The organism is Kitasatospora sp. NPDC001683 (genome assembly GCF_053596495.1).
Genome location: NZ_JBSFGK010000043.1, coordinates 1 through 53,673, shown reverse-complemented (window position 1 = coordinate 53,673; position 53,673 = coordinate 1). Strand labels below are relative to the sequence as shown.

The window sequence follows — 53,673 nt, the reverse complement described above, 5'->3', positions numbered from 1 at the left end:
CAGTGGTACCGGCTGGCCTGGTGGCGCCTCGCCCGCACCGAACTCAACTACCGGCGCTTCTTCACCATCAACGAGCTGATCGCCGTCCGGGTCGAGGAGCCGGAGGTCTTCGCCGCCACCCACGCCGTGCTGCTCGGGCTGCACGCCGACGGCGTCCTGGACGGCTTCCGGATCGACCACCCGGACGGGCTCGCCGACCCGCGCGGCTACCTGGAGCGCCTCGCCGAAGCCACCGGCGGCGCGTACGTCGTGGTCGAGAAGATCCTCACCGGCGAGGAGCGGCTGCCCGAGGACTGGCCGGTCGCGGGCACCACCGGCTACGACGCGCTGCGCCGGATCGACGGCGTGCTCACCGACCACGCGGGCGCCTGCCGGCTGGCCGGGGCGTACGAGTCCTTCCTGCGCGGCGGGCCGGTCCGCGACCTGTGCCAGGACCCGCACCCGGCGATCGCCGCCGCCCGGCGCGGGCGGGCCGACATGACCGGGCCCGGCGGCGAGCTGACCGCCGAGGTCGAACGGCTGGTCCGGATCGCGCTGCGGATCGGCGCCGCCGAACCCGCCCACGCCGACCACGCGCCCTGGCAGCTGCGCGCGGCGCTGCGGCGGCTGCTCACCGACTACCCGGCGTACCGGCCGTACGTGCGGCCCGGGGAGCCCGCCTTCGACGACCCGCTGCAGGCCACCGGCTCGCTCGGCCCGGACGGCACCGCGGACCCGACCGAGCGCCTGGTCGCCGCGCTCGCCCTCGGCGAGCTGGGGCGCAGCGCCGACAAGGACGAGTTCTGCGTGCGCTTCGCCCAGACCGCCGCCGCCGTGGCCGCCAAGGGCGTCGAGGACACCGCCTTCTACCGCTGGAACGCCCTGCCCGGCCTCAACGAGGTCGGCGGCGAACCGGCCCGGCCCGGGCTGCACCCGGCGGAGTTCCACGACTGGTGCCGCTACCTGGAACGCACCTGGCCGCACAGCATGACGGTGCTCTCCACCCACGACACCAAGCGCAGCGCCGACGCCCGGGCCCGGCTCGCCGTCCTCGCCGAGCAGCCCGAGGCCTGGGCCGCCGAGGCCGCCGCCTGGTCCACCGCCGCCGGGCCCCCGGCCCCCGGCCTCGACCGCGACGCGGACTGGCTGCTCTGGCACACCCTGGTCGCCGCCTGGCCGATCTCCCCGGACCGGCTGGTCGCCGCCCTGCTCAAGGCCGCCCGCGAGGCCAAGCTGCACACCTCCTGGACCGCCCCCGACGCCCGTTACGAGCAGGCCCTGGAAGCGCGGGCCCGCGCCGTCCACGGCAACGCCGGGCTGCTCCCCCGGATCGAGGGCCTGGTGCACGCGCTCGCCCCGTACGCCCGCTCCAACACCCTGGCCGCCGCCCTGCTGCACCTGACCGTCCCCGGCGTGCCGGACCTGTACCAGGGCAGCGAGGAGCCGCTCTACACCCTGGTGGACCCGGACAACCGCGGCGTGGTGGACCTCGGCGCGCTGGCCGTGCGGCTCACCGACGCGGCCACCCCGCGCCCCGGCGACCTCGCCCGGGAGAAGCTGCACCTGACCGCGACCGCCCTGCACCTGCGCCGCTCCGGCCCGCTCGGCGCCTACCGGCCGCTGCGGGCCGTGGACCTCGCCAGTGACCACCTGCTGGCCTTCGCCCGGGGCGAGGACGTCGTCACCGCCGTCACCCGGCTGCCGTACGGGCTGGCCCGGGCGGGCGGCTGGCGGGACACCGTGCTGGAGCTGCCGGCCGGCGGCCCGTGGACCGACCGGCTGTCGCTGCGCAGCTTCCCGGCCGGAGCGGTGCCGGTGGCGGAGCTGCTGGCCACGTACCCGGTGGCACTGCTGACCAGGAGGGGCTGAGGATGTCGCGCTACGAGGTGTGGGCGCCGTACGCGGCCCACCGGGTCGAGGTCGAAGTGGGCGGCGGGGCCCACGCGTTGGCCCGCTGCGCCGAGCGGGACGGCTGGTGGGCCGGCGAGGCCCCCGAGGGCGACTACGCCTTCCGGCTCGACGGCGGTCCGCCGCTGCCCGACCCGCGCTCGCCCCGGCAGCCGCACGGCCCGGACGGCCCCAGCCGGGCGGTGGACCACACCGCCTTCCGCTGGTCGCAGACCGGCTGGCGCGGGCGCGCGCTGCCCGGCGCGGTGCTGTACGAGCTGCACGTCGGCACCTTCACCGCGCGCGGCACCTTCGACGCGGCAGCCGAACGGCTGGACCACCTGGTCGAGTTGGGCGTGGACTTCGTCGAGCTGATGCCGGTCTGCCCGTTCCCCGGCCGGCACGGCTGGGGCTACGACGGGGTCTCGCCGTGGGCCGTGCACGAGCCCTACGGCGGGCCGGAGGGGCTCAAGCGCTTCGTGGACGCCGCGCACCGCAAGGGCCTCGGGGTGGTGCTCGACGTGGTGCACAACCACCTCGGCCCGTCCGGCAACTACCTTCCGCTGTACGGACCGTACTTCACCGACCGGCACCACACCCCGTGGGGCTCGGCGGTCAACCTGGACGCGCCGGGCTCGGACGAGGTGCGCGCCTACCTGATCGGCAGCGCGCTGGCCTGGCTGCGCGACTACCGGATCGACGGCCTGCGGCTGGACGCGGTGCACGCCCTGGTGGACCACCGGGCCGTCCACTTCCTGGAGGAACTCGTCGGCGAGGTCGAGAGGTTGGCGGTCTCCGTCAACCGGCCGCTGTTCCTGGTCGCCGAGTCCGACCTCAACACCCCGCGCACCACCGCCGCCCGCGAGGCCGGCGGCCAGGGCCTCACCGCGCAGTGGAGCGACGACTTCCACCACGCCCTGCACTGCGCGCTGACCGGCGAATCCCAGGGCTACTACGGCGACTTCGCGCGCGAGCCGCTCGCCGCCCTGGCCAAGACGCTGCGGCGCGGGTTCTTCCACGACGGCACCTGGTCCTCCTTCCGGGAGCGCCGCCACGGGCGGCCGTTCACCTCGGACGCGGGCCACCGGCTGCTCGGCTACCTGCAGACCCACGACCAGGTCGGCAACCGGGCGCTCGGCGACCGGATCTCCACCTCGCTGTCCGCCGGCCGGCTGGCCTGCGGGGCCGCGCTGGTGCTCACCTCGCCGTTCACCCCGATGCTGTTCATGGGCGAGGAGTGGGGCGCCGCCACCCCCTGGCAGTACTTCACCGACCACACCGACCCGGCCCTCGCGGAGGCCGTCCGGCAGGGCCGGCGGCGGGAGTTCGCCGAGCACGGCTGGGCCGCCGAGACCGTCCCGGACCCGCAGGAGCCGGCCACCGTACTGCGGTCGGTGCTCGACTGGACCGAGCCCCGGCGCGCCCCGCACGCCGAACTCCTGGATTGGTACCGGAGGTTGATCGCGCTGCGGCGCGAACGGCCGGAGCTCGCCGACCCGGACCTCGGCGCGGTGCGGGTCGCCTTCGACGAGGCGGCGGGCTGGCTGGTGGTGCACCGGGGGCCGTACCGGGTGGCGGTCAACCTCGGCCCGGCCGAGGCGGCGCTGCCGCTGGCGGCCGCCGGGCGGGAGGCGGCCGGGCGGGAGGTGGTGGCGGCCTTCGGGGCGGCCGCGCTGGAGGGTGCGGCGGTGCGGCTGGCGACGGACTCGGTGGCGATCGTCCGCGTTTGAAGGCTCACCGGAGGCACGCGAGGGCTCACCGCAGGAAGGCGGCGATCCGCTCCTTGAGCGAGGAGGCGTCCAGGCCGTAGGCAGCCAGGTGCTCGGCGATCGAGCCGTAGTGCCGGTGCTCCTCGCGCGGCACGCCCAGGGCCAGCACCCGGTGCGGGCGGTCGGCCAGCGCCGCGTGCGCCTCGTTCACCGAGGTGCCCGCCAGGTACGGCTCCACCAGCACCACGTCCGCCCGCCCGCCCAGCGCGGTGCGCAGCCCGGCGGCGTCGAAGGGGCGCACCGTCGCCGCGTACAGCACGGTGACGTCCAGGCCCTCGGTGGCCGCCAGCACCGCGTCCAGCATCGGGCCGACGGCCAGCACCACGCCGCGCGTGCCGGTGCGCACGGTGGCGAAGCGGCCGGGCTCGACCGCGACCGGTGCGGCGTTCTGGTGCGCGGAGAGCCGGACGTAGACGTTGCGGTCGCCGTCCGCGTAGGCGTGGCGCAGCAGTTGCTCGGCCTCGTCCGGGTGGCCGGGGACGTGCACCGTCCAGTCCGGGAGGGTGTCCAGCAGGGCGACGTCGCCCGGGGACATGTGGGTGCGGCCGCCGGCCGGCCAGTCGTAGGAGCCGGCCGCGCTCACCAGCACGGCGCCGACGCCCTGGTGGACCAGGTCCAGCTTGACCTGCTCGAAGGGCCGCTCGATCAGGAAGCTGGCGAAGGTGTGGGCGATCGGGCGCATGCCGCTGAGCGCCAGTCCGCCGGCCGCGCCGATCAGCAGCTGTTCGCGGATGCCGACGTTGACCACCCGGTCGGGGTGGCGCTGCTGGGCCGGTTCGAAGGCGGCGGCGGTGATGTCGGCGAGCACCACGGCCAGCCGGGGGTCCTCGTCCAGCAGGCGGGAGGTGACGTCGACGAAGCGGTCGCGCATGGTGTCCATCTGTGAAGTGCCTTTCGTGTAGGTACTTGCTGATGTGCTCAGGAGTTCTTCGGCTCGACCCTGGCGACCACGACGTGCGGGCGGCCCGGGTGTTCGGCGGTGAAGGCGCGGTGCAGCGCCTCGTGGTCGCGGCCGTCCACCGTGGCGGTGGACCAGCCCTCGGCGGCGAACCGCTGGGCGATGCCGCCCTGCCAGCCGTGGGTGGCCGAGGAGTTGTCGATCACCACCGCGTGCAGCCGGTCCAGCCCGTACGCGCCGGCGAAGGCCACCGCCTCGTGGTTGGAGCCCTCGTCGAACTCGGCGTCGCCGAGCAGCACCCACACCGCCGGATCGGTCAGCCCCTGCGCCCGCAGGCCGAGCGCCGTGCCGACGGCCAGCGGCAGGCCGTGGCCGAGCGAGCCGGAGGCGATCTCCACGCCGGGGATCAGCGTCCGGTCCGGGTGGTGGCCGAGCGGCGAGTCGTAGCCGCCGAAGCTCGGCAGCACGGCGGGGTCGATGAAGCCCTTGGCGGCCAGTACGGCGTAGTAGGCCATCGGGCCGTGGCCCTTGGAGAGCAGGAAGCGGTCGCGGTCCTGGGCGTCGGCGGTGGCCGGGGTGACCCGCAGCACCCGGTCGTACAGCACCCAAAGGGCGTCCAGGGTGGAGGTGGCGGCGGGGCCGTGCTTCTCGTCGCCGGTCATCAGGGCCATCAACGGCTGGAGGTCCGCGAAGCCTGCCGGGGCCGCCGTCTCTGTGTTCGTCGTCATGCGCCGATCGTGCAACTTAAAGCGAGCTTGAGGTCAAGCGGCTACAGTGAGTGCCCATGACCGCGACACCCGACGGCGGCCGCACCACCGGCCCGCGCACCACCACCCCGCGCACCGGCGACCTGCTCACGATCGGCCAGCTTGCCGCCCGCAGTGGACTGGCCGCCTCCGCGCTGCGCTACTACGAGAGCCTCGGCCTGATCCACGCCACCCGCACCACCGGCGGGCAGCGCCGCTACCTGCGCGGCACGCTGCGCCGGATCGCCTTCGTCCGGGCCGCCCAGCGGGTCGGCCTCTCCCTCGACGAGGCCCGCGTCGCCCTCGACCGGCTGCCCGAGCGCCCCGCCCCCAGCGGCACCGAGTGGGACGCCGTCGCCACCTCCTGGCAGAGCCGGATCGACGAGCAGATCGCCGAACTGGAACGGCTCAAGGCCAAGCTCACCGGCTGCATCGGCTGCGGCTGCCTCTCGCTCACCCGCTGCGCCCTCTACAACGCCGACGACCGGGCCGCCCAGGCCGGGCCCGGCGCCCGCTACCTGCTCACCCGCGACCCGGCCACCGGCCCGGAGCCGGTCCCGCCGACAGCCGCTGAGCGCTGACGGGATCGATCGACTCCGGGCCCGCCGTGACCGGCGACCGTCTCCGTCAGGACCTGGGGTCGGTGCGCAGCACGCTGTAGAGCACCCCGTCGCGCCACTGCCCGGCACGGAAGGTCACCGCACGCCGAACACCCTCACGGGTGAAGCCGGCCTTCTCCAGGGCCCGCTGCTCCGCGATGTTGTCGACCTCGGTGTCCGCCTCCACCCGCACCACCGGCGTGTGCGCGAACAGGTAGTCCACCAGCAGGCGTTGGGCCTCGGTGCCGATCCCCCGTCCGCGCACCCGCGGCATCAGCTGGATGCCGATGTTCCAGTACTGCGCCGTCGGCAGCGCCCCCTTCCGCCGGGCGGCGACGAAGCCGCAGAACTCGCCGTCGGCGACGACCGCGAAGATCCACTGATCGTCCCCGAGCAGCCCGTGCTCCGCCCACCGGCGCCGGAACCGCTCCGGGTCCCGCCAGCCGAACCACTGGAACTCGCCGGTCTCTTCGGGATCGTTGACCAGCCGGCTGAAGGCGGGGAGGTCGGCCTCGGCTATCGGACGCAGGGAGATCTTCGCTTGGTTCATGAAGGCGCCAACGCGCGGCCCGTCACGAGAGTTCCGACACCGGGGCGGGCCGCGGATCGGTGCGCAGCAGGCCGTAGAGCAGCACGTCGCGCCATTCGCCGTCCCGGAAGGTCTGCGCCCGCTGCACGCCTTCGCGGGTGAATCCGGTCTTCTCCAGCACGCGTTGTTCGGCGAGGTTTCCGGTCTCGGTCTCCGCCTCCAGCCGCATCACCGGCGAATGCGCGAACAGGTAGTCGACGAAAAGCCGGTGCGCCTTGGTTCCGATGCCCCGGCCCCTTGCCCCGGGCAGGAGTTGGGCGCCCAGGCTCCAGTGCCAGGACGCCGGGGTCGCGTTCTCCCGCATGGCGGCGGCGTAGCCGCAGAACTCGCCGTCGGCGGTGATCGCGAGGGTCCACTGCTCGTCGGTGAGCAGCCCGTTCTCGGCCCAGACGCGGCGGATCCGGTCGGGCTGGCGCCAGCCGAACCACAGGTGTTCGCCCATGGCGTCGGGGTCGTTGAGGAGCGTGAGGAACTGCGGGAGGTCGGCTTCGGCGATCGGGCGCAGGGAGATCTTCTCTTGGTTCATGCCTGTCCGAACGCCGGTCGACACGGCGACGGTTCCTCAATTCGCCGAAAACTTCCGGAATTTGCCCGGGGCCACACCCGGCAGCCATTTACTGCGCCAATTCCGGGCGGAATTCGGGGAAGTTCACTGCGCCAACCACCCGGGATTCGGCTTCCCGGGCCGGTGATCGGGGATCCTACGACCCGCCTCCGCGCAGCAGGTCGATCGCGCCGCGCTCGGCCAGCTCCTCCGCGTGCCCGGGCAGCGGGGTGCCCGCGTGCAGGTGGCGTCGGACCACGGCGAGCGGGAGGCCGACGACGGCGAGGTTGACCCGGTCCAGGTCCAGCGGCGTCTCGGCGCCGAGCCGTACGGCGAGCCCGGTCACCGCCTGCCGCACCCGGCGCGCGGCCTGCCGTTCGCGCCGCAGCTGCGCCGCGGGCCACTCGGCCCGGCCGAAGGCCTCCACGCCGTGCAGCAGGACGACGGCCCGCTCGCGGTGGGCCCGGCTCCACGCGACGACCTGCCGGGCCGCCGCCCCGGCGGCCAGGTGCGGTTCGGCGTGCTCGGCGAAGACCGGCAGGTAGGCGTCGTGGAACTCCCCCAGCGTGCGCAGCCACAACTCGGCCAGCAGCGCCGATCGTTGGGGGAATCGGTGGTAGACGGACCCGTTGGGCGCGCCGCTCTCGCGGGCCACGGCGGACATGGTGACGGCGGCCGGTCCCCCGGCGGCGGCGAGCCGGACGGCGGCGTCGAGGAGGGTGGCTTCGTCATGGCGGGGTGGTCTGGACATGTAGTGGAGGGTACTCTCCAATTCAATTGGAGAGACCCATCCAAAACCAGGGGGACCCGTCATGCCCGTGCTCAACATCCACGAACGCACCATCCCGGCACCGGAGTCGACGGTCGCCGCCCTCCTCGACGGCCTCTCCGGCCCCGACGACCGACTCTGGCCAGGGATCGCCTGGCCCCCGCTGCGCCTGGACGGCCCACTCGCGGTCGGCGCCACCGGCGGCCACGGACCGGTCCGCTACCGCGTCGTCGGCTACCAGCCGGGCCGGTGGGTGCGCTTCCGCTTCAGCGCGCCGCGCGGCTTCGACGGCTTCCACGAGTTCACCGTCCAGCCCTCGGCGGGTGGTTCGGTGCTGCGCCACACCATCGCCATGCGGCTGCGCGGCCCGGGCCGGCTCAGCTGGCCGCTGGCCTTCCGCTGGTTGCACGACGCCCTGCTCGAGGAAGCCCTCGACCGGGCCGTCCGCGCCTGCGGCGCCACGGTCACCGCCCCCGCCCGGCGAAGCCCCTACGTCCGCCTCCTGCGCCGGCTGGTCCATCGCTGACGGGAAGGTGGCCCCCGATCTCGACCACAGCCGGCCCACCACCGCTGCTCGACTCCCAGCAGCGCGTCCGGAACGCCTTCTGGTGTCCGCGCCCGCGCCGGTCGAGGATGGGTGCCAGTCCTTACTGGTGCATCAGGAACGGCGGTGACGAGCATGGCAAGCATCACGGTCAGCACGGTGGTGGAGGCCCCGGCCGAGCGGGTGTGGGAGCTGGTCGGGAACTTCCACGCCCTCGGCGACTGGCACCCCCACCTGCCGACGAGCCGGCTCGGCAACGGGCCGGCGGGCAACGCGATCGGATCGGTCCGGGTCTTCGAACTGCCCGACGGCGTCGTGCTGCACGAGACGCTGCTCGCCTACGACGACGAGGCCCGCAGCTACACGTACAGCTTCCCCGACGGCACGTTCCACTTCGACGGCTACCGGGCCACCCTGCGGGTCATCCCGGTGACCGAACTGGGCGCCAGCTTCGTGGAGTGGAGCGTCCGGTACGACATCGAGGCCGAGCACCGCAAGGACTCCACCGAGCGCGTGCACGGCGTCTTCACCTCCGGCCTGGCCGGCCTGCGCGAGCGCTTCGCGGGCTGAGCGGGTTGGTGAGCCGAGCGGGTCCGGCGGGTGCTCCCCCCGCCGGGCCCGCTCGGCGTTCCCGTCGGCGGGCACCTGTTGATCTTGACGGTCCGATGCCCTGCTAGGGTCCGGACCCGTGACGGACAGGGCGCGGAACCAGTACGAAGCGATGCGTGGACACTTCCACCGGACCGCTCGGGAGGGCGGATTCACGCTCGACCCCGCCCAGAAGCTCCCGGTCGAACGACTCAGCCGGCTGGCCGGCGAACTGGCCCACCCGGCCTGGCGGCTGCGCCGTACCCCGCGGCACCTCTACCTGTGGGGCCCGGTCGGCCGCGGCAAGAGCTGGCTGGTCAACACCTTCCTCGACGGGCTGGCGACCCCGCGCAAGCGGCGGCTGCACTTCCACGACTTCTTCTGCCGGCTGCACGAGGGCGTCGCCCACCACGCCGAGAACCGGACCGCCGACGGCGCGGACGGTGCGGCGGTGGACCGGGCCGTGGACGAGCTGCTCGGCGACTGCCGGATCCTGGTCTTCGACGAGTTCCACGCCCACGACGCGGGCGACGCGATGCTGGTCGCCCGTCTCCTCCGCACCCTGCTGGACCGGCGGATCACCCTCATCACCACCTCCAACTACCCGCCCGCCGGACTGATGCCCGACCCGCTGTACCACCACCTCTTCGAGCCGACGATCAGGCTGATCGAGGAGCGGATGGACGTGCTCGACGTCTGCGGAGAGGTCGACTTCCGGCAGCAGCCCCGGCCGGGCGGCGCCCACGGGTTCGCCCCCGGCGCCCGCCTCCACCCCGGCGACGAGGCCTCGGCCGGCCTCACCCCGCCCCGGCCGTCGGAAGCGGCCCTGGTGGCCGCCCACCACCGCGAGCTGCCGGCCCGGGCCGTCCGCGACGACCACGTGTGGTTCGGCTTCCGGGAGTTGTGCGAGGGCCGCACCTCCGTCACGGACTACCTGGCGGTCGCCGACCGCTTCCCCACCATCGTCCTGGACGACGTCCCGCCGCTCACCGACGCCTCCACCGACGGCCGCCGGCGCTTCGCCAACCTGGTCGACGTCTGCTGCGACCGCGACATCCGCCTGGTCCTCATCGGCGCCGACCCCCTCGCCGGCCTCCCCACCGGCTCGACCCTGATGCGCGACCTCGACCGCACCGCCAGCCGCCTCGCCCTCCTCCGCCGGCCGGCCCAGGAGGCCGCCCGCTGAGCGACGGGCAGAAGCGGGGAGATCCGGCGAGCGGGGTCAGCTCCTCCCGGCCAGCAGGATCCATCCGGCCATCGAGGCCGCTGCGGCCGACCATGCGAGGACGACCGCCACCCGGCCACGGTCCGTTCCACGGGCCCGCTGGAAGGCCGCGATCAGCGCGGTGATCGCGGCGACCGGCGTGAGGAGGTAGGTGAGGTACGAGGCCCAGCCACCCAGGGACAGGACCGTCAGGAGAGCGAGGACCAACAACGGCAGCCACACCCCGGCGACCGTGAAGCCCGCCGCCGCGCAGGCGACCCGGAAGCGGTCCTGGCGACGGTAGAAGACCGGCACGGCGCAGACGGCGGCGGTCAGCAGGCCGACCACGCAGAGGAAGAGCAGCAGACTGACCCCGTAGGTCGCCGCGACGAGCACCAGCGGCACCACGAACACCGCGCACGCCACCCCGGCCAACCACCGCGCACTCGCGGGAACCACGGCCATCCCCATCCCTCCTTTGAACGCGTTCAAACCTAGCATGCGGCGGCGGGCGCGATCAGGTGGATTCGGCGTCGCGGATCGCGGCGAGCACGCGCCGGCGGACGGCGGCGGAGGCGTCGGGCAGCCGACGGGCCAACTCGGCTTCGAGGCGCCGCCGTTCGGCACGGAGGAGACGGGCGACGGGCGCGCGGGAGCAGTGCTGGAACCACCAGTCCCGGACATGGTCGATCACGCGGGGTCCCCCTCAGGGGTGTTCGCCCAGCTGATGCGCAACTCGCAGTCCCCGAAGGGGAGGACGAGGAACGGGTTCGCGGCGAGGTGACGGATGACGTCGCGCTCGGCGCAGGGGCCGGTGAGGGCGTGCTCCAGGAAGTGGTGCTGCCACCTGGACATCGGGCGGAAGCAGATCGAGTTCCAGATGGACTCGAGGGCGTCGGGCGTGAGGGTGCGGACCGACGTGGGCCTCAACCCGGGTATTTCGACGCGGATTTCGTGATCGGCCCTCACGCGGCCACCTCGCCCCAGACGATCTTGCCCACCGGCCGGCGCGGGCAGCAGCCCCAGCGCCTGGTGAGCGAGTCGACGAGGTGGAGGCCCCGCCCGGTCTCGCCGTCGGGGCTGGGCGAGGAGAGGGCGGGGAGGCGGTCGCCCCGGGCGTCGTGGACTTCGATGCGGAGGCGGGCGGGGTCGACGTCGAGGGCGAAGTAGATGAGGTGGCCCATTGGGGTGCCGTGCAGGACGGCGTTGGTGACGAACTCGGTGGTGACCACGAGCCCGGAGTCGAGGAAACGCTCGCCGCCCGGAACGGAGGAGAGAAGGACGGAGAGGCGCTGGCGCGCGATGGCCGGCGAGCGGCGGCTGCGCGGGAGCCAGATGGTGGAGGAAGAGGTTCGAGACATGGCGAAGTCACCTTCCAGGGAGAGGGGTTGAAGCCATGCGACGGCCGAGCAGAGGCAAAGGAATGCCCGGCGGTAGACCCATCGTGATCACTCAGGCGACCCGAAGGACTACTCCCTGTAGAGTGCTCCGCGATGGCCTCATTGCGCAAGCGCACATCCACGCAATTGCGCGGCATCGCAAGAGTCTTGTGATCACCGAGGGAGGTGGCAGACTGTGACCCGACGTCAACCAAGAGGGAGCGACGAGCGTGGACAGTCCAACCGTGCTGCGCCGTAGGCTCGGCTCCGAGCTGCGACGATTGCGCGATCGGGCCGGGCTTCAGGCCAAGGCCGTTGCGGACGAGCTCGGGTTCAGTGCGACCAAGGTGTCGCGGATCGAGTCAGGTCAGACAACCCTGAAGGAATCCGACGTTCGCGCGATGCTCGAACTGTACGGCGTCAGCGACGCAGCCGAACTGCGCCAGTTCATCTCCCTGACGCGTCGCAGCACGCAACGCGGCTGGTGGCACGACTACGGCGACACCCTGCCGGACTGGTTCCAGACCTACGTGGGCCTTGAGGCCGACGCCGCGCGGATTCGGGGCTACGAAGTCGAGTTGGTGCCCGGACTGTTTCAGACGGCCGACTATGCCCGAGCCATGTTCGGTGTCTCACCTGCGAATCTGCGCCCGGAGGAGATCGAGCGCCGCGTCAGGCTGCGCATTCAGCGGCAGGAGGTGTTTCACCGGCAGGATCCGCCTGACGTGAGGGTCATCCTGAGCGAATCAGCTTTTCGCAGGCCAGTCGGTGGACCCGCAGTCATGCACAGCCAGGTGGAGCACCTCATAGCACTCTCGGAGAAGCCCTGCGTCACGATCCAGGTCCTTCCGTTCAACTATGGTCCTCATCCCTCCATGAGCACGGCGTTTAACATCCTCTCCTTCGCTGATGTGCCGGGCGACATCGTCTACGTCGAGGCATTGACGAGCAGCCTCTACTTGGAGAGGGACGACGACATCGCCCATCACGAGCGGGTCTTCGAGCAGCTGACGACCGCCGCGATCAGCCCGGACGACTCCAGGACATGGATGCAGGAGCTAGCAATCAAGGGATACGGACATGACTACTGAACTGGCCTGGCTGAAGAGCAGCTACAGTGGCAGCGAAGGCGGAAACTGCATCGAAGTCGCCAGCGGCCTTCCGGGCTCCGTTCCCGTCCGCGACAGCAAAGACCCCCACGGCCCGGCCCTCCGCTTCACCCCCGAGGCCTGGCAGTCGTTCGTCGCCGGCATCCGCTCAGGCGACCTCCCCACCCACCGCTGACGCACTCCCCACCGGGCGGCCCCGCGCACCACGCGGGGCCGCCCGCGTGCTCCGAGCCTGGCCAGTGGAAGGCATAGCCGAGGCGTAGCCCTGTGCGAGCAAGTTTGGGCAAGTTCATAGTGCGAGGCGCCGTCCATGCGGAACGATCACTCAAGGCGTTCGACTCCGGCCGCTAGGAGGCCCACCATGGCACTGCACAAGCTCGGTCAAGACCCCGACAGTCCCGAAGGCAAGTCCCCGACCGTCTACTTCGACGACGTGACGGGCAACTACATCCTCCAGGGCTGGAAGGTGCTCGACCCGGCACGTCTCGCACACATGGACATCCCCGAGCACGAGACCGTGATCGAATTCCCCAGGCGCATGATGCAGTTCTTCCCGGAGGTGAACGGTGGTGGCGGAGCCCACGCTTGAGGACCTGCTGCGGAGCTCCACCCGCTCGGCACTCCATCTGGAGATGCGCGACGGATACATGCGCGACGACCCGTTGTTCCTCCGCTGGCTCAGCGGGCGACGCGACGATCCGGAGGACCGTTCGTCATGGTGGAGCCCTTGGTTGCAGCTGGTCGAGGAAACCACCACTCGCGGAGTCGAGGTACGACGAGCTCGCGTCATCTCCGAACCGGCAAGCGAGTACATCCGGTTCGAGCACGAGATCACGTTCCGGAACATCGCGTCCGGCGAGCAGGTCAGATGGCTCCCCCGCCGGCAGGCGTCGGATCTGGCGCTCCCCGGCAACGACTTCTGGCTCATCGACGGGCAGCACCTCCTGGTCCACCACTTCAGCGGCGAGGGCGACTTCGTGGAACACGAAGTCAGCGCTGCCCCTGAGACCGTGAGTCTCTGCGCCTCGGCGTTCGAGGCCGTCTGGGCCCGCGCAGTACCCCACGAGGACTTCCGGCTGACCTGAACCGTGTCCGCGTCATCCAGCGTCCAGCAGGCCAAGCAGGCTCTAGGCCAGCGTCTGCGCGATATCCGGCGAGATTCCGGACTCAACGCGCGGGCGCTGGCCGCAGCTGCTGGGTGGCACGAATCCAAGTGCTCCAAGATCCAGAGCGGTCGCGTGATGCCATCGGAAGCCGACATAAGGATCTGGACTGCCATCTGCGGCGTTCCCGAACAGGCAGCGGACCTCATCGCGACTGCCCGCAACATCGAGGGCATGTACATCGAATGGCGCCGCCTCGAACGGTCAGGCCTCAAACTGGCACAGGAATCCGTGCGCCCCCTCTTCGAACGAACACGCCGATTCCGCATGTACCAGTCGTGGGTCATCCCCGGCCTACTCCAAACACCGGCATATACGCGCGCCGTGCTCAACACGATCGTGTCGCTGCGCAGCACTCCCGACGACGTCGATGACGCCGTCGCAGTTCGGATGGAGCGGCAGAAGGTGCTGCACACCGGAAATCATCGCTTCGCCATCCTGGTTGAGGAGTGGGTACTTCGAACGGTCATCGGCACCCCAGACATCCTCGTCGGGCAACTCGGCCATCTGATGACTGTCAGTACACTGCCGTCCGTCAGCCTCGGGGTCATCCCGCTGGGCTCAATCAGAGGCTCGGGATGGCCGGTTGAGTCCTTCACGATGTACGACGACGCGCAGGTGAACGTCGAACTCGTCTCCGCCCACCTCACCATCACCCAGCCCGCCGAGATCGCCGAGTACAGCCAGGCGTTCTCCGAACTTGCGAGCATCGCGGTCTACGGGCCCGAAGCGAGATCACTCATCACCAGCGCCGTCAACGCGCTTGGGTGAATTCGAGCAAGCTCGAGCAAGTTGGTCGACCACGTTCGTCTCTGCTCCCTACCGTCACTGAGCGAGAGGCCGCAAAAAACGTCGTCCGCGACTACTCCAGCGCGGGCAACACCATCGAATTTCGAGCACGGGAGGAGACCACCATGACCGCCACGTCCATCGAGCGGCAGCCGTTCGCCATGCGCTACGCCGCGCGGCAGACCAGCGAGCCATCCGACGCCACCGGCGTCACGTACGACCAGGAGTTGCAGATCGCCGTCACCTCCGACGGCAACCCCTGGGCGCACACCGCCCGCGGCGAGACCAGCAGCAACACCAACTCCGACAGCAGGAACGACGAAGGCACCGACTTCTACTAGGAGAGCCAAGGTGATGGAGCCTGACGGCGAGTCGGTACTGGTTCTCACGAGCCGGCTCGACTCGACTGCGGATCTGATTGTGGAACACCTGAACAGTCGGGGCGTCCCCGTGTTCCGGTGCGACACCGCCGAGTTCCCTACCGAACTCAGCCTGATCGCGACACTGGAGGACCGGTGGGCCGGTGTGCTCGACAACGGGCACCGCACTCTGGACCTGTCCCGTGTCCGGTCGGTGTACTTCCGCAGGCCCGAAGAGTTCCGGCTGCCTGACGGCATGTCCGAGGCCGGGCGGCGGTTCGCCGCCGCCCAGTCCCGGGCCGGCTTCGTCGGCGTCGCCGTGTCTCTTCCCTGCCTGTGGATCAACCATCCTGCGCGGGACCTGGATGCCAACCACAAGCCCTGGCAACTCGCCGTCGCCCGACGTCTGGGACTGAATCCACCACGCAGCATCATCACCAACGACCCCGAGGCTGCCCGGAAGTTCGCCTCCGACCTCGACGCTCCGGTCATCACCAAGAGCCTCGGCGCGCCCGTGGACACGGTCGTCATCGACCCCGCAGACCTGGACGACTCCGTACGCCTATGCGCCCACCTCTTCCAGGAGTGGATCGACAAGGCCCACGAGGTCCGCCTGACCGTGGTCGGCGACCGCTTCTTCCCCGTCGAGATCCACGCCGGATCAGAGGCTGCCCGGATCGACTGGCGCACCGACTACAACAGCCTCACGTACCGGCCGACGACCGTCCCCGGCCCAGTGCGCGAGCGCGTGTCCACGTTCATGCGCGAGTTCGGACTCGTCTTCGGGGCCTTCGACTTCGTCGTCACGCCGGCCGGGGATTGGCGTTTCCTCGAGGTGAACCCCAACGGCCAGTGGTCATGGATCGAGCACAGAACCGGCGTACCCATCTCGCGCGCCATTGCGGATCTTCTGGAAAAGGGCAACACAGATGAGTGACACCCTGAACAGGACCGAGGAGACGGCGCGCGCACTGCGCGTCGCATTGGCGGACAAGCTGCAGCGCGACGGCTCACTGCGCACCCCGCAGTGGCGCGACGCGGTGCTGGCCGTGCCCCGCCACGCCCTCCTGCCGAGCTTCTACACCACCGTGGACGGAGCGGACGGCATCACCCGATATACCGCCGTCAGCCGGGACACCGACGCACAGAGGTGGCTGCGGCTCGCCTACGAGAACACCACGTGGGTCACCCAGCTCGACCACGGCACCACCAAGCCGACCGGCGAGCCCTGCACCGGGACCCCCACCAGCTCCTCGACGCTACCCGGCGTCGTCGTACGAATGCTCGAAGAGCTCGACGTCCAGGACCAGATGAAGGTCCTCGAAGTCGGAACCGGTACCGGCTACTCCACCGCGCTGCTGTGCGCCCGCCTCGGCGACCGGTACGTGACCAGCGTCGAGCACGACGCCGCACTTTCCGCCGCAGACGGCGAACGGCTCGCTTCCGTCGGCTACCGGCCCCGCCTGGTCGTCGGCGACGGCGCCGAGGGCAGCCCGGACGGCGGCCCGTACGGCCGGATCATCGCCACGTACTCGCCCAGCCGTGTCCCGTCCGCATGGCTGGCCCAGGCGCTCCCCGGCGCGGTCATCCTGGTGTCGCTGGTCGGCAGCCTCGACGCCTACGGCTACGTGAAACTGCACGTCAGCGACGGCGAAGCGCAGGGCCGCTTCCTCAACTCCGACGTCTCGTTCATGCCCTCCCGCGAGACTCTGCGGCCCGCGATCGGGCCCCTCATGCGCGCCGCCGTCCAGGCCCGCGACAAGGCCACCGGCCTCGACCCGGCCATCCACCCCGACCTCCTGGACGACCCGGCGTTCCTGTGGAGCGCCCAACTCGCCATGCCGGGCACAACCCGGCTGCGCCTGGCAGCCGACCGCGTCGCAGGCCAGTGGTTCCTCCATCCCGACGGTTCATGGGCCGTACTGGAGAGCTGGAACGACGGCACCACACGCGCCTTCCAAGGCGGCCCACGCGCCCTCTGGACGGAGCTCGAGGCTTCCGCCTCGACGTGGTTGTCCAACGGACGCCCCGGGCTGGAGCGTTACGGACTCACGGTGACCCCGGAGGCGAACACGGTCTGGCTGGACGACCCCGGCAACCCGATCGGCGTTCTCCGAGAGTGATCACCGTCGGTCCGGCCCCGAAACACGAGAAGTCGGACGAGCAACGGGAGCAGGCCGCATCACACGGCCTGCTCCCGTGCGACTGGAAGGCGGTACAAGCATGGGCGACATCACTCCCTGCCCCGACGAAGCGGTGAAGGCCGCCGAGGCCATCTGCGGTCCGGTCGCCCTCGCGGAGATCACCGACCGGCGCGGCTCTGCCGTCTGGAAGGCGACCGGGGCTGCGGCCACGGTCGCGATCAAGGCCGGATACGGCGAGGGCGCGGAGCTCACGGCGCGGGAAAGCGCCGTTCTGGACCAACTTCCCGGCTACACCGTCACCAGCGGCCGGCACTGGTACGTCACCCCCTGGCTCACCGGCCCCTCGACCTGGGACCTCTTCGAACCGATCCGGAACGGCGGCGGTGCGTACGAGAGAGCCCTCTGCGGAGCCGTCGATCTCTGCCAGGCCGTCGCCAGATTGCATGCGTCCGGGTGGGTACACGGCGATCTCCAGCCCGCTCACTGCATCCACACCGACCACGGCGCGCGGCTGCTCGACCTGTCCTGGGCCTGGTCGCCGGACTTCCCCCCGTCTCCGGTCTTCCAGGGCGGCATCACCCACCTGGTAGCCCTGGAACTGGCTGCCCTGGTCGAGTCCGGTGTGCGCCCGGTGCGGACGACCGTCGAATCCGACGCCTACGCCCTCGCGGGCACACTCTGGACGTGTGTCACAGGCCGGTGGCCGCTCGACTACGACGCCGGCGGAATCGGCCCGGATGCCGGCCCCTCCGCCCGCCGTGCCGCCATCGCCACCGGCATGCTTCCGCTCCGCTCCGACGAGCCCTGGCCGACCTTTCAAGCCGTGCTTCAGCCGGTCCTTCGCGCACCCGCCCACAGTAGGCCCACAGCCGCCGAACTCGCCTCGGCACTGGGCCGGTTGTGAACCTCCGGGAGCTCACGGCGAACGACGCCCACGCCGTTCGCCGAATCTACAGCGGCAGCTCCGTGCGCCACCTCGGGCGCGCCGCGATGGAACACACCGAGGCACATCAGTACGTCGAACAAGCCGTCTGCTGGGCCCAAGAGCATCCACGCGTCCACTACATCCTCGGCATCGACGTGGAGGGCGACCTCGTCGGCGTCGTCAAGCTCAACGCCACGGCGGGCCCCGCCAAACTGAGCTACATCCTGCGCGAAGACACCTGGGGCCGTGGGTACGCCACCGCAGCCGTCATCGGCGTACTTGCCGTCGCGTTCGACAGGCTGCACCTGGATTCCGTCGTCACCAAGCACCGCACGGCCAACCCCGCCTCCGGCCGGGTGCTGGCCAAGGCCGGGTTCGCTCGCATCGACGAAACCGAAGGATCCGCGTACTACGCCGTGAGCTGCCCGTTCCGATGCCTCCGCCCGATCGCCCCAACTACCGTTCTCCCCATGGCCCACACACCGACCGAGATCACTGCCGACCTGGTCCGCCACCTCCTCCTCGAGCAGCATCCCGACCTCGCCGACCGCCCCCTCCGCCTCGGGGCGCGCGGCTGGGACAACCAGATGTGGCGGCTCGGCGACGACCTCGCCGTCCGGCTGCCCTGGGCGACCGACTCTGCAAGTGCCCTGCTGCGCAAGGAACACGCCTGGCTGCTGGCCCTCCCGGCCGGTCTCACCCTCCCGATCCCCGTGCCGCAGCGCCTCGGCGAGCCCTCCGAGCGCTTCCCCCACCCCTGGCTGGTCACCACCTGGGTCCCGGGCACCCCCGCCGACCACGCCCCCGTCACCCGCGCCGCAGAAGCAGCCCGCGCCCTGGCCGCCTTCCTCACCGCCCTCCATCAGCCCGCCCCCGCCGAAGCCCCCGCCGGGCGCGACGCACGCGGCGGCCCGCTGGCCCCGCACGCCGACCAGTTCATCCGGGGCCTTTCCGAGGCCACCGACATGGGGCTGATCCCCGACCCGGACGCCGTCCGCGCCGTCTGGGACGACGCCGTCACCGCACCGCCGTGGACCGGCCCGGCCCTCTGGATCCACGGCGACCTCCACCCCGCCAACGTCCTCACCACCGACGGCACCCTCTGCGGCGTGATCGACTTCGGCGAACTCTGCGCGGGTGACCCGGCCTGCGACCTCGCCGCCCCCTGGAACCTGCTCCCGGACGGCGGCGCCGACCTCTTCCACCAGGCCTACGAGCCGGCCGCCGACCCCGCCACCCTGCGCCGCGCCCGCGGCTGGGCCGTCATCCGCGCCCTCGGCGGCATCCTCATCGGCGAGGCGGGCCGCCACAACCGCCCTGGCGGCAAGGCAACTTGGGGACCACCCGCCCACGCCGCCCTGCGTCGCCTCGTCGCCACCGCACCTTGAACAACGCACGGGTGGCCCCGCGCGTCGCGCCGGGCCACCCGTACCGAACCGCTCAACTGGCCTGGCCGGTCGGCATGATGGTGACCTGCTGGAGGTTCACCCGCGGCGGCAGGGTGGCGATGACGCCGACCATCTGCGCGACGTCCTCCGCCGTGAGCCACTCCATGGTCTCCCGCGCGCCCTCCAGCCAGTCCCGGGCCTCCTGGTCGGTCACGTGGCTCTGCAGCTCGGTGGCGACGATCCCCGGCTCGACCGCCGAGACGCGCACCTTCTTCGGGCCCAGCTCGGTCCGCAGGTGACGCGACAGGTGGGAGACGTACGCCTTGGTCCCGGAGTAGACCGCGAAGGTCGGGAAGATGTTCTGCGCCGCGATCGACGAGGTGTTGATCAGATCCGCCACCCCACGCTCCTCGGCGGCCTTCACCAGCTGCGGAGTGAAGGCACCGATCGCGTGCATCAGGCCGGTGACGTTCAGGTCGATCTGCTGCTTCCACTGCTCCGTCGCGCGCTCCTCGATCGGAGAGGGAAGCATGACGCCGGCGTTGTTCAGCAGCAGGTCGGCACCGCCGAGCTCGGCCTCCACCCGGTCGGCGGCGGCCTGCACGGCGGCCGGGTCGGTCACGTCGACGGCGATCGCCAGCGCGCTGCCGCCGTTCTTCTCGATCCGTTCGACCAGCTCCGCCAGCCGGTCGGCCCGCCGCGCCAGGACGACGACGCGGGCACCCAGAGCCGCCAGCCTCTCGGCGGACGCCTCCCCGATGCCACTGGACGCACCGGTGACGACGGCGACGCGACCGGTGAGGGGCAGGGACGTGGTGTTCGTGGACATGCTTGCCCTCCAAGGGAGTTACAGAACCTTCCGACCGATCTCCGCCGGCCGCAGATCCAGTACAACCCCCGAACCAGCCCCCCGGACCGCCATAACTGGCCCTGCCCAGACAGGTACCACCAGGGCCACCCAAGGACCCACCACACCACCACCGCCGCACCGACAATGGGAGGCATGGACCGCACCAAGGAGATCGCCGGCTTCCTGCGCTCACGCCGCGCTCGCGTCACCCCCGAAGAGGCGGGGCTGCCCGCCGACGGGCGCATCCGCCGCGTACCCGGCCTGCGCAGGGACGAGGTGGCCCGCCTGGCCGGCGTCAGTACGGAGTACTACACGCGGCTGGAGCAGGGCCGCGCCCTCAACCCCTCCCCCGAGGTCGTCGACGCGATCACCCGCGCCCTGCGCCTGGACGACACCGAACGCGAACACCTCACCGACCTCCTGCACGCCAGCGCCCGACCCCCACGCCGCACACCCGCCCGGGCCCAGCGAGTCCGCCCCGGCCTGCACCTGATGCTCGAAACCCTCAGCCACGTACCGGCTGTCATCCTCGGCCGGCGCACCGACGTGCTGGCCTCCAACCGGCTCGCCCGCGTGGTCCTCACCGACTTCGACGCCCTGCCCGCGCCCCGCCGCAACCTGGCCCGCTACTACCTCCTCGACCCCCGGGCCCGCGAGCGCGTGGGCGACTGGGCGCGGATCGCCGCGGAAACCGTGGCCGTCCTCCGACTGGAGGCGGGCCGCTACCCCCACGACCGGCAGCTCGCCGACCTGGTCGGCGAACTCACCCTCCAGTCCCCCGAGTTCACCGGCTGGTGGAACGACCACCGGGTGCTGCGCCGCACCCACGGCGCCAAGCACTACCACCACCCGCTCGTCGGAGACCTGCACTTCTCCTACGAGTCCTTCCAGGCGCCCGGCGACGCCGAGCAGACCCTGTGCGTCTACAACGTCGAACCGGGTTCCCCGACCGCCCAGGCCCTCCAGGTCCTCGCCAGCTGGACGGCACCCGAGACCACGGCACCCACCGGCTGATTCAGCCGCGTGTCCGCTGGCCGCCCCGGCGGTTGACCTCCGACCTCGCCCTTCCCGGCAACGACCTCTGGCTGATCGACGACCGCCTGGTCCTCTTCCACTGGTTCACCGGCGACGGCGACTGGGCCGGGCACGAGTACTGCGAGGACCCCGCGGTGGCGAAAACCGTCTCCGCCGCCTTCGAAGCCGTCTGGGAACGGGCCGTGCCTCATGCGCTCTACACCGTGTGATCCTCCAGAGCAGTCATCCGCCGGACCGGCGACAGCGCGATCGGTATCCACACGCACGCCAGGCAGGCGGCCGAGGCACCCAGCGCCCACCGGGTGCCGACGGCCGCGGCCAGCAGGCCGGCCGACGCCGCGCCGAGCGCGACGGCGCCCGTGAAGAGCACCCGCATGGTGCCGTTGACCCGGGCCAACAGGCCGACCGGGGTGACCTGCTGGCGGAACGTCATCGTCAGCACCGAGTCGAAGCCGACCTTGAGCATCACCAGCGCCCAGCCGGCGGCCGCCACCGGCCCGGGCACGGGCCGGCCGAGCAGCGGGATGGCGACGGCCGCCGGGGCGACCAGGCCCCCGACGAGCAACGTCGCCCGTCCCGCACCGAGCCGGTCGGCCAGCCGGACGGCCGCCAGCGCACCGACCAGGCCGCCGACCCCACCGGCACCGAGGAACGCCCCCAACTCTCCCTCTCTCCACCCGAGTTCGTTCAGCGCGAGCACCGGAAGCAAGGTCGTCACCCCGGCGGTCCCGATGTTGACCATGGAACCCGCGATGGTGACCGTGCGCAGCACCGGGTGCCGGGCGACGAACGCGACCCCCTCGCCGATCTCGCGCAGCAGATGCCGTCGCACCGCCCCACCGGCCGGCCGCTCGCGGATGCCGAGCGTGGACAACCACCCCGCCGACCAGAGGTACCCCGCCGCCATCACCAGCAGCACCGTCGGCGCGCCGATCAGTCCGGCCGCCCACCCCGCCAGCGGCGGGCCGGCGATGAGTGCGGTCTGGGTGACGGTGGCCAGCCGGGCGTTGGTCCGGGCGAGCAGGGCGCCCGGCGCCAGGTCCTTGACGAGGCTCTGGGTCGCCAGATCGAAGAACACCGTCGCCGCGCCCTGCACCACCACGACGGCCAGCAGCTGGACCATGGTCAGCCGCCCGAACCAGGCGGCGACGGGCACGGTGAGCAGCGCGGCCGCCCGCACCAGGTCGGCGCCGATCATGACGGGACGGCGGCGCACCCGGTCCAGCCACGCGCCCACCGGCAGTCCGAAGAGCACGAAGGGCAGGGACAGCCCGGTCTTCAGCAGCGACGTCCCGGACGCCCCCGCGTGCAGCACGGTGACGGCCGTCAGCGGCACGGCCACCTGGCCGATCTGCGCGCCCCACAACGCGACTCCGGACGCCGCGAGGTAGCGGGTGCGGTCCCGTGGAGGAGCTGCTTCTGCCGGCAGTGCCGGCGTGATCGTCTGCGTCGTCATGCCGGGCAGCCTCGGGGAGTTCGAAGGGCCGCTCAACGGATTCGCGCTAGGGTGAATCCTCGTGCCGTTCACGCTCACCCTGTCCCTGGGCACCGCCGACCTGAGCCAGTTGCGCTGGGCGATCTCTCCGGCCTGGGAACTGCTGGCCTCCATCAGGACGCTGACCCGCCCGGCGAGCCACCCGATCCACCTGCCGTGGCTGTCCGAGCACCGCCACGACCCGCTGCTCACCGCGCCCGGCCCGGCCGCCGCGCGCGCCCTCACCGCCGGCCCGAAGGGTCATCTCCCCGGGTTCCTCGCGCCGACCCCGCTCTCGCCCCTGACCGCCCTCGACGACGAACTCGACGAGGTGCGCCGCACCCCGGCCGAGGTCGTCCGCCGCGATCTGGCCGAGGTGTTCGGCGAGGAACGGCCGCCCGCCCTGGCACCGGTGCTGCGCGCACCCCTGCGGGAGCTGGACCGGATCGTCACCGACCTGCACCACTACTGGCAGCGCACCCTGGCCCCCGCCTGGCCGAGGCTCCGGGCCCTGCTCGAATCCGACATCCACTACCGGGCCCGTTCCCTGACCGAGCGCGGCCCGGCGGCGATGTTCGCCGGAATCCACCCCGACCTGGTCTTCGACCAGTCCACCGGCACCCTGCGGATCGCCAACCGGCGAACACTCCTTGCCGATCCGCGCCGCTCACTGGACGGGCGGGGCCTGGTCCTGGTCCCGTCGGCCTTCGCCTGGCCGAAGCTCTACGTCAAGACGGCGGCGCCGTGGGTCCCGGTGCTCCGCTACCCCGTCCGCGGGATCGGCACGCTCTGGGAATCCCGTACCGAGGGGGGATCCCGCGCCGAGGCCGCCGACCTGGCCCCGGCCCTGGGCGCCACCCGGGCGCTGCTCCTCGGCCTGCTGGAGATCCCGGCCGGCACCCTGGAGCTCGCCCACCGGACGGGCCTGGCCCCCGGCGGGGTGTCCGCGCAGCTGCACAAGCTCGCCCGGGCCGGTCTGGTCGCACCGCACCGCACCGGACGGGTGGTGCTCTACGCCCGCACCGCCAGGGGCCAGGCCCTGTACGACTGAGCCGGGGGCGGTCCGCGGACCACCCCCGGCTTATCAACGCCCTTACGGCATCGCGGTCTTCCAGATTCCGCGCCCGTGCGTCGCGACGTACACCGACGTGCCGTCCGGGCTCGGCGACAGGTAGACCGCCGCCGCCGTCGGCAGGCTGCCGGAGGCCGTCACATCGGACGTGCCCAGGCGATTCCAGTGCCCCAGGCCGTCCGCCTTCACGTCGTCCGTGAACACGCCGAGGTCCGTGGCGACGACCAGCGTGCCGTCCGGGGCGAACAGCACCCGGTTCGCCGACGCGTCGACCAGCTGGTCGGCGGCACCGTCGGCCCCGCTCACGTCCTGCCAGGTCGCACCACCGTCGCCGGTCCGCCACAGGTGCCCGTACCCGGCGCCCGGCCCGACGTTCCAGTGCCGGGAGAAGCCTGACAGCGCCGCGTACACCGTCTTGCCGCTGGCGTCCGACGGGTCGATCGCGATGTCCTGGATGTACCGCACCGGGAAGTCCGCCGGGAGCGTCAACTGGTGCCAGGAGCCTCCGTAGTTGGTCATGATGCCGCGCGCGAAGCCCGCCCCCGGGTTGCAGGAACCGCACCAGGCCGCCCAGATCACGTGGTTCCCGGCGGCGTCCTTCTGCGACTTCACCGCCGTGACGGAGTGGCCGGCTCCCGAGTCCGCCAGCTTCTGCCAATCGGAGCCCGAAGTGCTTTGCCAGGTCTTGGTGTTGGCGTACACGTACTCACCGCCCGCGACCCAGTACCCCGGGTCCTTGGCGTCCGCCCCGAACGGCGCGATGAACCGCGCGTTGGGGTCGTTGGGGCTGATCGACGTGATGGCGGAGGGCGTTCCGTCGTCGTTCGCCGTGTAGCCGCAGTTGTTGGTGACGGACATCGCCAGGTTGGTGTACTCCCCCACCGTCTGGCACCCGTTGGCCGGGTTCACCAGCTGGTCGCCGCCGTCGCCGCCGAACGGCTGGCCCATCTCCCCGGCGGCGTTGAGCTGTTCGGTGACCGGCGTCGACGTACCGGGGTAGGTGTACGAGTAAGTCGCGCCCTGCGGAACGGAGATGGACACCCCGTTGTCCTGCAGCCCGCCCCACACGGCCTCAGCCGGACCGGAGCCGGAACCGCCCGGCAGCGTTCCCGCGCCCACCGAGTAGTACTGCAGCGTGCGCAGCGTGCCGCTGGCGTTGAGGTTGCGCCAGCCGGACGCGGTCTGCGTCGTCGGCCGGGCGTACACGCCGCCGTCGTTGCCCGCGTACACCTCCGGCGCCTTGCCCGCCCAGTTGGAGAAGGCCAGCGCGTGCTGGTCGGAGTGCATCACGTTGCCGTCGCAGGTGTTCTGCGCGGCGACGTAGCTGAAGCAGTTCAGCCCGAGGTTCCAGTACCGGCCGACGGTGTTCCAGGTCGCCCCGCCGTTGCGGGTCTCGTACAGCTCCTCCAGGCCCAGGTACACGTGGCCCGGGTCCGTCGGGTCGACGGCCAGCGACTGGTCGTACCAGGACTGCACCCCGGGCTGGTAGCCGGGGCCCATCACCGTGAACTTCATCGCCGAGCCGCTGTTGCCGAGCACGCTGGAGTTGGCGATCTGGGTGAACGGGCCGTTGATGTCACCGCTGTTGCTGACGTACACGCCGCCGAGCACGGTCTGCGGCGCCTTGGCGCCCGGGTTCTTGTTGTACAGCGTCGGCGACTCGACGACCGCGTACAGCTTGCTGCCGTCCGCCGAGTACGCGAAGGTCGTGTTGCCGATGTCGCCCGGGTTGATCCCGCCCTGCGGGTTGGCGGTGTGCCAGGTGGCGCCGGCGTCGTCGGAGTAGTAGAAGCCGTTGTAGGTGGCGCCGCCGCGCCAGGCGACGTTGGCGACCACCCGCTTGCCGCCCGAACCCGGCTGCACCACCAGGTCGTTGGTGATGTCGGCGTAGTAGCCGCTGGTGCCGCAGGCGACGCCGCTCACGCCGACGCCGGCGCACGGCGCGAGCACCTTCTGCCACGGGTCGCCCTGGCCGGCGCCCAGCGCCCGCCGGTAGACGCCGTGCGAGGTGGCGGCGAAGGCGTAGCCGGCCTCGGTGTCGAAGCGCAGCGCGTGGATGGAGCTGTTGTCGAGTTCGCCGCCGCCGAGCGCGTCGGACTGGCTGAACACCGCCTGGCTGGGGTTGGCGAGGCGGTAGACGCCGGTGCCGAGGTAGTTGTCGAAGGCGGTGGTGGCCTCGCCGGTGCCGAGCCAGAGAGCGCCGTCGGGGGCGACGGCGAGGGAGCCGACGGACAGCGAGGGCAGGTGGTCGGCGATCGGGGTCCAGGTGGCGCCGTCGTCGGTGGAGCGGAAGACGCCGCCGCCGGCGCCGCCCGCGTAGACCACGCCGGGGTGGGTCGGGTCGGTGGCGAGGGCGGCGATCCGGCCGGTGTTGTAGCCGCCGCCGGCGCCGCCGTTGGAGACGTTGTGGTCCCGGTAGTGCAGGGCGTCGCCGTTGTACGGCTGGGTGGTGACCTCGGTGAAGGCCGCCTGGCGTACGGGCATGCCGAGCACGTGCTGCCAGGCGGCGCGGTAGGCGCCGGCGGTGACGGTGCCGCCCGGGGAGACCCGCGGGTCGTTGAAGGACTGCATGGAGTCCATCAGTTCGCCGGAGTCCTCTCCGGCCTGGCGGTGGTCGGGACTGGTGGTGGCGCTGGACGTGGTGGCGACGGTGTCACCCCACGCCGCCGAGGTGCCTGCCGCCACGATCAGCGCGGCGGCGGACATCAGGGCGACGCGGGTTCTGCCACGGCGCGTTCTGTCGGGGGAGCCCAAGGGGATTCTCCGGTCCGTCGGGAGGACCGCCCCCGAGGGTTCGCGGGGGCGGGAACTGGAGTTGGAGCGGGCGGCACCCTACACCTGGGTGATCGCGGCCAACAGGGCCCGGGCGCAGGGGTTTTGAACCGTCACTTCAGTGCGGAAAGTCTCCATAAAGTGAAAGCGGAAGCGAGCGGCCCACCAGCGGCCGACCTGCCCCGCGGGCCCCGCCTCCCAGCCGGTTCCCAGCGTCCGGTCAGCGAACGATCAGCCTCTCACCTCCTTCTCATCCGCCGCGCCTAGCCTCCGCGCATGAACGTCTCGCTGCTCGACGGCTGGTTCCCCTGGACGGTCCAGGCCGCCGCCCTCGCCCTGTTCGTCACCGCGGTGGGCTGGCGGGACCGGACCTGGCAGCGCAAGTGGGGGCCGATCGCGCTCGGTACGGCGCTGGCGATCACCGCGGTCGCCGCCCTCGCCGTGCTCACCCTGAGCGGGATCACCGACCCGATCCCGTTCGGGGTCTGGCTGTGGAGCGGGGTGGCGATCGCGGCGTTCTCCGTGCTGGGCTTCGGCTGGCGGAGCGCGAAGTGGTGGCGGCGGGCGCTGGTGGCGCCGACCGCGCTGCTGGCGCTGTTCTGCGCAGCGAACAGCGTGAACATCGCCACCGGCTACTACCCGACGATCGACGACGCGATCGGCGAGCTCAGCGGCCAGCCGCTGCCGGACCAGATCACCCTGGCCGAGCTCGGCTCGATCCGCGGCAAGACCAGGACCGGCCGCATCGTCCAGGTCGACATCCCGGACACCGCGAGCGGCTTCGCCCACCGCCAGGAGCTGGTCTACCTGCCGCCCGCCTGGTTCCGCAGCCAGACCCGGCCCAAGCTGCCGGTGCTGGAGATGATCGGCGGCGAGTTCGCGGCGCCCGACAACTGGATCCGCTCCGGCAACGCGGTGAAGACCGCCGACGAGTTCGCCGCCAAGCACAACGGCTTCGCCCCGATCCTGGTCTTCGTGGACGCCACCGGCGGCTTCCGGGTGGACACCGAGTGCGTGGACGGACCGCACGGCAACTCCGAGAGCCACCTGGTCAAGGACGTCCCGCCGTACATCGAGAAGACCTTCAACGCCGCCACCGACCCGCACAAGTGGGGCGTGGCCGGCTGGTCGATGGGCGGCACCTGCGCCGTCGACCTGGTCGTCGAGCACCCCAACCTCTTCACCCACTTCGGCGACTTCTCCGGCGACAAGGGCCCGTACATCGGCGACAAGGACCACACCATCCAGGAGCTGTACGGCGGCGACGCGGCGGCCTGGGCCGCCCACGACCCGCTGACCGTGCTCGCCCACCACCCCAAGTACCAGGGCGTCTCCGGCTACTTCGGCCAGGGCGACGAGGAGCACGGCCAGATCGAGTCCGCCAAGACCCTGGAGGCGGCCGCCAGGAAGGACGGCATCCGCACCACCTCCGCCGTCGGCTCCGGCAAGCACAGCTGGCAGACCGGCGCCGCCACCTTCACCCAGGCCCTGCCGTGGCTCGCCGGCCAACTCGGCGTCCCGGGCACTCATCCGCAGCCGTAACGGTCCGGTCCGCGACCCGCAGGCGTAACGGTCCGGTCCGGGCGACCCGCCGGCGTAACGATCCGGGCGACCCGCAGCCGTAACGGTCCGGTCCGGGTTCCGTCCGGATTCCGTACCGGCCGTACCCGAACCGCCACCCTGAGCGGACGGCCCGGACACGGACCGTGGGTGGGATCACACCCGCTCCCGGCAGGGGGAAAGCCTTGGTGTCGGCCGCCCCGCCGGGCCGGGCCGACAGGGCTCCGGACGGGCACGATCCACCGCCGAACCGCGCGCCCGGCAGGGAAATCCAACACACCTGGCCGGGTCGGGCCGCAGGCGGCGGAACCTCACACTCCTCCGCACCGCCCATCGCTTCCGCCTCGCCCGCACACATGTTCCCCACCAGTCCGCTGCAACTGCGGCACGCACCCGGCCCCCGGCGGGAATCCCGCTTTGCTCCCGGCGCCCCCGTGGCATAAGTTTCGGTCGCCGTCGACGCAGCACCAGCTCTGACCATGCCTCAGACCTGTGGTGAGCTGCGGAGCCAGGGGGCCTGACGGCAGCATCAACGGGGGAGGAACACAGCCATGCCGAGTGCCCGCAGCCACGGGTCGACCGGTCAGCGGGGAGGTCGGTCGCGCAGCAGCGTTCGACTGCTCACCGCTGCCACCGCCGCCCTGCTCTGCGTGGGCGCCCTGAGCGCCTGCGGCCCGGACAACAGCGGCCAGGACGGCGGCAAGACCGCCGCCCCCGCGCCGACCGGCGCCGCGCCCACCAGTGCCGCGCCCGCCACCGGCGCTCCCACCTCGGGCACGGCCAAGCCCACCGGCGGCGGCGCCGACAAGGGCATCCCGGCCAAGGCCTGGATGGACGTCAAGACCATCCCGGTGGACGAGGCCATCCAGTGGCCCACGTTCGCCGCGAACGCCAAGCTCACCACCAACAAGGTCCTCTTCAAGGGCCAGGAGCTGTGCCACGACACGGACGGGCTCACCAAGGACGGGGAGTCGCTCTACACGGGCACTGCGCGGGCCACGGCAGTGGTCGGCGGCTCCGGCAACAGCCGCTGGACGGGCCAGGAGACCCTGTTGTACCAGGGCGACCCGACCCACAGCAGCGGCACCAAGCAGCTCACCAACCTCACGCGCACGCACCTCGTCGACGCCGTCAAGAACTGCGCCAAGACGTTTCCGCACGCCAGCGTGAAGGTCACCAGCATGGAGGGCGCACCCTACTTCGCCGCAGCCGTGACGCTCCCGCAGATCGACGGCGCGACCGTCACCCTGCACGAGTTCGTGGTGGACGCCGGCGGCACGGTCGGCGAGCTGTCCGTCTTCACCACCACGAAGGGCGGTGCCGAGCCCGACGGGTGGATGGCCGTCTTCGACCACGACCCGATCGGCCAGGAGACGGACGCAGCCACCAACATGAAGACCGCGATCTGCGGGGCCCTCCCTGGCTGCGACGGTCACCAGTGACACCGGCTCTGCTCCACGACACCACGGATCCGAGGAATCGTCAGATGCGCAACAGCACCAGGCTGGTCACCACAACCGCCGCCGCCCTGCTCCTCGTGGGCGCCCTGAGCGCCTGCGGCCCGGACAACAGCGGCCAGGACGCCGGCAAGACCGCCGCCCCCGCGCCGACCGGCGCCGCGCCCACCGCGGCGCCCACCGGCGCGCCCGCCACCGGTGGGAACACCGGCGGAAGCACCGCCAAGCCCACCGGCAGCGGTGCCGACAAGGGCATCCCGGCCAAGGCCTGGATGGACACCAAGAGCATCCCGATGGACGAGACCTACCACTACGCCCCGCTGGCGGCGAACGCCAAGCCGGTCACCGGAGCGATCAACTTCAAGGGCATGGAGCTGTGCCACTCCCCGCTCCCCAAGGGCGAGGAGTACTTCTTCACCGGCGGCGACGCCAGGGCCAAGGCCTCGGTCGGCTTCGGCGGCGACCGTTGGACGGCCCAGCAGACCCTCCTCTTCTGGGGCGACCCGACCCACAGCAGCGGCAACGGCCAGAGCGTCGGCGTCATCAGGGACCTCCTCACCGAGGCCGTCAAGGACTGCGCCAAGACCGCGCCGGGCGCCACCGTGACGGTCGCCAAGTCGGACGACTTCGCCGCCACCGTGACGGTCCCGCAGCCCGACGGTTCCACCGTCACCCTGCACGAGTACGTGATCAACGCGGGCGGGACGGTCAGCGAGCTGTCCGTCTGGGCCACCACGAAGGCGGGCGCCCAGCCCAAGGACGCCTGGAAGGCGCCCGAGGACAAGTACGTCGCCACCGGCATGACGGCCGCGATCTGCGAGGCCCTCCCCGGCTGCAACTAGTACGCAACACCCACAGACGGCCGCCAGGCCCGTCCGGCACAGGGGACCGGACGGACCTGGCGGCACACTCATGCCCGGGGTCTCACAGGCCCAGCCGGCTGAGCGCGGTGGTCCAGTCGCCGGCGATCGCGCTGCGGGCGGCCGCCAGGGTCACCTTGTGGCCGCACACCGCGTTCTTGAGTCTGGTCTCGACCGAGTCCTTGCTCTGCGCCGGCTGGTTGCCGTAGCGCGGCTCGGGCCACAGGTTGCGGGGGTCGCGCGGCGCGCCGCCGAGCTCCAGCGGGACGAGGTGGTCCTCCTCGTAGTCCGCCGGGTTGGTGTCCGCGTAGCCGTACTGGGCTATCTGCTGGGTCTTCAGCGCGTTGGTGTAGCTGACCGGCGGGCGCACGGTGGCGGTCCAGCCGGAGACGCAGATGGTCGAGCCGATGGTGGCCTGGGTGACCGCCGGGTTGTACGCGCCGGGGGTGCAGGACGGGTCGGGCAGCGGCAGGTACGCCTGCGAGCAACTCGCCGCGAGAGTGCCGGACTTGACCGGCTTGTGCGCGGCCGGGGCGGCGGCCTGCGCGGTGCCGGTGGCGAACCCGGCGGCGGCGAGGACGGCCGTGGCGGCGACGACGGTGACACGCTGACGGGGCATCATGGGGCGTTCTCCTGGGGCCGGCCCGGCCGATCGCCGGGCGACTGTGCCCATGACAGCACCGCCCGCACGGCCACCGTCAGCCCCGGGACGTGAACGAGTGGTGACCACCCCTCCACATCCCGGCGCGCGTCAGCCGACCAGCAACCGTGCCAGCAGCGCCGCGGGCCCCTCCGGCAGGCTGCCGTGGACGAGTTCGGTGCGGTGCACCAGCCGGGGCGCGGTGACCGGCGCGTGGTCGACGCCGGGCGCCCCGGCCACCACCGGCTCGGGCAGCAGGGTCAGCCCGTGCCCGGCGGCGACCAGGGCGAGCAGCCCGTGCAGGTCGGTGCCCCGGTAGTGGGTGGCGGGCCGGAAGCCGTCGGTGCCGGTGACGGCACGCAGCCGGGCCGCGGTCGGGGTGAGGTCGGGGGCGTCCAGCCAGCGGGCGGCCGACAGGTCGGCGAGGGCGAGGCCGGTGCGGCCGGCCAGCGGGTGCCCGGCCGGCAGGGCGACGGCGACGGGCTGCTCGTCCACCGCGACGGTGGTCAGCGGGCCGACCTCGGGCAGCGGCAGCGGGTCGCTGGGCGCGGCCAGGCCGTCGATCAGCGCGAGGTCGACCTCGCCGGTGGCGACCCGGGCCGGCAGCACGTCCTGGCCGAGCACCTCGACCACCGGCTCCACCTGCGGATACGCCCGGCGCACCTCGCCGAGCGCGCGCCCCAGCGCCGCCCCGACCGCCAGCGGGGTCGCACCGAGCACCAGCCGGGCACTCGGGGCACCGGCCAGGCGCGCGACGTCGGCGCGCGCCGCCTCCAGCCGGACCAGCAGCGGCACGGCGTGCTCCAGCAGCCGCCGCCCGGCCACGGTCGGGCCGACCGGCCGCCGGACCAGCAGGGCGGTGCCGAGGTCCGCCTCCAGCGCGGCGATCTGCTGGGAGACCGCGGACTGGGTGTAGCCGAGCTCCCGGGCCGCCTCGGAGAAGGAGGCCAGCCGGGTGACGGTGGCGAAGGTGCGCAGCTGCTGCGGATCCACGACGGGTCATCAACCGATCTGATCGATACTTAAGAAATCATCGTTGGCGCTGATCTCGGATGCGGGGTCAGGATAGCCCCATGACCTACCTGACCCCGCGGATCGCCCTGGTCGGCGACCGCTCCCCCGCCGTCCGCTCGCACGCCCGCATCCCCGGCCTGCTCGACGCCCTCGCCGACCGCGACCAGCTCGTCCTGGACGCCTACTGGATCCCCACCGAGGACGCCGGGGCGCCCGGCGCGCTCGACGGCTTCGACGCGGTCTGGCTGCTGCCCGGCAGCCCGTACCGCAGCGAGGCGGGCGCCCTGGCCGCGATCCGGACCGCCCGCGAGGGCGGCATCCCCTTCCTCGGCACCTGCGCCGGGTTCCAGCACGCGGTGCTGGAGTACGCCCGCAACGTCTGCGGCCTCGCCGACGCCGTCCACGGCGAGCAGGACCCCGACCTCGAGCAGCAGGTGATCGTGCCGCTCGCCTGCTCCCTGGTCGGGCACGAGGGCGCCGTCGAGATCACCCCCGGCACCCTGGCCGAGCGGGCCCTCGGCACCACCGCCACCCTGGAGCGCTACCACTGCTCCTACGGCCTCAACGCCGACTACCTGGACCGGCTGCGCGCCCACGGGATGCGCTTCAGCGGGGCGGAGGAGTCCGGCCAGGTCCGCGTCCTGGAACTGCCGGACCACCCGTTCTTCCTCGCCTCGCTGTTCCAGCCCGAACTGTCCGGCGACGGCACCCGCGCCCACCCGATGATCCGCGCCCTGGCCGCGGCCGCCGTCGCGCACGCGGCACTCGGCGAGTGACCCCGGCTCAAGCCGCAGCGCGGGGTCACATCGGCAGCGAGCGCAGCCGCACCGGCCCCTCCGGCCACCCGGCGCCCGCCGCCAGCGGCCGCCACATGGTGCACAGCGGCATCACCGCGAGCCGCCCCTCCGGCTGTTCGACCGTCACCTCCTCGGCCACCTCGCGGAAGCCCAGCCCCCGGTAGAACACCGCCAGCGGCGGGCGGCAGAACAGCAGCGCGTACCGGAAGCCGAGCGCACGCCCGTGCTCCAGGGCCGTCCCGACCGCTGCGCGCGCGAGGCCCTCTCCGCGACGGTGCGCGGCGACGCACACCCCGCCCACGCCGATCGCCTCCAGGTCGGTGCCGCCGACGGTGAGCGGGACGGGGAGCAGCCCGGTGTGGGCGATCAGCCGGCCGTCGGCGGCCCGGATGCCGAAGTGGGTCTGCTTGGGCAGGTAGGTCAGCCCGGTGTAGGCGACGCCGTACGGGTCCTCGCCCGGGCCGAGGATCTCCTCCTGCTCGGCGCGGGAGTACTCCTCCAGACGCTCGACGGCCAGCGGTTCAGCAGAAAAACGATCATTCATCACTCCATCCTCCCTTCCCCGCGCAGCGGCCTCCGAGTCCCGTTCCGACCAGGGGATGAGTCACACCACCAGTCGGCTCTCCGGCACCCCGTCGGCCAGGCGACCCGACGGAGACCGGCCACCCCGGTCCGACGATCGGCCCGGAGCGCCCCGGGTGTGGAAGCATGCCCCTCATGCGCCAGCCCACCGACCAGCCGGCCGACGACCTCCTCGCCGCACCGCTGCTGCCCGGCCCCCCGCTGCGCCTGCCCCGCCCGGTCCGCGCCCTCGCGCCGACCGCCGTGGTGCTGCTGGTGCTCGTCCCGCTCGCCGCGCACGACCCCGACTTCGGCCCGACCGAATCGCCGGGAACCAACGCGGCCCTGATGGCCTTCGGCGCCCTGGCCCTCGCCTTCCGCCGCCGCTTCCCGGCGGCGACCGCCGCGGCCACCCTGCTGAGCGGCCAATTCCCGCTCGCCGTGGCACTGTACGGGCTGACCGCGCGGCGCGGCGCCACCCCGCTGCTGTACGTCCTGGCGGTGCTGTCCGAGCTGCGGCTGTTCGTCCCCTTCGACCTCGGGGACGTCAGCACCCCGTCCGCGCTGGCCAACCTGGTCGAGGACCCGCTGGTCTTCGGCGCCGTCCCGCTCGCCCTGGGCCTGACCGCCCACCAGCGCGCCCGCACCGTCAGCATGCTCGCCGAGCGCAACCGGCTGCTGGTGGCGGCCCGCCGGCACGCCGAGGAACGGGCCACCGCCGCCGAACGCGCCCGGCTCGCCCGGGAGATGCACGACGTGGTGTCCAACCGGGTCTCGCTGATCACCCTGCACGCGGGCGCCGGGCAGGTCGCCCAGGCCGACGACCCGGCCGCCGTCCGGGAGACCCTCGGCCTGATCCGCACCCTGGGCCTGCAGGCGCTCACCGAACTGCGCGGCCTGCTCGGGGTGCTGACCCCCGCCTCCGACCAGGCACCCTCGCTGCGCGGCCTGCCCACCCTGGTCGAGGAGTCCCGACAGGCCGGGCTGGCGGTGGGCCTGACCGTCACCGGCCCGGACGACGGCCTGCCCGCCCCCGGGCCCAAGGTCCAGTACGCGGCCTACCGGATCGTCCAGGAGGCACTGACCAACGCGCACAAGCACGCCCCGGCAGCCGAGGTGGCCGTCACGGTCACGGTCGAACCGGACGGGCTGCGCCTGACGGTGGTCAACTCCCCCACCGGACCCGCCGGAGCCGCCGGAGCCGCCGGACCTGCCGAAGCCGCCGGACCTGCCGGAATGGACACACCGGCCGTCCCCGCGCCCCGCCTGCCCTCGGGCGGACACGGCCTGAACGGCATGCGCACCCGCGCCGACGACCTCGGCGGCACCCTGCACGCCGGCCCGACACCCGAGGGCGGCTTCGCCGTCCGGGCCCGGCTGCCGCTGACGGTGGCCTGAACCCGGCCCGAACTACGCGGCGGCGGCCCGCTTCACCAGCTCCGCCCACACCTCGTCGACCCGCGCCGCCAGCGCCTCCAGCGGCCCGCCGTTGTCGATCACCAGGTCGGCGATCGCCAGCCGCTCCGCCCGCGAGGCCTGCGCGGCCATCCGGGCCCGGGCCTCCTCCTCGGCCATCCCGCGCAGTCGCACCAGCCGGTCCAGCCGCACCTCGTCGTCCACGTCGACCACCACGACCAGGTCGAACAGCGGCGCCAGCCCGTTCTCGGTGAGCAGCGGCACGTCGTGCACCACGACCGCGTCGGGCGCGGCCGCCGCCTCCAGTTCGGCGGAGCGGGCCCGGACCAGCGGATGGACGATCGCGTTCAGCGCCCGGAGCTTCTCCGGGTCGGCGAACACGATCGCCCCGAGGGCCGGGCGGTCCAGCGTGCCGTCCTCCCGCAGCACCTGCGGGCCGAACTCGGCGACCACGGCCGCCAGTCCGTCCGTCCCGGGGGCGACCACCTCGCGGGCGATCAGGTCGGAGTCCACGATCACCGCGCCGCGCGCGGCGAACAGCCGGGACACCTCGCTCTTGCCCGCGCCGATGCCACCCGTCAGTCCGATCTTCAGCATGGCGCCAGGCTACCGGTGGCCGTCGCGGCGTGTCAGCGGCGGGCTCTCGGCCCGGCCCCGGGGCGGGCGCTCAGCCCAGCTCCAGGCTCTCGCCCTCGCCGAGCACCACCAGCTCCGCGCCGCCGGTGCCCGGCCCGTCCGGCCCGAGCAGCCGGGTGGCCACCATGTGCCCGATCGGGCTGAGCGTCGCCTCGTGCACCGGGACGGCCCGGCCGGGGCCCGCCTCCCGGACGTAGTCGACCACCTCGGAGGCCTTGCTCCACGGCGCCGCGAGCGGCAGCAGCAGGGTCTCGACGGCGTGCGGCGGCACGGTGAAGGCGTCGCCGGGGTGGAACAGCCGGCCGTCGAAGAGGAAGCCGATGTTCTTCACCCGGGGGACGTCCGGGTGGATCACCGCGTGCCACTCCCCGTGCACCGAGATCCCGACCCCGCCGATCTCGAAGGCGTCGCCCTCGCCGACCGCGCCGACCCGCTGTCCGAGGCCCTCCAGCTGGGCGGCGACGGCGCTGTTGGTCCACACCCGCAGCGCCGGGTCGGCCTCCAGCGCGGCGCGCAGCCGGGACTCCTCGAAGTGGTCCATGTGCTCGTGGGTGATCAGGACGGCGTCCGCCCCGGCCAGTGCGGCGGGGTCGGTGAAGGCCCCGGGGTCGACGATCAGGGTGGTGTCGTCGTGCTGGATGCGTACGCAGGCGTGTCCGAACTTCGTGATTCGCATACCCAAAACCATACAGCATGACTGTACAGTTTTGCTGCACATCTTCCGGATAGACTTCTCCCATGACCAGCAACGCCCCGCACCCGGACACCCTGGACCTCGCCGCCGACCTGCGCACCGCCCTCGGCAGCCTGGTCCGCACCCTGCGCGACAACGACGACCTGCCGCCGAACCAGGCCGCCGTGCTCGGCCTGCTGGTCCGCGACGAACGCTCCTACACCGTCGCCGAACTCGCCGACCGCCGACGCGTGCGCCACCAGTCGATGGCCCGCACCGTCGCGCTGATGACCGAGGCCGGCCTGGTCGCCCAGCAGCCCCACCCCACCGACGGCCGCAAGCAGCTGATCGCCGCCACCGAGGCCGGTCGCACCGCCCTGCTCGACCAGCGCGCCCGCCGCGAACACCACATCGCCACCGCCATCGAGACCCGGCTCAGCACCGAGGAACGGGCCCAGCTGCGCGCCGGCGTCGAGCTGCTCCAGCGCCTCAGCTGACTGCTACCGGGCCTGCCCCACCAGCTCCGGCCGCTGCGCCTGCGCCTGCGCCGGGATCGCCGGCTGCTCGATCTCAGGCAGGTCCACGTGCTCGCTCAGCCCGAACCGCCGGTGCAGCCGCCGCAGCGGAGCCGGCGCCCACCAGTTGAACTCCCCGAACAGGCTCATCGCGGCGGGCACCAGCAGGCAGCGCACCAGGGTGGCGTCCACCGCGACGGCCACCGCCAGCGCGATGCCCATCTGCTTGACCATGAGCATGTCCCCGAGCGCGAAGCCCGCGAAGACGATCACCATCAGCAGCGCCGCCGAGGTGATGATCCGACCGCTGCGCTGGACGCCCAGCTCCACCGCCCGGACGCAGCCGTGCCCGCGCTGGGTCAGCTCCTTGATCCGGGAGAGCAGGAACACCTCGTAGTCCATCGACAACCCGAAGGCGAAGGCGAAGACCAGCACCGGGATGAAGGTCTCCAGCCCACCGGTCGGACTGAAGCCGAGCAGCCCGCTGAACCACCCGTCCTGGAACACCAGGGTCAGCGCGCCGAGCGAGGCGCCCAGCGACAGCAGGTTCATCAGCAGCGCCTTGACCGGCATCACCACCGAGCCGGTCATCAGGAACAGCAGCACCAGCGTCCCGGCCGCGACCAGGCCGAGCGCCCACGGCCCGCGCGACAGCAGCTCGTCCTGGAAGTCCACCACCGAGGCCGCCCCGCCGGTGACGTACGTCTTCAGCCCGCCCCGGTCCGCCCGCAGCTCGTCCACCACCTGCTTGGCGGTGTCGCCCTGCGGGTCCCCGTGCACCAGCACGTCCACCGTCGACACCCGGTCGCCGACCGGCGTCACCGCCCGCACCCCGCTCACCCCGGGCAGCTTGGCGACCACGTCGTCCGCGTACGCCTGCGCCACCCGCGCCCCACCCTCGACCACCACGGTGATCGGCGCGGCCGCGACCTGCGGGAAGCGGTGGTCGACGGTCTCGACGACCTGCCGCCCGGCCGAGGAGGCGGGCAGCACGGCGGCGCCCGAGCTGCGCATCTCGGCGTGCAGGAAGGGAGCTCCGGCCGCCATCAGCAGCGCCACCGAGGCGAGCGTCACCGCGACCGCCCGCTTGCGCACCCGGCGCACGGTCCGGCTGAAGAAGCCCTCGTCCGGCACGGGCGCGCTCGGCGTCCTGATCCGCGAGCCCGCGAAGCCGAGCAGCGCGGGGATCAGGGTCAGCGCGGCGGCGACCGCGATCACCACCACGCTCACCCCGGCCGCGGCGACGGCGCCCAGCACCGGGCTGGTGAAGACGAACAGGCCGGACAGCGCGACGGCCACGGTCAGGCCGGAGAAGGCGACGGTGCGCCCGGCGGTCGCGGCGGTGCGCTCGACGGCGGCGGCGATCCCCGCGCCGTGGCCGCGTTCCTCGCGGAAACGGTTCACCATCAGCAGCGCGTAGTCGATCGACAGCCCGAGCCCCAGCACGGTGGCGATCGGCAGCACGCTGGTGTCGATGTCCATGATCCGGCTGAACCCGAACATGGCCAGCAGCGCCCCGCCCACCGAGGCGACGGCGCCGATCACCGGCAGGGAGGCGGCGGCCAGGCCCCCGAAGACCAGCACCATCACGATCAGCGTGAGCGGCAGGGTCACCAGCTCGCCGAAGCGGGTGTCCTGCTCGGTCTGCTTCTTGACCTCGTCCTGGAGCACCAGGTCCCCGCCGACGGTCACGTGCGCCCCGCCCGCACCGTCCAGCGCGGCGAGGCGGTGCGTGACCACGTCGGTCTGGGCGGAGGTCGCGGCGGCGGCCATCCGTACCGTGACCAGGCTCGCCGTCCCGTCGGTGGCCCGCAGCGCGGCCGGGCCCGGGCCCGGGCCGTACGCGTCCTGGGCACCGGAGACCCCGGGCAGGGCGGCGATCTCGGCGGTGGCCTTCTGGACGGCGGCGCGCACGGCCGGGTCGTTCACCGGCTTGCCGTCCACCACCGCGGTCACCGCGCCCTTGGCCGGATCGGCCGCGGCGACCACCGCGCTGCCCCGGTCGGCCTCGGCGCTGGCGGAGGAGGCCCCGGCCACCGAACCCTCGAAGACCCGCCCCCCGATCAGCACCCCGACGACCAGGACGACGGCCCAGAAGCCGAGCACCCAGCGGCGGTGGCGGAAGCAGAACCGGCCGATCGCGGCCAGCCGGCCGCCGACCACAGCAGTGGGGGCGGTGGAGGAGGGGTTGCGCATGAAGGAGCCTTTCGGGCAGTTCCACTCAATGTAGGTGCAACCCGAACACCGGCCTATAGCAGGGCGATGAGCCTCATCTCACATTTCCCTACACATAAACCACACATAAGTCAAAGCGGGAAACGAAGGCGCGCGTCCGAGGCCTCCGAGACCGGAAACACGAAACGGGCCCCACCCGGACGAATCCGGATGGGGCCCGTTCCCTAGCTGTCAGCTAGCGGGGGGCGAGAGCCTCAGCTCTGGCCGCCGGCCAGCTTCTCGCGCAGGGCGGCCAGGGCCTCGTCGGAGGCCAGGGCGCCCGAGCCCTCGTCGCTGCTGGACGAGTAGGAGCCACCGGCGGCAGCGGCGACGGCGTCGCCACCCTCGGCAGCGGCCTCGGCGTCGGCCTCGCGGCTCTTGATGACCTGGGCCTGGTGCTGCTCGAAGCGGGCCTGCGCCTCGGCGTACTGGCGCTCCCACTCCTCACGCTGCTTCTCGAAGCCGGGCAGCCAGTCGTTCGCCTCGGGGTCGAAGCCCTCCGGGTAGATGTAGTTGCCCTGGTCGTCGTACGAGGCGGCCATGCCGTACAGGGTCGGGTCGAACTCGACCTCGGCCGGGTTGGCACCCAGGGCCTCGTTGGCCTGCTTCAGCGACAGGCTGATGCGGCGACGCTCGAGGTCGATGTCGATGACCTTGACGAAGATCTCGTCGCCGACCTGGACGACCTGCTCCGGGATCTCGACGTGGCGCTCGGCCAGCTCGGAGATGTGGACCAGACCCTCGATGCCCTCGTCCACGCGGACGAACGCACCGAACGGAACCAGCTTGGTGACCTTACCCGGAACGACCTGGCCGATCTGGTGGGTACGGGCGAACTGCTGCCACGGGTCCTCCTGGGTCGCCTTCAGCGACAGGGAGACGCGCTCGCGGTCCATGTCAACGTCGAGAACCTCGACGGTGACCTCCTGGCCGACCTCGACGACCTCGGACGGGTGGTCGATGTGCTTCCAGGACAGCTCGGAGACGTGCACCAGGCCGTCGACGCCACCCAGGTCCACGAAGGCACCGAAGTTGACGATCGAGGAGACGACGCCGGAGCGCACCTGGCCCTTCTGGAGGGTGGTGAGGAAGGTCTGGCGGACCTCGCTCTGGGTCTGCTCCAGCCAGGCACGGCGGGACAGGACCACGTTGTTGCGGTTCTTGTCCAGCTCGATGATCTTGGCCTCGAGCTCCTTGCCCACGTAGGGCTGGAGGTCGCGGACGCGACGCATCTCGACGAGCGAGGCCGGGAGGAAGCCGCGGAGGCCGATGTCGAGGATGAGACCACCCTTGACGACCTCGATGACGGTACCGGTGACGATGCCGTCCTCTTCCTTGATCTTCTCGATCGTGCCCCAGGCACGCTCGTACTGAGCGCGCTTCTTGGACAGGATGAGACGACCCTCCTTGTCCTCCTTCTGGAGAACCAGGGCCTCGATGTTGTCACCGACGGCGACGACCTCGTGCGGGTCAACGTCGTGCTTGATCGAGAGCTCGCGGGACGGGATGACGCCCTCGGTCTTGTAACCGATGTCGAGGAGGACCTCGTCACGGTCGACCTTCACGATGACGCCCTCGACGATGTCGCCATCGTTGAAGTACTTGATGGTCTCGTCGATCGCGGCGAGGAACGCGTCCGCGTCGCCGATGTCGTTGACCGCGACCTGCGGGGTGGTGCTGAGGGAGGAGTCGGTGGGGCTCGTCATTAGGAAAAGGGCTCCGGTACGGACATGAAAGTCGTAGGTAATGCCACGCGGAGGGCCCGTATCGCTCCCACCGAAAGCCGGACAGCCAAGAGCACGGCGCACCGGCGATCCCGTCAACAACGAGAACCGGCGTCCGTCTTGCGACCGTGGGGTCTTCGACAGATGCGAGCGCGACCTGCTCCGTCCGAGGCGCGCAGGCCCGCAGCGCAACTTGTAGCATACGGGGACGGCCAGGCACGGTCAACGCCAAGAGAGGCAAGACGGTGGAGCCCGGTACGGATCAGGCCATATCCTCCGATTGCGCACCTCGCGGTGGCGCTCACAGGGAGCCCTTCCCCGGATGCCACCGCCAGGATCCGGCCCTCGACGGGCCGGTTCGCGGCAGCGGCGCTTCCGCAGTTCCATACCCTACGCGATGGGCATTGTCACCGTGGCCACCACCCCCCACCCCTCCCTTCACGATCTTGACGCAACCACCTCGGCGATCGAGGGGGAGGAGGGCGACGACGCGGTGCGGCGCTCGGCCGGCGTCGGGGAGAGCAGCCGGGCCAGCCGGCACTGGTGGGACCGCAACGCCGACGAGTACCAGGACGAACACGGCGAGTTCCTCGGCGACGACCGCTTCACCTGGTGCCCCGAAGGCCTGGACGAGGCCGACGCCCATCTGCTCGGCTCCGTGGCGGGTCGCGACGTACTCGAGATCGGCGCCGGCGCCGCCCAGTGCTCCCGCTGGCTCGCCGCCCAGGGCGCCCGCCCGGTCGCCCTGGACCTCTCCTACCGCCAGCTCCAGCACTCCCGCCGGATCGACCTCGGCCGCGGCACCGCGCCCGTCCCCGTCGTCCAGGCCGACGCCGCCGTCCTGCCCTTCGCCGACGCCTCCTTCGACCTCGCCTGCTCCGCCTACGGCGCCGTCCCGTTCAGCGCCGACACCGAGCAGCTCATGCGCGAGGTGCACCGGGTGCTGCGGCCCGGCGGGCGCTGGGTGTTCTCGGTCACCCACCCGATCCGCTGGGCCTTCCCCGACGAGCCGGGTGTCGAGGGGCTCACCGCGATGTCCTCGTACTTCGACCGGACCCCGTACGTCGAACAGGACGAGAACGGCCACGCCACCTACGTCGAACACCACCGCACCCTCGGCGACCGGGTCCGCGAACTCGTCGGCGCCGGCTTCCGGTTGATCGACCTGGTCGAACCCGAGTGGCCGGCCGGTCTGGAGCAGGAGTGGGGCGGCTGGTCCCCGCTGCGCGGACGGCTGATCCCCGGCACGGCGATCTTCGTCACCGAGCGGGGCTGACCTTGCCTCCTGTGTGGCACGACCTGCCCGTCCGCACCGCCCTGCCCACCCTGCACCGCGCGCTGGACGAGCACGGCACCGCCGTCCTCGCCGCCCCGCCCGGCACCGGCAAGACGACGCTGGTGCCGCTCGCCCTGGCGGGGCTGCTGGATTCGGGTGTCGTCCGGCGCGTCCTGGTCGCCGAACCGCGTCGGCTCGCCGTACGGGCCGCCGCCCGGCGGATGGCCTGGCTGCTCGGCGAGTCCGTCGGCAACCGGGTCGGCTACACCGTGCGCGGGGAGCGTCGGGTCGGGCCGGAGACGGTCGTCGAGGTGGTCACCACCGGCGTGCTGCTGCAGCGGTTGCAGCGCGACCAGGAGTTGCCGGGCGTCGACGTCGTCGTCCTGGACGAGTGCCACGAACGGCACCTGGACGCCGACACCGCGCTCGCCTTCCTGCTGGACGTCCGGGCGGCGCTGCGGCCCGAACTGCGGCTGGTCTGCGCCTCGGCCACCTCCGATACGGCTGCCTGGGCCGAACTGCTCGGCGGCGCACCGGTGGTGGAGGCGCACGGGGTGTCCCACCCGGTGGACGTGGTCTGGGCGCCTCCGCCACGCGCCGTCCGGCCCGCCCACGGGACCCGGGTCGACCCGGCGCTGCTCGACCACGTCGCGGCTGTCGTACGGCGGGCGTTGGGTGAGCGCGACGGGGACGTGCTCTGCTTCCTGCCCGGCGTCGGCGAGATCTCGCGGGTCGCGGGGCTGCTCGGCGGTGTGGCCGCCCAGGTGCTCCAGCTCCACGGCCGCGCCCCGCAGCCCGTCCAGGACGCCGCGCTCACCCCCTCCGCTTCACGGCGGGTCGTCCTCGCCACCTCCGTCGCCGAGTCCTCGCTCACCGTCCCCGGCGTGCGGGTCGTGGTCGACGCCGGACTCGCCCGCGAACCCCGCACCGACCACGCCCGCGGCCTCGCCGGACTCGTCACCGTACGGGCCTCGCTCGCCGCCGCCCGCCAGCGTGCGGGCCGTGCGGGGCGCGAGGCCCCGGGCACCGTCTACCGCTGCTGGCACGAGGCCGAGGACGCCCGCGCCGCCCGCTTCCCGACACCTGAGATCGCCCTCGCCGACCTGACCGGCTTCGCTCTCCAGGCCGCCTGCTGGGGCGACCCGGACGCCACCGGCCTCGCCCTGCCCGACGCCCCGCCCGCCGGGGCGATGGCCGCCGCCCGGCAGACCCTCCAGGCCCTCGGCGCGGTCTCCTCCGATGGCCGGGCGACACCGCGCGGCGTGCGCCTCGCCCGCACCGGCCTGCACCCGCGACTGGCCCGCGCCCTGGTCGACGGCGCCCTGGCCGTCGGTGCCCGCCGGGCGGCGGAAGTCGTCGCCCTGCTCTCCGAAGAACCGCCGCGCGCCCTCGGCGACGACCTCGGCGCGGTCTGGCGGCTGGTCCGCTCCAGCAACGACCCCTACGCCGGCCGCTGGCGCGACGAAGTCCGCCGCCTCCTGCGCGCCACCTCCGACGAACCCGCCACCGCGCTGCCCGACTCGACTGCCGTCGGCCTCGTCGTCGCCCTCGCCTTCCCCGAACGCATCGCCCGCGCCCGGGTGGAACGCCCCGCCCCCGGTGAGCGCAGCCCGTACCTGATGGCCTCCGGGACGGCTGCCGAACTCGCCCCCGACACCCGGCTCGGCGCCCTCCCCTGGCTCGCCGTAGCGGTCGCCGACCGCCCGGCCGGCGCCCACTCCGCCCGCATCCTCCATGCTGCGGCACTGGACGAGGACACCGCCCTGCTCGCTGGCGCGGCCCTCCTCGCTTCGCGCGAAGAGGTCCACTGGGACACCCGGCGAGGCGAAGTCGTCTCCCGCCGGCTCGAAGCCCTCAGCGCGATCGAGCTTTCCGAGAAGCCCCTCAACCGCCCCGACCCGGCGCTCGTCCGGGCCGCGATCCTCGAAGGCCTCACCCGCGAGGGCCTCAGCGCCCTGCTGACCTGGCCCTCCCCCGGCCTCCGCGAACGCCTCGCCTTCCTCCACACCGCCATCGGCCACCCGTGGCCGGACGTCTCCGACGCCGCGCTCCTCGACCGCGCGGAGGAGTGGCTGGAACCCGAACTCTCCCGCGCCCGCCGCCGCGCCGACCTCGCTCGCATCGACACCACTTCGGCGCTACAACGCCTGCTCCCCTGGGCCACCGGCGAAGCAGGCCGCCTGGACGAACTCGCCCCCGAGCGCATCACCGTGCCTTCGGGCTCGAAGATACGAGTCGACTACACCACCGAACACCCAGTGCTGGCAGTCAAGTTGCAAGAACTCTTCGGCTGGACCAAAACCCCCACCCTGGCCGGAGGCCGTGTCCCCCTGACCATCCACCTCCTCTCCCCCGCCGGCCGCCCCGCCGCCGTCACCGGAGATCTGGAGAGCTTCTGGCACAACGGCTACCACGCCGTCCGCGCCGAGCTCAGGGGCCGCTACCCCCGCCACCCCTGGCCCGAGGACCCGACCACAGCGGAACCCACCCGCCGCACCAACGCGAGAAGGTGAATCTCGGCCGAATACGCACCCTGGCCGCGGCCTCGCCCCTCAGTCGAGCGCGTCCAGGGCGGCCAGGATGTCAGCGGGCTCGGCGCGCAGGGCGTAGTCGGTCTGGACGAAGGCCCAGCGTATGGTGCCGGTGCGGTCGATGACGAAGGTCGCGGGCAGTGGCAGCGTGCGGGAGTGGCCGGCGTTGACGCGCTTCAGGTCGAAGCCCAACTGGTCGTAGAGGGTGCCCAGTTCGTCGGAGAGGTCGAAGGCGATGCCGAACTGCGCCGCGACCTCGGAGCCGATGTCGCTGAGTACGTCGAAGGCCAGCCGCTCCTTCTCGGCCAGGGTCAGGGACTCGTCGGGGATCTGCGGCGAGACGGCCACCAGACGGGCGCCACGGGCGGTGATCGCGTCGTGCTGCTCCTGGAGGGCGCGCAGCGCGAGGTTGCAGTAGGGGCACCAGGCGCCACGGTAGAAGGTCAGCACGACCGGCCCGTCGGCCAGCAGCCCGTCCAGCGCGACGCGCTGCCCGGCGGCCGCGGGCAGCGTGAACCGCGGAGCCGGGGCGCCCACGCCAAGCGCGCGCTCCGTGAGGTCGGAGGCGGCGAGCTCGCGCCCGTTGCGGTCCATGACCTCGATGGCCTCTGCCGGGATCGACCGCCTCCGGTTCTCGTGCACGGCGCGCAGTTGGTCGTGAAGGCTCACAGGGGTCGCCCTTTCTCGGGGGGATCTGGGTCTGAACTTGAACCAGTCGTTCCAGGATGATGGGCCATCAGACTCGCCGTCAAGGACTATCTTGGAACAACCATTTCAAGTACCTGGGAGCGGTCCGCCATGCCCGACATCAAGCACTTCGACCCGGAGCTGGCGCTGGAGCGCGCCGAGCGGCTGTTCTGGCAGCACGGCGCGGCCGAGGCGTCGATCCAGGACGTCGTCGCCGCGACCGGGCTGAACCGCTCCAGTCTCTACGCCACCTTCGGCGGCAAGCAGCAGCTCTACCACGCCGCGTTGCGCCGCTACCTGCAACACCGCGCGCAGCCGGCCTTCCGTCAACTCGCCGACGACGGCCGGGGTCTGCCCGCCGTACGGGACTTCTTCGGCGGGCTGATCGCGGCCCGCTGCTCGGGCGAGCACGCGGGCTGGGGCTGCATGGTCGTCAACGCCCATCTGGGCACCGAACACCACGACCCGGACGTTCGGGCGCTGCTCGAAGACCACCACCGCCAACTCCGCGACGCGCTGCACACCGCTCTCGACGTCGCCCGCCGCGACGGCCAGTTGTCCCCGCACGTGGCCACCGGCACCGCGGCTGAAACCCTGGCCCTGCTCGCCTACGGCGTCAACCTCCGCTCCCGCAACGGCGCCGACGCGGACAGCCTGCTGCGAACCGTCACCGACACCCTCGCCCTGTTCGGGACCTGACGCGCGACACCACCGCCGGATCCCGCCTCGTCCCGCGCCCCGGCATCGTGGAGCTCGCTCCCCCGGCGGGCCGCCCCGCCGCCGTCCCAGGCGACCTGGCCGGCTTCTGGCACACCGGCTACCACGCCGTCCGCGCCGACCTGAGAGGCCGCTACCCCCGCCACCCCTGGCCCGAGGACCCGACCACAGCGGAACCCACCCGCCGTACCAATCCACGGAATTGACATCCTGACCATCGACACTGCACTGCGCTCCACCTTGGCCGTGGAACAGGGAGGCGTCGCCGAGTACTCCCTTCGCCGGTCGGCTCCCGCCGAACACGGGTCGGCCGCTCCGCCGCGGTCAGCCGTTGGGCTTCGGCCATGTCGGTCAGGGCCTCACCTCGTTACCGAGCGGTCATCGAGCCGGCGGCGTGGTGCATGTCGGTGAGGATGGCGGTCAGGCGTGCGGAGCCGACGGTGGCCGCGAGCGCGCCGGCCTGGGCGGCGTGGTGGTCGGCTTCGATGCGCTCGCCCTGCCGGTAGAGCACGGCGGCCAACCGCGCGGTGGCCATCGCCCGCACCCGGGCCTGGGTGGTGTCGGATTCGGCCGCCCGGCGCAGGTCGGCGACGACCTGGGGATGCAGGTGACCGGTGGTGGTGGACAGCAGGATGCTCGGCCACGCCCTCGCCCAACTCACCACCGTGGGATTCCGCCGTATCGCGGTGCTCACCAGCACCGACCCCGACAGCGGCGCCGAGGCCGTCGAGACGTACGCCCTCACCCAATCGGCGCGGCAGGTGGAGCTCACCGTCCACCGTGAGGACCACCCGCTCGGAACCGCCGGCGCCGCCTACGCGGCCCTGGCCCACTTGGCCGACGCCCCGGCCACAGTGGTGCTGCCCGCCGACACCCTCTTCCCGTACACCCTGCTGCCCTCCGCCATCGCCGCCCACCGTTCCCGCCCAGCCGTGGTGACCTGGACCGTCACCACCGCGCCCGGCCAGGGAGCGCAGAACGCCGGCCGGCTCTTCCTCGACCCCGACGGCGAATTCGTCGTCCACGCCCTGGAGGGGGTGGACGCCACCCTGCCCGTCGGGAGCCGGCAGGGTTTGCGGCAGGCCACCGGCGCCGTCGCCCTGGCCCCGGCCCGTTCCGGTCCCTGTTCGAGGAGTACGCCCGGCGCCTTGCCCACCCCCGCGAGGCTGACCTGTACCGGCAGCTCATGCCCTGGGCGATCAGCCAGGGCCACCCCATCGGCGCCTATGACATCCGCACCCCGGCCCCCGACCTCGGCACCCCCGACCGCCTGGCGCTTTCGGCCGCACCACTGCCTGAAGGGAGATCAGGACCGTGCCCACCGCCTGTCGACCCGCGCTGACCGAGCAGAGCGTGTTCCACACCGTCGGTGCGAACAGCGGCGGATCGACTCGCACCAGCGTGGTCCTCGGCCACCGGGCCGCCGACGAGCTCGACGCCCACCCCGACCCTGACCGGCAGGTGGTCGTCACCGGCACCCAGCTGTACCGGGGCAACGACCGGCCGAACTGACCTCGGGCGGTTCCTAGGGGTCTCGGGCAACTTGCAGGATTCGTCAGACGTCGCCGAACTCGCCGGAGCGGACGGCGGCAACGAAGCTGGACCAGGCATCGACCGGGAAGGCCAGAGCTGGGCCCTCGGGGTCCTTGGAGTCACGCACGGGGACGAGGCCGGGGAACCCGGGGGCCACCTCGATGCAGTTGCCTCCGTTGCCGCCGCTGTAGCTGCTCTTTCGCCAGGTCAACACGGCCAGCTCCTTGGAGTCCTATGCCGGGAAGTCGCCCTCGCGGACGGCCGCTACGAAGGCTTCCCAAGCGTCGGCCGGGAAAACGAGGGCCGGGCCGTGCGGGTCCTTGGAGTCACGCACGGGGACGAGGCCGGGGAACCCGGGGGCCACCTCGATGCAGTTGCCGCCGTCGTTGCCGCTGTAGCTGCTCTTCATCCAGGCGGCTGCGGCGAGCTCGTTGTTCTTCATCTCTGAACCCCTCCAGTGTCTCGGCGATCAGCCGAAGCGAATCGCTCTCTGACAGGCATTCGCCACGGAGCTGATCATAGCGACGCTGGTGCTTGACCACACTGGCGGAATCACCGCTCAGATGCCCTCGTTCGAGGCTCTCCGAGTACACCAAGCGCTGCCCATCCGGCAGCTCCAGCAACACCATAGCCGTCTTGATGACAGTCTGCTGATTCGAGAACGGCGCCACGTGAATGACGACGTTCCGAAGCTGGGCCACCCGTAGGAGGTGCTGCATCTGACGCGACATCACCCCAGGTCCGCCCACGACTCGGCGAATGGCGCTCTCGTCGAGAATGACGAGCAACAGCGGCCCGTCGGGCACGAGAAAGCGACTCTGCCGGCTGAGTCGAGCCCGGGTCAACTCCTCGATCTCCTCCGGGTTGCCGGCCGCCTCGCCAGTGGCGAAGAGCGCACGCGCATACTGCGGGCACTGCAACAGGCCATACATCGTGCCGTCCTGATACGCCCGCAGTCCGACGGCGATGGCCTCCTGGTCCACGTACTCCTGAAACCAGTCCGGATGCTCGATCTCGGCGTCCCAGTCGACCCGCCCGTACAGCCGCTTCAGCAAGTCGCCGGTGCCGTACAGCCGGTCGAGCTCCTCGACCTCCTCGATCGACGGCTTCCGCTTCCCGCCTTCGGTCCGCGACACCACCGTCCGGTCGCAGTGCAGGAGCTTGCCCACGTCCTCCTGCGTGTAGCCCATCGAGTCCCGGGCGAAGCGGATCTCCTCGCCGAACATGATCGCGGAACTCGCGGTCGTCCCCCGCTTGGCCTTTCGCTGTGTCATCACTGCCCCCAGTTGTGCGCCGCACGTCCCGCACGTCGATCTGGCGTCACCGTACCTCCGCAGCCCCGATGATTGACACCAGAACGCAATCATCTGCATACATAGCGTGATTGCGCGCGCCTTTCGCGCTCCCCCAATCCGCCCCCTCCCGAGGTTCCCCCATGCTCACTTCCCGCCGCCCCCGCACGTTCGCCGCACGCCTCGACTCCCGCACCGAATCCACGCCCCTCGCACGGCACTTGCTCCGCGCGTACCTCTCCGCGCTCCCCACCGGCGACCGCTACACCGACATCGCCGAACTCCTCCTCGGCGAGCTCTTCGCCAACGCCGTCCAGCACTCGGACGCCCCCACCGACCGCCTCATCGAGATCCGCTTCGCCCTCACCGGCAACCTCCTCCGCCTCGAAGTCCACGACGCGGGCAGCGGCCGCCCCTCGCTCCGCCCCACCACCCCCGACGACGAGCACGGTCGCGGCCTCTTCCTCATCAACGAACTCGCCGAACGCTGGGGTTGCTGCCCCCGGGCCGGTGGGATCGGCAAGTTCGTCTGGGTGCTGATCGCCCCCTCCCCCGCCCCCATCTCCGTCCTCGCCGTCTGAGGGAAGAACCCACCATGCGACTCGCCCTCACCGCCCGGCACCTGTTCGACACCGGCTCCACCCCCGCCGAGGCCTACGCCGTCCTCGCCCGCCGAACCCACGAACCCCTCCGCTCGGCCCGCGCCGTCTGCGCGGCCCTCGCGATCCCCGCCGCCGAGGCGAACCGCCGCCTCGACGACTGCTACGACGCCCTGCTCGCCAATCCCCGCCCGGGCTCCGAGGCCGACACCGGCGAACTCCTCGAAGCCCTCGGCGTCTTCGACGTCCCCAAGCTCCTCACCTCCACCGACCAGGCCATCGTGGACCTCTTCCTGACCGCCATCGATGCCATGGGCGGCATCCGCGCCGACCACCAGCACGGCCTGGCCCGCTGGTTCACCACCGGCAACCTCACCGCTGCCTACCTCTCCCTCGCCGCCGCCCACCCCCTCCCCCGCACCGGCGACCCGGCCCGCTACTGGACCACCCTCGTCCAGGCCGGCGAACTCCTCTCCACCACCCCCACCCCCGACCCCCGCATCAAACCCGCCCTCACCCACTGCCGCAGCCAAGCGACCACCCACACCACCACCCCCTAAGCACAGGAAGTCGGCCCCGCCGACTTCCTGTGCAGCGCCCACCGCCCAGGCCGACCACGCCAAATCGCGATGACTTCCGGCACGACGCCGTCTAACGTCCGGCAAATGAACGCTCAGGGCACCGAGCCCACCGACACACCAGCCGTCGACGTCCGCTGCCAGAACGCCCCGACCGCCCGGGTCAGACTCGCCGACCGCCACTTCCCCGACGAGCACGGCACCGGCTTCGCGGTGGAACTGCGCGCCGAAGGCCTCCGAGCCCGGCTCGACTCGGTCGTCGCGTGGTAGCGGGGGCCCGAGCACCTGACCGACTTCCTTGACGGGCTGGCCGCCGACTACCAGGGCTGGGAGGGCGAACGCACCTGGAGCACCCACCACCTCACCCTCCGGACCGTCTTCCGCTCCGGAGGCCACGTCGGCCTCACCTGGACCATCCGCCCGTGGACCGCCCGAGACGACTCCTGGGAAGCCTCGGTCACCACCTGGCTGGAGGCCGGGCAACAGATCACTCCTCCCCCGCGTGAAGCGGGGGCTTCTCGCTAACCCAGGTGGGTATTGCGACGGGCCAGCCCGGCCGTAGAACGTTGACGGCTCCCACGGTGTCGATGTGGGCACGGTGGCCGCAGGCGACGCAGTGGAAGGCGTCCTGTGTGGGCCGGTTCTGCGCCGCGACGTACCCGCACTCGTCGCGGGGGCAGGTGCGGGAGGTGTTGCGCAGGTCCGCGGCGATCACTTCCCGTCCGGCGCTCTCAGCCTTGGCGTGCAGGATCGTCAGGAAAACCCCACATACCAGCGCCTGCCCTCGCGCTTCACGCTGACGGTCTTGACCTTGCCGGCGACCGGCCGGTGCCGGTTGACCTTGACGTGGCCGATGCCCTGGAATCGCACGCGGGTCACCGGGTCATGCGGGGTGGAGACCCACCGGCAGCCATCGCCGTCTTTGGGGAAGCCGACCGTGTCGAACCAGTTCATCCCACGGAAGCGCGGACAGCCCGGCTTCTCACCGGATTTGACACGTCGGAAGAACGCCGCGAATGCCTTGTCCACGGCGAAGCGTCGCCTGCTGCGAGGAGAACGACCAGCGGCCCTGGCGCTCCGGGTCGAACGCCCGGATCTCTTTGAGCTGCGCTGACTGATCGCCATGCCGGATCGTGGTCTTCGAGCCGTGCCGGTAGGCGTCGCGCCGTTCCTGCAACGCCCCGTTGTAGAGCGAGCAGTGATCCCGCAGCATGTCGGCGAGTGCTTGCTGCTGGCCCACGGTGGGCCGCATGGGGAACTTGTACGCACGGATCACCCGGCCCACCCCCTTTCGGTCGACGCGATCACCGTAGTGCGGCCCACTGACAACGCAACGAACTACGGCGCTTCGCGCCTGCGGGCCAAGGATGCGTTCCCTCCCCGGCTGAAGCCGGGGATACCCACACAAGATCAGGGATGGCCGATCTCGCCTCGGACATCTGCTGGTTCCTCGCCCCCGGCAGCCTGCCGGAGTCCGGCTCGCTCGGAGGTACCGCTTGTTCGTCGTGAAGACGTACCGCCGGAGCGCGGCGCTCGACGACGACCGCCACTCCTAGGCAAGCGGTGGGCCGGCGGCCCGGTCCCGGCTCGCCCGGCCGTCACCGGAGTCCGCTCCCGCTCAGCGGGCACTGGATCGCCGACAGTCCGGCCGTTCGCGCGCCCGACCCGCGCGGCGCCCCGTCGTTTCGGGTGAAGTTGCGAGCCCAGCGCCACGGGCCCTCCTACGCCCCGGGAAACCTCCTGCGTGACAGCCGCTCATTCGGAGCGGCCGCAGGGGCCGGCCGTCCAGCGCGGTCCGGGTCGCTCGGTGCCGGGTACGGAGGGAGCCGCCGAGGGCATCGTCGTCGTCTTCATGCCCACAGCCTTCGGCTCAGCGGATTCGCAGGCATCGTCCCGGTGAATGATGCCGGTGCCCCCGGAGGGGGAACCCGTCCGGGCCGCCAGTGCTCCGGCGGAAGGAGATCTGCATCCCTGGCAGCCGGAGTGTTCCGGGTTCCCCCTACTCTTCGTTCGTGCATCTCGGAAGATCGGCTGAAGAACGGCTCAGCCAGGCGCTGCCGGCACTCGTCGAGCGCTGACGACCGTTCCGGGCTTCCGCGATCGTGGTCACGCGCATTCACCTCCCCGGCGCGGGGATGCCCATGGACTGCCCCGGACGCAGGATCGGGGTGCCGACCTGGGTGGGGCTGCGGGTGAGGACCGTGCGGGCCGGGTCGTGGCGCAGACCGTAGCGGCGGGCCCGGACACTCCCCCCCGTCCGGCCTCCGGATGAGGTCTGCTGCTCAGGAATGCGGATCGGCCGACTTCCTGCGCCGGGCGAACTCGGCGGCCCTCCGGCCTACTCCCCCGGGAGGGGATGGCTCCAGCCCCCGGGAGGATGTGACGCCGCCTTGCCGTCGGCGAGGCTGGACGCATGAGATTCGACGACCACCGGGTGGTCATCACCGCCGCCGGCCGGGACTTCGGGCGCACCTTGGCCATACGTCTCGCGGACCTCGGCGCCGAGGTCTTCCTCTCCGCGCGCACCCTCGCCGCCGCGGAGCGGGTCCGGGACGAGATTCGCGCCCGGGGGCACCAGCGCGTCCACGCCTTCGGCTGCGACCTGACGGACCCCGCCTCGATCCGCGGCTTCGCCGCCGAGGTCGGCCGGCGCACCGGCCACGTCGACATGCTGATCAACAACGGCTCCCGCTACCTCGAAGGCCCGGACCTGCTCTCCGCCTCCGATGAGGACGTCCTCGACACGATCGCCTCCGGCGCCACCGGCACCGTCCTGACCGTGAAGAACTTCCTCCCCCTCCTGCTCAACTCGGACAAGCCCGACGTTGTGACCATGGTCTCCGCCTGTGGAACCGCGGGGCATCACCGCTCGGACGCGCACGACGCCTTCTACGCGGCGAAGAGCGCCCAGGCAGGGTTCGTCGACATCCTCTCCAAGCGCCTGCGGCCCCGAGGAGTCCGGGTGATCTCGCTCTACCCGCCCGACTTCGACAACCCCGACCCCCTCGCCGAGGAGTGGGAGACCACACCGCGCGGGGCCGAGGACGCCCTCACCGCGCAGTCACTCGTGCAGTGCGTCCTCTTCGCGGTCGCCCAGCCCCGCGACTGCTTCATCAAGGCGTTCCACTTCGAGCAGGTCTGAGCCCGTGCACTTCCTCATCCGCCGGGTGACCGGCACCGAGTACCGGGAACTCCGTGCGATCAGACTGGAGGCGCTGCGCGACTCACCCACGGCCTTCAGTTCCTCCTACGACGACACCGCCGCCCTCCCCGACGACGTCTGGCAGCAGCAGGCCGCCGTCGAGGCCTCCTCCGTGGAGTCCGCCACCTTCATCGCCGCCGACGAAGCCGGGAACTGGGTCGGGATCGCCGGCGTCGGGCCGCTGCCGGACGTCCCGGACCACGTTCACATCCACTCGGTCTACGTGTCCCCGAAGCACCGCGGGCCCACCGGCCCCGCCGCCGACCTGGTGAAGGCCGGCATCCGCTACGCCCAAGTCCACACCGACGTACGGTGGTTGACCCTGGGCGTGCACGAGGGCAACGAGCGGGCGCGGGCCTTCTACCGGCGGCTCGGCTTCGAGCCCACCGGCAAGGTCGTCCCCTACACCCTCGACCCGTCCGAGAAACTCCTCATCCTGGGCTACCCGGACTTCCGCGGCCACCCCCGAACCTCGGACGGCACTACGGGCTAGGCAGGGACTCCGCAATGCTGCGAGCGCGGGCGCGCCGAACGCGGTGGCGCACCGCCTGCTGATCGACCGCGAGCCGGGCTCGCGGATGGAGCCGCTGGTGGCCAAGCACCTGGCCAGCCACTA

At 72.1% G+C, this 53,673-nt stretch carries 58 protein-coding genes and 5 pseudogenes (1 of these 63 only partly in view); 37 read left to right on the top strand and 26 right to left on the bottom strand.

What is annotated here, in order from left to right; all coding sequences use genetic code 11:
* Together treY and treZ are read left to right on the top strand one after the other, a co-directional pair.
* On the top strand, positions 1-1,848 hold the 3' portion of the coding sequence (treY, locus tag ACWCYO_RS23010; protein ID WP_449785246.1) for a malto-oligosyltrehalose synthase. Its footprint begins 612 nt before the window's first position; the window shows 1,848 of its 2,460 coding nt (coding positions 613-2,460); the start codon falls outside the window, past its left edge; it ends in the stop codon at positions 1,846-1,848.
* A gap of 2 nt (positions 1,849-1,850) precedes the next feature.
* Entirely contained in the window at positions 1,851-3,596 is a 1,746-nt protein-coding gene (treZ, locus tag ACWCYO_RS23005; RefSeq protein WP_449785245.1) for a malto-oligosyltrehalose trehalohydrolase, read from the top strand.
* Between the two features lie 25 nt (positions 3,597-3,621).
* Here the strand turns inward: treZ and ACWCYO_RS23000 are convergent, their stop codons facing one another.
* Together ACWCYO_RS23000 and ACWCYO_RS22995 are read right to left on the bottom strand one after the other, a co-directional pair.
* The gene (locus ACWCYO_RS23000) at positions 3,622-4,515 is read right to left on the bottom strand and encodes a transketolase family protein (protein WP_449785244.1); all 894 of its coding nucleotides are present in this window, start codon (positions 4,513-4,515) and stop codon (positions 3,622-3,624) included.
* Between the two features lie 38 nt (positions 4,516-4,553).
* Positions 4,554-5,261 carry a thiamine pyrophosphate-dependent enzyme gene (locus tag ACWCYO_RS22995; RefSeq protein WP_270147720.1) on the bottom strand — a complete coding sequence of 236 codons (708 nt, stop codon included), beginning with the start codon at positions 5,259-5,261 and terminating at the stop codon, positions 4,554-4,556.
* Positions 5,262-5,317: 56 nt separating this feature from the next.
* Here ACWCYO_RS22995 and soxR point away from each other — a divergent pair, with 56 nt between their 5' ends.
* The gene (gene soxR, locus ACWCYO_RS22990) at positions 5,318-5,860 is read left to right on the top strand and encodes a redox-sensitive transcriptional activator SoxR (protein WP_270147718.1); all 543 of its coding nucleotides are present in this window, start codon (positions 5,318-5,320) and stop codon (positions 5,858-5,860) included.
* Between the two features lie 46 nt (positions 5,861-5,906).
* Here the strand turns inward: soxR and ACWCYO_RS22985 are convergent, their stop codons facing one another.
* The 3 genes from ACWCYO_RS22985 to ACWCYO_RS22975 form a co-directional block, all read right to left on the bottom strand.
* On the bottom strand, positions 5,907-6,428 hold the full coding sequence (locus ACWCYO_RS22985; RefSeq protein ID WP_270147717.1) for a GNAT family N-acetyltransferase: 522 nt from the start codon (positions 6,426-6,428) through the stop codon (positions 5,907-5,909).
* 22 nt (positions 6,429-6,450) lie between these two features.
* The gene (locus ACWCYO_RS22980; protein WP_449785243.1) at positions 6,451-6,993 is read right to left on the bottom strand and encodes a GNAT family N-acetyltransferase; all 543 of its coding nucleotides are present in this window, start codon (positions 6,991-6,993) and stop codon (positions 6,451-6,453) included.
* 175 nt (positions 6,994-7,168) lie between these two features.
* Positions 7,169-7,762 (bottom strand): TetR/AcrR family transcriptional regulator, encoded by a 594-nt coding sequence (locus ACWCYO_RS22975; RefSeq protein ID WP_449785242.1) that lies wholly within the window; start codon positions 7,760-7,762, stop codon positions 7,169-7,171.
* 61 nt (positions 7,763-7,823) lie between these two features.
* Between ACWCYO_RS22975 and ACWCYO_RS22970 the strand changes: the two genes are divergently transcribed.
* The 3 genes from ACWCYO_RS22970 (at position 7,824) to zapE (ending at position 10,098) form a co-directional block, all read left to right on the top strand.
* Complete coding sequence (locus tag ACWCYO_RS22970; RefSeq protein WP_270147710.1) at positions 7,824-8,306, top strand: SRPBCC family protein; 483 nt, start codon at positions 7,824-7,826, stop codon at positions 8,304-8,306.
* A gap of 153 nt (positions 8,307-8,459) precedes the next feature.
* Positions 8,460-8,894 (top strand): SRPBCC family protein, encoded by a 435-nt coding sequence (locus ACWCYO_RS22965; protein WP_449785241.1) that lies wholly within the window; start codon positions 8,460-8,462, stop codon positions 8,892-8,894.
* Positions 8,895-9,045: 151 nt separating this feature from the next.
* Positions 9,046-10,098, top strand: a complete 1,053-nt coding sequence (gene zapE / locus ACWCYO_RS22960; RefSeq protein WP_449785240.1) for a cell division protein ZapE — start codon at positions 9,046-9,048, stop codon at positions 10,096-10,098.
* Between the two features lie 36 nt (positions 10,099-10,134).
* On the opposite strand, the gene ACWCYO_RS22955 is transcribed toward zapE, so the two are convergent.
* The 4 genes from ACWCYO_RS22955 to ACWCYO_RS22940 are packed head-to-tail and all read right to left on the bottom strand — an operon-like array spanning position 10,135 to position 11,477.
* Positions 10,135-10,581 (bottom strand): hypothetical protein, encoded by a 447-nt coding sequence (locus tag ACWCYO_RS22955; RefSeq protein ID WP_270147701.1) that lies wholly within the window; start codon positions 10,579-10,581, stop codon positions 10,135-10,137.
* A gap of 52 nt (positions 10,582-10,633) precedes the next feature.
* Positions 10,634-10,810: a hypothetical protein gene (locus ACWCYO_RS22950; RefSeq protein ID WP_270147699.1), complete on the bottom strand. Its 177-nt coding sequence runs from the start codon at positions 10,808-10,810 to the stop codon at positions 10,634-10,636.
* Positions 10,807-11,046, bottom strand: coding sequence for a hypothetical protein (locus ACWCYO_RS22945; protein ID WP_270151509.1), 240 nt, complete (start codon positions 11,044-11,046; stop codon positions 10,807-10,809). Before ACWCYO_RS22945 ends, ACWCYO_RS22950 begins: the two co-directional genes overlap by 4 nt.
* Before the next feature lie 35 nt (positions 11,047-11,081).
* On the bottom strand, positions 11,082-11,477 hold the full coding sequence (locus tag ACWCYO_RS22940; protein ID WP_449785239.1) for an ATP-binding protein: 396 nt from the start codon (positions 11,475-11,477) through the stop codon (positions 11,082-11,084).
* A gap of 248 nt (positions 11,478-11,725) precedes the next feature.
* Here ACWCYO_RS22940 and ACWCYO_RS22935 point away from each other — a divergent pair, with 248 nt between their 5' ends.
* The 11 genes and pseudogenes from ACWCYO_RS22935 (at position 11,726) to ACWCYO_RS22885 (ending at position 19,372) form a co-directional block, all read left to right on the top strand.
* Positions 11,726-12,586: a helix-turn-helix domain-containing protein gene (locus ACWCYO_RS22935; RefSeq protein WP_270147697.1), complete on the top strand. Its 861-nt coding sequence runs from the start codon at positions 11,726-11,728 to the stop codon at positions 12,584-12,586.
* Positions 12,576-12,779, top strand: coding sequence for a DUF397 domain-containing protein (locus tag ACWCYO_RS22930; protein WP_449785238.1), 204 nt, complete (start codon positions 12,576-12,578; stop codon positions 12,777-12,779). Before ACWCYO_RS22935 ends, ACWCYO_RS22930 begins: the two co-directional genes overlap by 11 nt.
* A 186-nt stretch (positions 12,780-12,965) precedes the next feature.
* A complete protein-coding gene (locus ACWCYO_RS22925; RefSeq protein ID WP_270147695.1) occupies positions 12,966-13,193 on the top strand; it encodes a hypothetical protein in 228 nt (75 codons plus the stop codon).
* Positions 13,174-13,689 carry a DUF6879 family protein gene (locus ACWCYO_RS22920; protein WP_449785237.1) on the top strand — a complete coding sequence of 172 codons (516 nt, stop codon included), beginning with the start codon at positions 13,174-13,176 and terminating at the stop codon, positions 13,687-13,689. The genes ACWCYO_RS22925 and ACWCYO_RS22920 overlap by 20 nt, the downstream gene beginning before the upstream one ends.
* Before the next feature lie 3 nt (positions 13,690-13,692).
* Positions 13,693-14,538, top strand: a complete 846-nt coding sequence (locus ACWCYO_RS22915) for a helix-turn-helix domain-containing protein (protein WP_449785236.1) — start codon at positions 13,693-13,695, stop codon at positions 14,536-14,538.
* A 143-nt stretch (positions 14,539-14,681) separates the two neighbouring features.
* A complete protein-coding gene (gene tgmA, locus ACWCYO_RS22910) occupies positions 14,682-14,897 on the top strand; it encodes a putative ATP-grasp-modified RiPP (protein WP_449785235.1) in 216 nt (71 codons plus the stop codon).
* Positions 14,898-14,910: 13 nt separating this feature from the next.
* Complete coding sequence (gene tgmB / locus ACWCYO_RS22905) at positions 14,911-15,852, top strand: ATP-grasp ribosomal peptide maturase (protein WP_449785255.1); 942 nt, start codon at positions 14,911-14,913, stop codon at positions 15,850-15,852.
* Positions 15,845-17,038: an rRNA adenine N-6-methyltransferase family protein gene (locus tag ACWCYO_RS22900; RefSeq protein WP_449785234.1), complete on the top strand. Its 1,194-nt coding sequence runs from the start codon at positions 15,845-15,847 to the stop codon at positions 17,036-17,038. The genes tgmB and ACWCYO_RS22900 overlap by 8 nt, the downstream gene beginning before the upstream one ends.
* A gap of 100 nt (positions 17,039-17,138) precedes the next feature.
* Positions 17,139-17,963 carry a hypothetical protein gene (locus tag ACWCYO_RS22895; protein WP_449785233.1) on the top strand — a complete coding sequence of 275 codons (825 nt, stop codon included), beginning with the start codon at positions 17,139-17,141 and terminating at the stop codon, positions 17,961-17,963.
* A pseudogene (locus ACWCYO_RS22890) lies at positions 17,960-18,349 on the top strand (GNAT family N-acetyltransferase); the annotation flags it as partial. The gene ACWCYO_RS22895 and the pseudogene ACWCYO_RS22890, both read left to right, overlap by 4 nt.
* A 105-nt stretch (positions 18,350-18,454) precedes the next feature.
* The gene (locus tag ACWCYO_RS22885; protein WP_449785254.1) at positions 18,455-19,372 is read left to right on the top strand and encodes an aminoglycoside phosphotransferase family protein; all 918 of its coding nucleotides are present in this window, start codon (positions 18,455-18,457) and stop codon (positions 19,370-19,372) included.
* Between the two features lie 52 nt (positions 19,373-19,424).
* On the opposite strand, the gene ACWCYO_RS22880 is transcribed toward ACWCYO_RS22885, so the two are convergent.
* Positions 19,425-20,201: an SDR family oxidoreductase gene (locus tag ACWCYO_RS22880; protein ID WP_270147688.1), complete on the bottom strand. Its 777-nt coding sequence runs from the start codon at positions 20,199-20,201 to the stop codon at positions 19,425-19,427.
* A gap of 174 nt (positions 20,202-20,375) precedes the next feature.
* On the opposite strand from ACWCYO_RS22880, the gene ACWCYO_RS22875 reads away from it, so the two are divergent.
* Both ACWCYO_RS22875 and ACWCYO_RS22870 read left to right on the top strand, forming a co-directional pair.
* On the top strand, positions 20,376-21,236 hold the full coding sequence (locus ACWCYO_RS22875; protein ID WP_449785232.1) for a helix-turn-helix transcriptional regulator: 861 nt from the start codon (positions 20,376-20,378) through the stop codon (positions 21,234-21,236).
* A gap of 32 nt (positions 21,237-21,268) precedes the next feature.
* Complete coding sequence (locus ACWCYO_RS22870) at positions 21,269-21,466, top strand: DUF6879 family protein (RefSeq protein ID WP_405000727.1); 198 nt, start codon at positions 21,269-21,271, stop codon at positions 21,464-21,466.
* On the opposite strand, the gene ACWCYO_RS22865 is transcribed toward ACWCYO_RS22870, so the two are convergent.
* The gene (locus ACWCYO_RS22865; RefSeq protein WP_449785231.1) at positions 21,454-22,713 is read right to left on the bottom strand and encodes an MFS transporter; all 1,260 of its coding nucleotides are present in this window, start codon (positions 22,711-22,713) and stop codon (positions 21,454-21,456) included. The genes ACWCYO_RS22870 and ACWCYO_RS22865 overlap by 13 nt on opposite strands.
* A 61-nt stretch (positions 22,714-22,774) precedes the next feature.
* Between ACWCYO_RS22865 and ACWCYO_RS22860 the strand changes: the two genes are divergently transcribed.
* Positions 22,775-23,782 (top strand): DUF5937 family protein, encoded by a 1,008-nt coding sequence (locus ACWCYO_RS22860; protein ID WP_449785230.1) that lies wholly within the window; start codon positions 22,775-22,777, stop codon positions 23,780-23,782.
* Between the two features lie 42 nt (positions 23,783-23,824).
* Here ACWCYO_RS22860 and ACWCYO_RS22855 read toward each other — a convergent pair whose 3' ends face one another.
* Entirely contained in the window at positions 23,825-26,509 is a 2,685-nt protein-coding gene (locus tag ACWCYO_RS22855) for a glycosyl hydrolase (RefSeq protein ID WP_449785229.1), read from the bottom strand.
* A 342-nt stretch (positions 26,510-26,851) separates the two neighbouring features.
* Between ACWCYO_RS22855 and ACWCYO_RS22850 the strand changes: the two genes are divergently transcribed.
* From ACWCYO_RS22850 to ACWCYO_RS22840, 3 genes are all read left to right on the top strand, one after another.
* On the top strand, positions 26,852-28,117 hold the full coding sequence (locus ACWCYO_RS22850) for an alpha/beta hydrolase-fold protein (protein WP_270147681.1): 1,266 nt from the start codon (positions 26,852-26,854) through the stop codon (positions 28,115-28,117).
* A 569-nt stretch (positions 28,118-28,686) separates the two neighbouring features.
* Positions 28,687-29,577 carry a hypothetical protein gene (locus ACWCYO_RS22845; RefSeq protein WP_449785228.1) on the top strand — a complete coding sequence of 297 codons (891 nt, stop codon included), beginning with the start codon at positions 28,687-28,689 and terminating at the stop codon, positions 29,575-29,577.
* A 44-nt stretch (positions 29,578-29,621) separates the two neighbouring features.
* Positions 29,622-30,434 carry a hypothetical protein gene (locus ACWCYO_RS22840; protein WP_270147677.1) on the top strand — a complete coding sequence of 271 codons (813 nt, stop codon included), beginning with the start codon at positions 29,622-29,624 and terminating at the stop codon, positions 30,432-30,434.
* An 82-nt stretch (positions 30,435-30,516) separates the two neighbouring features.
* Here ACWCYO_RS22840 and ACWCYO_RS22835 read toward each other — a convergent pair whose 3' ends face one another.
* Positions 30,517-31,074 carry a hypothetical protein gene (locus ACWCYO_RS22835; RefSeq protein ID WP_270147676.1) on the bottom strand — a complete coding sequence of 186 codons (558 nt, stop codon included), beginning with the start codon at positions 31,072-31,074 and terminating at the stop codon, positions 30,517-30,519.
* Between the two features lie 129 nt (positions 31,075-31,203).
* Positions 31,204-32,085, bottom strand: coding sequence for a LysR family transcriptional regulator (locus ACWCYO_RS22830; protein ID WP_449785227.1), 882 nt, complete (start codon positions 32,083-32,085; stop codon positions 31,204-31,206).
* A gap of 80 nt (positions 32,086-32,165) precedes the next feature.
* On the opposite strand from ACWCYO_RS22830, the gene ACWCYO_RS22825 reads away from it, so the two are divergent.
* Positions 32,166-32,882 (top strand): CTP synthase C-terminal region-related (seleno)protein, encoded by a 717-nt coding sequence (locus ACWCYO_RS22825; RefSeq protein WP_449785226.1) that lies wholly within the window; start codon positions 32,166-32,168, stop codon positions 32,880-32,882.
* 25 nt (positions 32,883-32,907) lie between these two features.
* Here ACWCYO_RS22825 and ACWCYO_RS22820 read toward each other — a convergent pair whose 3' ends face one another.
* Positions 32,908-33,447, bottom strand: coding sequence for a GNAT family N-acetyltransferase (locus ACWCYO_RS22820; protein WP_449785225.1), 540 nt, complete (start codon positions 33,445-33,447; stop codon positions 32,908-32,910).
* A gap of 173 nt (positions 33,448-33,620) precedes the next feature.
* On the opposite strand from ACWCYO_RS22820, the gene ACWCYO_RS22815 reads away from it, so the two are divergent.
* Positions 33,621-34,862 carry a sensor histidine kinase gene (locus ACWCYO_RS22815; RefSeq protein ID WP_449785224.1) on the top strand — a complete coding sequence of 414 codons (1,242 nt, stop codon included), beginning with the start codon at positions 33,621-33,623 and terminating at the stop codon, positions 34,860-34,862.
* Positions 34,863-34,874: 12 nt separating this feature from the next.
* Here the strand turns inward: ACWCYO_RS22815 and coaE are convergent, their stop codons facing one another.
* Together coaE and ACWCYO_RS22805 are read right to left on the bottom strand one after the other, a co-directional pair.
* Positions 34,875-35,477, bottom strand: coding sequence for a dephospho-CoA kinase (gene coaE, locus ACWCYO_RS22810; protein WP_270147667.1), 603 nt, complete (start codon positions 35,475-35,477; stop codon positions 34,875-34,877).
* 70 nt (positions 35,478-35,547) lie between these two features.
* Positions 35,548-36,192 (bottom strand): MBL fold metallo-hydrolase, encoded by a 645-nt coding sequence (locus ACWCYO_RS22805; RefSeq protein ID WP_270147665.1) that lies wholly within the window; start codon positions 36,190-36,192, stop codon positions 35,548-35,550.
* Between the two features lie 62 nt (positions 36,193-36,254).
* Here ACWCYO_RS22805 and ACWCYO_RS22800 point away from each other — a divergent pair, with 62 nt between their 5' ends.
* Positions 36,255-36,686, top strand: coding sequence for a MarR family winged helix-turn-helix transcriptional regulator (locus ACWCYO_RS22800; protein ID WP_270147663.1), 432 nt, complete (start codon positions 36,255-36,257; stop codon positions 36,684-36,686).
* Positions 36,687-36,689: 3 nt separating this feature from the next.
* Here the strand turns inward: ACWCYO_RS22800 and ACWCYO_RS22795 are convergent, their stop codons facing one another.
* Both ACWCYO_RS22795 and rpsA read right to left on the bottom strand, forming a co-directional pair.
* Positions 36,690-38,900 (bottom strand): MMPL family transporter, encoded by a 2,211-nt coding sequence (locus ACWCYO_RS22795; RefSeq protein ID WP_449785223.1) that lies wholly within the window; start codon positions 38,898-38,900, stop codon positions 36,690-36,692.
* Positions 38,901-39,133: 233 nt separating this feature from the next.
* Positions 39,134-40,624 (bottom strand): 30S ribosomal protein S1, encoded by a 1,491-nt coding sequence (gene rpsA, locus ACWCYO_RS22790; protein ID WP_238740199.1) that lies wholly within the window; start codon positions 40,622-40,624, stop codon positions 39,134-39,136.
* 415 nt (positions 40,625-41,039) lie between these two features.
* Here rpsA and ACWCYO_RS22785 point away from each other — a divergent pair, with 415 nt between their 5' ends.
* Positions 41,040-41,918 carry a class I SAM-dependent methyltransferase gene (locus ACWCYO_RS22785; protein WP_449785222.1) on the top strand — a complete coding sequence of 293 codons (879 nt, stop codon included), beginning with the start codon at positions 41,040-41,042 and terminating at the stop codon, positions 41,916-41,918.
* Between the two features lie 11 nt (positions 41,919-41,929).
* Positions 41,930-44,431: an ATP-dependent helicase HrpB gene (gene hrpB / locus ACWCYO_RS22780; protein ID WP_449785221.1), complete on the top strand. Its 2,502-nt coding sequence runs from the start codon at positions 41,930-41,932 to the stop codon at positions 44,429-44,431.
* Between the two features lie 39 nt (positions 44,432-44,470).
* Here hrpB and ACWCYO_RS22775 read toward each other — a convergent pair whose 3' ends face one another.
* Positions 44,471-45,118 (bottom strand): peroxiredoxin-like family protein, encoded by a 648-nt coding sequence (locus ACWCYO_RS22775; protein ID WP_449785220.1) that lies wholly within the window; start codon positions 45,116-45,118, stop codon positions 44,471-44,473.
* A gap of 129 nt (positions 45,119-45,247) precedes the next feature.
* Between ACWCYO_RS22775 and ACWCYO_RS22770 the strand changes: the two genes are divergently transcribed.
* Both ACWCYO_RS22770 and ACWCYO_RS22765 read left to right on the top strand, forming a co-directional pair.
* Positions 45,248-45,835 carry a TetR/AcrR family transcriptional regulator gene (locus tag ACWCYO_RS22770; RefSeq protein ID WP_449785219.1) on the top strand — a complete coding sequence of 196 codons (588 nt, stop codon included), beginning with the start codon at positions 45,248-45,250 and terminating at the stop codon, positions 45,833-45,835.
* Positions 45,836-45,888: 53 nt separating this feature from the next.
* Positions 45,889-46,059: pseudogene (locus ACWCYO_RS22765) on the top strand (ATP-dependent helicase C-terminal domain-containing protein); the annotation flags it as partial.
* 161 nt (positions 46,060-46,220) lie between these two features.
* On the opposite strand, the gene ACWCYO_RS22760 reads toward ACWCYO_RS22765, so the two are convergent.
* A complete protein-coding gene (locus tag ACWCYO_RS22760; protein WP_449785257.1) occupies positions 46,221-46,547 on the bottom strand; it encodes a hypothetical protein in 327 nt (108 codons plus the stop codon).
* On the opposite strand from ACWCYO_RS22760, the pseudogene ACWCYO_RS22755 reads away from it, so the two are divergent.
* Together ACWCYO_RS22755 and ACWCYO_RS22750 are read left to right on the top strand one after the other, a co-directional pair.
* Positions 46,486-46,758: pseudogene (locus ACWCYO_RS22755) on the top strand (NTP transferase domain-containing protein); the annotation flags it as partial. The gene ACWCYO_RS22760 and the pseudogene ACWCYO_RS22755 overlap by 62 nt on opposite strands.
* A gap of 409 nt (positions 46,759-47,167) precedes the next feature.
* Entirely contained in the window at positions 47,168-47,365 is a 198-nt protein-coding gene (locus ACWCYO_RS22750; RefSeq protein ID WP_449785256.1) for a hypothetical protein, read from the top strand.
* 43 nt (positions 47,366-47,408) lie between these two features.
* On the opposite strand, the gene ACWCYO_RS22745 is transcribed toward ACWCYO_RS22750, so the two are convergent.
* From ACWCYO_RS22745 to ACWCYO_RS22735, 3 genes are read right to left on the bottom strand one after another with little or no spacing between them, the layout of a single operon-like run.
* Positions 47,409-47,600, bottom strand: coding sequence for a DUF397 domain-containing protein (locus ACWCYO_RS22745; RefSeq protein ID WP_405000726.1), 192 nt, complete (start codon positions 47,598-47,600; stop codon positions 47,409-47,411).
* A gap of 18 nt (positions 47,601-47,618) precedes the next feature.
* Positions 47,619-47,795 carry a DUF397 domain-containing protein gene (locus tag ACWCYO_RS22740; RefSeq protein ID WP_270147652.1) on the bottom strand — a complete coding sequence of 59 codons (177 nt, stop codon included), beginning with the start codon at positions 47,793-47,795 and terminating at the stop codon, positions 47,619-47,621.
* Positions 47,713-48,660 (bottom strand): helix-turn-helix domain-containing protein, encoded by a 948-nt coding sequence (locus tag ACWCYO_RS22735; protein ID WP_449785218.1) that lies wholly within the window; start codon positions 48,658-48,660, stop codon positions 47,713-47,715. The genes ACWCYO_RS22740 and ACWCYO_RS22735 overlap by 83 nt, the downstream gene beginning before the upstream one ends.
* 161 nt (positions 48,661-48,821) lie before the next feature.
* Between ACWCYO_RS22735 and ACWCYO_RS22730 the strand changes: the two genes are divergently transcribed.
* The 3 genes and pseudogenes from ACWCYO_RS22730 (at position 48,822) to ACWCYO_RS22720 (ending at position 50,380) form a co-directional block, all read left to right on the top strand.
* Positions 48,822-49,259 (top strand): ATP-binding protein, encoded by a 438-nt coding sequence (locus ACWCYO_RS22730; protein ID WP_449785217.1) that lies wholly within the window; start codon positions 48,822-48,824, stop codon positions 49,257-49,259.
* A 14-nt stretch (positions 49,260-49,273) separates the two neighbouring features.
* Positions 49,274-49,837 (top strand): hypothetical protein, encoded by a 564-nt coding sequence (locus ACWCYO_RS22725; RefSeq protein ID WP_449785216.1) that lies wholly within the window; start codon positions 49,274-49,276, stop codon positions 49,835-49,837.
* 69 nt (positions 49,838-49,906) lie between these two features.
* Positions 49,907-50,380: pseudogene (locus ACWCYO_RS22720) on the top strand (DUF6228 family protein).
* Here the strand turns inward: ACWCYO_RS22720 and ACWCYO_RS22715 are convergent.
* Entirely contained in the window at positions 50,343-50,570 is a 228-nt protein-coding gene (locus tag ACWCYO_RS22715) for a zinc ribbon domain-containing protein (protein ID WP_449785215.1), read from the bottom strand. The pseudogene ACWCYO_RS22720 and the gene ACWCYO_RS22715 overlap by 38 nt on opposite strands.
* 50 nt (positions 50,571-50,620) lie before the next feature.
* A pseudogene (locus tag ACWCYO_RS22710) lies at positions 50,621-51,131 on the bottom strand (helix-turn-helix domain-containing protein); the annotation flags it as partial.
* 1,137 nt (positions 51,132-52,268) lie between these two features.
* On the opposite strand from ACWCYO_RS22710, the gene ACWCYO_RS22705 reads away from it, so the two are divergent.
* Both ACWCYO_RS22705 and ACWCYO_RS22700 read left to right on the top strand, forming a co-directional pair.
* Entirely contained in the window at positions 52,269-52,997 is a 729-nt protein-coding gene (locus ACWCYO_RS22705) for an SDR family oxidoreductase (RefSeq protein WP_449785214.1), read from the top strand.
* 4 nt (positions 52,998-53,001) lie between these two features.
* Positions 53,002-53,550 carry a GNAT family N-acetyltransferase gene (locus ACWCYO_RS22700; RefSeq protein WP_270147643.1) on the top strand — a complete coding sequence of 183 codons (549 nt, stop codon included), beginning with the start codon at positions 53,002-53,004 and terminating at the stop codon, positions 53,548-53,550.
* Positions 53,551-53,673 lie beyond the last annotated feature (123 nt).

Bases quoted from the DNA above. Each gene is read 5' to 3' on its own strand.
- ACWCYO_RS22820 (WP_449785225.1), bottom strand. From the start codon at position 33,447: ATGAATGATCGTTTTTCTGCTGAACCGCTGGCCGTCGAGCGTCTGGAG.
- ACWCYO_RS22975 (WP_449785242.1), bottom strand. From the start codon at position 7,762: ATGTCCAGACCACCCCGCCATGACGAAGCCACCCTCCTCGACGCCGCC.
- ACWCYO_RS22845 (WP_449785228.1), top strand. From the start codon at position 28,687: ATGCCGAGTGCCCGCAGCCACGGGTCGACCGGTCAGCGGGGAGGTCGG.
- ACWCYO_RS22805 (WP_270147665.1), bottom strand. From the start codon at position 36,192: ATGCGAATCACGAAGTTCGGACACGCCTGCGTACGCATCCAGCACGAC.
- zapE (WP_449785240.1), top strand. From the start codon at position 9,046: ATGCGTGGACACTTCCACCGGACCGCTCGGGAGGGCGGATTCACGCTC.
- soxR (WP_270147718.1), top strand. From the start codon at position 5,318: ATGACCGCGACACCCGACGGCGGCCGCACCACCGGCCCGCGCACCACC.
- tgmB (WP_449785255.1), top strand. From the start codon at position 14,911: ATGGAGCCTGACGGCGAGTCGGTACTGGTTCTCACGAGCCGGCTCGAC.
- ACWCYO_RS22940 (WP_449785239.1), bottom strand. From the start codon at position 11,477: ATGTCTCGAACCTCTTCCTCCACCATCTGGCTCCCGCGCAGCCGCCGC.
- ACWCYO_RS22705 (WP_449785214.1), top strand. From the start codon at position 52,269: ATGAGATTCGACGACCACCGGGTGGTCATCACCGCCGCCGGCCGGGAC.
- ACWCYO_RS22995 (WP_270147720.1), bottom strand. From the start codon at position 5,261: ATGACGACGAACACAGAGACGGCGGCCCCGGCAGGCTTCGCGGACCTC.
- ACWCYO_RS22825 (WP_449785226.1), top strand. From the start codon at position 32,166: ATGACCTACCTGACCCCGCGGATCGCCCTGGTCGGCGACCGCTCCCCC.
- ACWCYO_RS22955 (WP_270147701.1), bottom strand. From the start codon at position 10,581: ATGGCCGTGGTTCCCGCGAGTGCGCGGTGGTTGGCCGGGGTGGCGTGC.
- rpsA (WP_238740199.1), bottom strand. From the start codon at position 40,624: ATGACGAGCCCCACCGACTCCTCCCTCAGCACCACCCCGCAGGTCGCG.
- ACWCYO_RS22875 (WP_449785232.1), top strand. From the start codon at position 20,376: ATGGACCGCACCAAGGAGATCGCCGGCTTCCTGCGCTCACGCCGCGCT.
- ACWCYO_RS22730 (WP_449785217.1), top strand. From the start codon at position 48,822: ATGCTCACTTCCCGCCGCCCCCGCACGTTCGCCGCACGCCTCGACTCC.
- ACWCYO_RS23000 (WP_449785244.1), bottom strand. From the start codon at position 4,515: ATGGACACCATGCGCGACCGCTTCGTCGACGTCACCTCCCGCCTGCTG.
- ACWCYO_RS22855 (WP_449785229.1), bottom strand. From the start codon at position 26,509: ATGTCCGCCGCCGCGCTGATCGTGGCGGCAGGCACCTCGGCGGCGTGG.
- ACWCYO_RS22980 (WP_449785243.1), bottom strand. From the start codon at position 6,993: ATGAACCAAGAGAAGATCTCCCTGCGCCCGATCGCCGAAGCCGACCTC.
- ACWCYO_RS22970 (WP_270147710.1), top strand. From the start codon at position 7,824: ATGCCCGTGCTCAACATCCACGAACGCACCATCCCGGCACCGGAGTCG.
- ACWCYO_RS22900 (WP_449785234.1), top strand. From the start codon at position 15,845: ATGAGTGACACCCTGAACAGGACCGAGGAGACGGCGCGCGCACTGCGC.
- ACWCYO_RS22850 (WP_270147681.1), top strand. From the start codon at position 26,852: ATGAACGTCTCGCTGCTCGACGGCTGGTTCCCCTGGACGGTCCAGGCC.
- coaE (WP_270147667.1), bottom strand. From the start codon at position 35,477: ATGCTGAAGATCGGACTGACGGGTGGCATCGGCGCGGGCAAGAGCGAG.
- ACWCYO_RS22725 (WP_449785216.1), top strand. From the start codon at position 49,274: ATGCGACTCGCCCTCACCGCCCGGCACCTGTTCGACACCGGCTCCACC.
- ACWCYO_RS22840 (WP_270147677.1), top strand. From the start codon at position 29,622: ATGCGCAACAGCACCAGGCTGGTCACCACAACCGCCGCCGCCCTGCTC.
- ACWCYO_RS22985 (WP_270147717.1), bottom strand. From the start codon at position 6,428: ATGAACCAAGCGAAGATCTCCCTGCGTCCGATAGCCGAGGCCGACCTC.
- ACWCYO_RS22740 (WP_270147652.1), bottom strand. From the start codon at position 47,795: ATGAAGAGCAGCTACAGCGGCAACGACGGCGGCAACTGCATCGAGGTG.
- ACWCYO_RS22815 (WP_449785224.1), top strand. From the start codon at position 33,621: ATGCGCCAGCCCACCGACCAGCCGGCCGACGACCTCCTCGCCGCACCG.
- treZ (WP_449785245.1), top strand. From the start codon at position 1,851: ATGTCGCGCTACGAGGTGTGGGCGCCGTACGCGGCCCACCGGGTCGAG.
- ACWCYO_RS22785 (WP_449785222.1), top strand. From the start codon at position 41,040: ATGGGCATTGTCACCGTGGCCACCACCCCCCACCCCTCCCTTCACGAT.
- ACWCYO_RS22865 (WP_449785231.1), bottom strand. From the start codon at position 22,713: ATGACGACGCAGACGATCACGCCGGCACTGCCGGCAGAAGCAGCTCCT.
- ACWCYO_RS22835 (WP_270147676.1), bottom strand. From the start codon at position 31,074: ATGATGCCCCGTCAGCGTGTCACCGTCGTCGCCGCCACGGCCGTCCTC.
- ACWCYO_RS22735 (WP_449785218.1), bottom strand. From the start codon at position 48,660: ATGACACAGCGAAAGGCCAAGCGGGGGACGACCGCGAGTTCCGCGATC.
- ACWCYO_RS22965 (WP_449785241.1), top strand. From the start codon at position 8,460: ATGGCAAGCATCACGGTCAGCACGGTGGTGGAGGCCCCGGCCGAGCGG.
- tgmA (WP_449785235.1), top strand. From the start codon at position 14,682: ATGACCGCCACGTCCATCGAGCGGCAGCCGTTCGCCATGCGCTACGCC.
- ACWCYO_RS22925 (WP_270147695.1), top strand. From the start codon at position 12,966: ATGGCACTGCACAAGCTCGGTCAAGACCCCGACAGTCCCGAAGGCAAG.
- ACWCYO_RS22885 (WP_449785254.1), top strand. From the start codon at position 18,455: ATGGCCCACACACCGACCGAGATCACTGCCGACCTGGTCCGCCACCTC.
- ACWCYO_RS22800 (WP_270147663.1), top strand. From the start codon at position 36,255: ATGACCAGCAACGCCCCGCACCCGGACACCCTGGACCTCGCCGCCGAC.
- ACWCYO_RS22895 (WP_449785233.1), top strand. From the start codon at position 17,139: ATGGGCGACATCACTCCCTGCCCCGACGAAGCGGTGAAGGCCGCCGAG.
- ACWCYO_RS22770 (WP_449785219.1), top strand. From the start codon at position 45,248: ATGCCCGACATCAAGCACTTCGACCCGGAGCTGGCGCTGGAGCGCGCC.
- ACWCYO_RS22795 (WP_449785223.1), bottom strand. From the start codon at position 38,900: ATGCGCAACCCCTCCTCCACCGCCCCCACTGCTGTGGTCGGCGGCCGG.
- ACWCYO_RS22930 (WP_449785238.1), top strand. From the start codon at position 12,576: ATGACTACTGAACTGGCCTGGCTGAAGAGCAGCTACAGTGGCAGCGAA.
- ACWCYO_RS22880 (WP_270147688.1), bottom strand. From the start codon at position 20,201: ATGTCCACGAACACCACGTCCCTGCCCCTCACCGGTCGCGTCGCCGTC.